Raw genomic sequence first — 55,075 nt, 5'->3', positions numbered from 1 at the left:
CTTCGCCTGATCGGGGCCGCGCGCGCCGCCGCAAGGCGCAATCGGGCCGAATCATTGGTATACTCCTAGCCGCTTCCGGCGCAGTTCGCAGCCGGCGCGCGCCGGCCGTCTCCTTCGGTCATTCCCTCTTCAGCGCCACGTGGTTCCGCGCGCTCGACGGGATCGTCGGAACCGGCGCCCGATCTCTTAATTTGCCCTTGGGGGCGCCACAGCGGAGTCCGTCTTGGCCGTTTCCAATATCATCGCCGACGAATCCACCACCGAGGCCGCGAAGGCATCGTCGGGCAGTTCGTTCTATCTCGCCATGCGCATCCTTCCGGCTGCGCAGCGGGACGCGATGTACCAGATCTACGCCTTCTGCCGCGCGGTGGACGATATCGCCGACGAAGGCGCGTTGCCGCGCCGCGAACGCGCGCTCGCGCTGGAAAGCTGGCGCGAGGACATCGACGCCTGCTATCGCGGCGCGCCGAAGCGCTCGCTCGAAGCGCTCACCCGCCACATCCACGCTTTCCATCTTTCCCGCGACGACTTTCACGCCGTGATCGACGGCATGGCGATGGACGCCGCCGGCGACATCGTCGCGCCCGACGAAGCCACGCTCGACCTGTATTGCGACCGCGTCGCGAGCGCGGTCGGGCGGCTGTCGGTGAGAATCTTCGGGATGCAGGAAGACGCGGGCCGGCGGCTCGCGCATCACCTCGGGCGCGCGCTGCAACTCACCAACATCCTGCGCGATATCGACGAAGACGCCGCCATCGGCCGCGTCTATCTGCCGCGCGAACTGCTCGCGCGCGAAGGCATCGCGACGAGCAACCCGGCGGCGATCGTCGGCGATGCGCGGCTGCCGCGCGTGTGCGCGGTGCTCGCCGAGCGCGCGAAAGGCCACTACGCGCAGTCCGACGCGATCATGGCGGCGTCGCCGCGCCAGGAAGTGCGCGCGCCGCGCATCATGTCGGCGGCGTATCGCGCCGTGCTCGAGGCGAACCTGAAACGCGGCTTCGACCTGCCGCGCACGCGGGTGCGCACGCCGCGCACGCGCCTGCTCTGGATCGTCGCGCGCAATCTTCTCTGATGTCGCGGACCGTACACGTCGTCGGGGCCGGCCTCGCCGGTCTCGCCGCCGCAGTGCAGGCGCAGCGGCGCGGCGCGCGCGTCGTGCTCCACGAATCGGCGGCTCGCGCCGGGGGCCGCAGCCGCTCGTACTTCGACGCGAAGCTCGGCATGACGGTCGATAACGGCTGTCATCTGCTGCTCTCGGGCGATCACGCCACGCTCGGCTTTCTGCGCGCGATCAGTTCCGCGGATAACGTCGCCGGCCCGACGCAGCCCGACTATCCTTTTTTCGATGCCGCGAGCGGTCAGGCGTGGACCATCCGCATGACGCCGGGACGCTTGCCGCGCTGGATCTTCGACGCCGAGGCGCGTCTGCCCGGCACGCAGCCCGCCGACTATCTGCCCATGCTGCCGCTCTTTTTCGGCAAGCCGGGGCGCACCGTCGAGGAATCGATGCGCGCGCGCGGCCGCGTGTGGGATCGGCTCGCGCGGCCGCTCTTGCGCACGCTGCTCAACGCGGACCCGGCGGAAGCGAGCGCGACGGTCGCCTCGCATCTGCTGCGCGAAACGCTGGCGGCGGGCGGCCAGGCGTGCCGGCCGCTCATCGCGAAGAACGGCGTGGCGCATGCGTTCGTCGAGCCCGCGCTGCGGCTCTTGCAGTACGGCGGCGCGGATATCCGGCTCGGCGCGCGGGCGGCGAACATCGGCTTTTCGGGCACGGATTCGAAGGAACGGGTAAGCTCGCTCGCTTTCGAGGGCGCGGGCGAGCCTGTCGCGCTCGGGCCGGGCGATGGCGTCGTGCTCGCCGTGCCGCCCGACGCGGCGCGCGCGCTCGTGCCGGAAATCGTCGCGCCGGACGAATTCCGCGCGATCGTCACCGTCCACTTTGCGGTGGATGCGCCGATCGGTTCGACCGGTTCAATCGGCGCCGAGCGGCTGACGTTCTTCGTGAACGGCGCGGCGGACTGGCTCTGCGCAGGCGATGGCCGGCTCACGGCGACCATCGTCAGCGCGAACCGGCTGCTTGCGACGCCGCACGAGGACATCGCGGCGGCTGTCTGGCGCGACGTGGCGAAAGCCGTGCGCCTGCCGCCCGTGCCGATGCCGCCGTGGCAGGTCATCGCGGAAGAGCGCGCGACCTTCGCGGCGGTGCCCTCGCAGGAAGGCTTGCGGGCCGCGACGCGCACGCGCTGGCCCAATCTCGCGCTCGCGGGCGACTGGACGGCAACGGACCTCCCCGCGACGATCGAAGGCGCGATCCGCTCCGGCCAGAAGGCCGCGGATGCGCTGTTGAACCCATCGATGGAACGCTGATGAACGATTTATCCCTGTCGGCCGTGGGCGCGCCGGCGTCGAATGCCGCGCTGGACCACGCCGTCACTCACGCCACGGACGCGCTGCTCGCGGCGCAGTTTCCCGAAGGCTACTGGCTCTACGAACTCGAAGCCGACGCAACGATTCCCGCTGAATACGTGCTGCTCGTGCATTACCTCGGCGAGACGGCTGACGACAAGCTCGAAGCGAAGATCGGCCGCTATCTGCGCCGCATTCAGCGCGAAGACGGCGGCTGGCCGCTGTTCACGGACGGCGCGATGGACGTCTCCGCGACCGTGAAGGCGTACTTCGCGCTGAAGATGATCGGCGATTCGCCCGATGCGGAGCACATGCAGCGCGCGCGCCGCGCCATTCTCGCGGCGGGCGGCGCGGAGAAGGTGAACGTCTTCACGCGCATTTTGCTGGCGCTCTTCGGCGTGGTGTCGTGGCGCGCGGTGCCGATGATGCCCGTCGAGATCATGCGGCTGCCGATGTGGTTTCCGTTCCACCTGTCGAAGGTGTCGTACTGGGCGCGCACGGTGATCGTGCCGCTGCTCGTGCTGAACGCGAAGCGGCCGGTGGCGCGCAATCCGCGCGGCGTGCGCATCGACGAAGTCTTCACCGACGCGCCCGTGAACACCGGCATGCCGGAGCGCGCGGGGCATCAGAGCCGCGGCTGGTTCACCTTCTTCCGCATGGTCGATACGGTGCTGCGCGCAACCGACAGCGCCTTCCCGAAAGCTGGCCGCGAGCGCGCGATCGCCGAGGCGGTGCGCTTCGTCGACGAGCGGCTGAACGGCGAAGACGGCCTCGGCGCGATTTTCCCGGCCATGGCGAACGCCGTGATGATGTACGACGTGCTCGGCTATCCGCCCGAGCATCCGAACCGCGCGATCGCGCGGAAGTCGGTCGACAAGCTGCTCGTCATCGACGAAGCGGACAACGGCGAGGCGTACTGCCAGCCGTGTCTGTCGCCCGTTTGGGACACGTCGCTCGCCGCGCACGCGTTGCTCGAAACCGGCATGCCGAAGGCGCGCGCCGCCGTCGCACGCGGGCTCGAATGGCTGCGGCCGTTGCAGATTCTCGACGTGCGCGGCGACTGGATCTCGCGCCGTCCGAACGTGCGGCCAGGCGGCTGGGCGTTCCAGTTCGCGAACCCGCACTACCCGGATGTCGATGACACCGCCGTCGTCGCGATGGCGATGGAACGCGCGGGCCGCGAGAACGGCACGCCGATGTTCGACGAGGCGATTTCCCGCGCGCGCGAATGGGTCGTCGGCATGCAGAGCAGCGACGGCGGCTGGGGCGCGTTCGAACCGGAAAACACCCAGTATTACCTGAACAACATCCCGTTCTCGGACCACGGCGCGCTGCTCGATCCGCCGACCGTTGACGTATCCGCCCGCTGTCTCTCGATGCTCGCGCAACTCGGCGAAACGCCCGCGAACAGCGAGCCGGCGCGTCGCGCGTTCGACTACATCGTGAAGAATCAGGAGCGCGACGGAAGCTGGTACGGGCGCTGGGGCATGAACTACGTGTACGGCACGTGGTCGGCCCTTTGCGCGCTCAACGCGGCGGGCGTCGCGCCAACGGATTCGCGCATGAAGCGCGGCGCGGAATGGCTCATCGGCGTTCAGAACGCGGACGGCGGCTGGGGCGAGGACGGCGAGAGCTACAAGCTCGACTATCGCGGCTACGAACAGGCGCCGAGCACGGCGTCGCAGACGGCGTGGGCGCTGCTCGGGCTGATGGCGGCGGGGCTCGTCGAACATCCGGCGGTCGCGCGAGGCATCGAGTATCTGATCCGGACGCAGCAGGCGCACGGCCTCTGGGACGAAACGCGCTTCACCGCGACAGGCTTTCCGCGCGTGTTCTATCTGCGCTATCACGGCTATCGCAAGTTCTTCCCGTTGTGGGCGCTCGCGCGCTACCGCAACCTGACGCGCGAAGGCGAGACGCGCGTGACGGCGGGCATGTGAACGCGCGCGACGCACGCTCGGCCGCGCTTTCGCGTCCTTTGGTCGGTGCGCCCGTGGTCGCGGTGACGGGCATGGCCTTCGAGGCGAAGATCGTGCGCGGGCGCGGCGTGGATGCCGTGTTCGCCGCGCGCGCCGACTGGCTCGAACGCGCGTTGTCCGATGCGGTCGCGCGCGGCTGCTCGGGCATCATCAGCTTCGGCACGGCGGGCGGGCTCGCGCCGGATCTGGAGCCGGGAACGCTGATCGTCGCAGAGAGCGTGTCCGGCCCGTTCGGCACCTTGCCGACCGATGCCGCGTGGTCGGCGCGCATCGTCGAGGCTTTCGGCGGCTCGCCGCTCGCGCGAATCACACGCTCCGGCCCGATGGCGGCCGTGGCCGCGCCGGTCACGAGCGAGTCCGACAAGCGGTCGCTGCATTCGTCGACGGGCGCGCTCGCTGTCGACATGGAGTCGCATATCGCGGGCGCCATCGCGACGGCGCGCGGCTTGCCGTTCGCGGTGTGTCGCGCGGTGGTCGATCCGGCGTGGCGCACGCTGCCGCCCGCCGCGACGGCTGGCCTGCGCGATGACGGCACGACTGCCATCGGTCCGATCCTGCGCGAACTGGCGCGTCAGCCGTCGCAGATCGGCGCGCTGCTGCGGCTCGCAGGCGATGCGCGCGCCGCCCGCGCGACGCTCGTCCACGCGCGCCATGCGATGGAGAAGGCGCGGGCGCTTTCCTTCGACTAGTCCTGTCCGGTAGGTCTTGCTTTCTGCGGGTTAACCCTCAGCTTGGTTATAATCAGGGAAAACCCTAGGTTGGCTGCGTGAAGTACGCGGTCATCGCAGGAACGTAAGAGGAAGCGCACGATGAATTTTCACACCCGCAAATGGGTCAAGCCCGAAGACCTCAATCCTAACGGCACGTTGTTCGGCGGCAGCCTGCTGCGCTGGATCGACGAGGAAGCCGCCATCTACGCCATCTCACAGCTGGGCAACCAGCGCGTCGTGACCAAGTTCATGTCGGAGATCAACTTCGTCAGTTCGGCGCGGCAGGGCGACATCATCGAACTGGGCATTACGGCGACGAATTTCGGACGCACGTCGATCACGCTGCGCGCGGAAGTGCGCAACAAGATCACGCGCAAGAGCATTCTGACCGTCGAGAAGATGGTGTTCGTCAACCTGAACGAACAGGGCGAACCGGCGCCGCACGGCCGCACGCAGATTCGCTACGCGGACGAGTTGTTCGAAGCGTACCGGCGCGATCAACGCGCGGTGGAAGCGCCGAAGGCATCGACCGATGACATCGGCCGCGAAGAAGCCGCCGAAGCGGCGCATTGAAACAGAAACGGGCGCATGAGCGCCCGTTTCTCTTTGCAGCATTGCCGGCAGCGGCTTATTTGCTTTCCGCCGGATCCTGATACTGAGGCAGGCCCTGCGATTTGCTCGAACTCGGCGACGGCGTCGTGTTCGACTCGCCCGCGCCCGGCGCCGGCGATTTCGGCCCTACGCCACCGGCAGGCGATGCCGCCGCGCCCGGATCGACGTAATTCGGCAGACCTTGCTCCTCGCTGCTGCTGCCCGGCGCGCTCGCGCCTTCGGGCGCGCTCACGCCTTCGTCGCCGTAATCGGGCAGCGACGCGGACGAGCCGCCCGTCAGCAAATATTGGCGGCGCTGCGTGTAGGCATCGCGCACGAACGCGTATTTGTCGAGCGCGGCTTGCGACAGCAGATCGGTCGCCCCGAGTAAATCGGCGCGCGCGCTCACGAAGTTCACGCCGTACAGCGGCCAGCGAAGCTCCGAGTCAGCATAGCTGACCGGATTCACCCGCCAGTCCACGAGCCATGTCGTCGAGTCGCGCACCGAGCTCGGGCCGAGCAGCGGCAGCACGACATACGGCCCCGACGGCACGCCGTAATGGCCGAGCGTCAGGCCGAAGTCCTGATGATGCTTGGGCAAGCCCGCAGGCGATGCAATGTCGATCAGCCCGCCGATGCCGAACACCGAATTCATCGCGATGCGCATCAGATCCTGCGTGGCGTCCGTGATCTTCAGTTGCAGCAGGTTGTTCGCGAAGTTGCTGAAATCGCCCAGGTTCGAGAAGAAGTTGCTGACCGCCGTGCGGAACGGACTCGGCGTCCAGTCCACGTAGAACTGCGCGACCGGACGCGCCACGTAATTGTCGACCGTGTCGTTGAACTTGAAGATGGTCCGGTTCATCGGTTCGAGTGGATCGTGCGGATTGCGGTCCGGACCCGTCGCGCACCCAGCCATCAAAAGCGCGCCCGCGACGGCGAAACTCGTCGCCAGCTTGCGGAGCGCGGCAGCGGCAGGCGCCGCTGGAGCCATTCTCATTCTTCAATTCCTCTTAGATTGTCATGCCGCTGGCTCGCGCGCAGCCTTGCGCGGTCCGCCGCGCGCACCTTGCGCGGTTTGCCCATCAACACGGGCTGAAACACCACGGCGCCGATCAGCGTGCACAGAAGCGAGAGCGCCAGCAGCCGCCCCATGCTCGACGTGCCGGGGTGATGCGAAAACCAGAGACTGCCGAAAGCCGTCGCGGTGGTGGCCGCGCTGAACATCACGGCGTGCGTGAGGCTCGACTGGAGAAGGCGCGTCTGCCCTTGCCGCCACGCCATCACGAAGTAGATCTTGAACGCGACGCCGACGCCCAGCATCAGCGGCAGCGCGATGATATTCGCGAAGTTGAGCGGCATGCGGAAGACGACGCACAACTCCAGCGTCACGATCGCCGAAACGAGCAACGGTACCAAAGTTCGAAGAACGTCGCCGAAACGACGCAGCGCGAGCCACAGCAGCACCGCGATGGCGATGAGCGAATACAACGCGGCATGCTCGAACGCGGCGATGATGACCTGAGCCGAATGGCGCACGGAAATCGGTCCGCCGATGGCATTCGGCTCGACGCGCTGCACCGCGTCCGCGAAGTGCGCGAGCAGCGTGTCGTCGCTCGGATCGACGCCCGGCGGCGTCTTCGGCGACACGTTCACGAGCGCCTGACCGCCCGGCGTCACCCACGACTCGACCATCGCGGGCGGCAGCGTCGCGCGGGTAATCTCCGTCGGCTGCAACAGCGCGCGAAGCTGCTCGAGCGCGAGGCGCAGCGGCTCGGCCATCGCGTGCTCGGCGCGGTCGCGCGTGGCGGCGTCGGCTTGCGCGAGCTTCGCGAGCGTCGCCGACAAATGCTTCGCTTCGGGCGCGCCCTGGCCGGGATGCTCGTCGGCGGCGAGCGAAAGCTGATTCGATACGCGCTTAAGCGTGGCGACCCGCACCGCGTCCGTCACCGGCGACGCCACCGGCTGATTCAGCGCGGGCAGCAGTTGATCGGCGGCGGCCTGAATTAGCTTGAGCTTCGCCGGCTGATCGGCGGGAATGAGCGACGAGAGCGTGGTCGCGCGTTCCACTTCGGGCAGCTTGTCGAGCTTCGCCGCGATGCGGTCCGCGTCCGCCAGCGACGGCGCGAGCACGGCGACGTCGTTCACCGCGGCTTCGGGCGAGTCCTTGAGCGAGATGAGCGTCGCCATCGACTCGGTGCGCGGGTCTTTCAGATGCAGCGGATTGAAGTCGAAGCGCAGGTGCGTGAGCAGCGGCAGCGCGCCGATCACGACGACGAGCGTGCCGATCAGCACTGGCTTGCGATTCCGGTCGAGGAATTCGTCGACGGGCGCGAGCATCGGGAAACCGGGCGCTTTCGGCTCGCCCGGCGGCGCGAACACTTTGATGAGCGCGGGCAAGAGCGTCATGTTGGTCACGTACGCGACGAACATGCCGACGCCCGCGATCAGCCCCAGCTCGGACACGCCGCGATAGGCGGTCGGCAGGAACGAGAAGAAGCTCGCGGCGGTGGCGGTCGCGGCGAGCGTGAGCGGCACGGCCACGTGCCGGGCGGTCTCCGCGAGCGAGACGTCGAGCCGCTTGTGCCGATGCCGCTCCTCCCGATACTTCACGCCGAACTGAATGCCGAAGTCCACGCCGAGCCCGACGAACAGCACCATGAACGCCACCGAGATCATGTTGAGCGCATGGACCATCATCAGGCCGAGCGCCGCCGTCACCGAGAGCCCGACGAAGAGCGTGATGAACACCGCGAGAATCATGCGCTTCGAGCGCAGCGCGACCCAGAGAATCATCAGCACGACGAGGAAAGTGAGCGCGCCGTTGAGCGCGGCGCCGTCCTGCACGGAGGCGAATTCCTCGTCGGCGAGCGGTTGCGCGCCGGTCAGATGCAGCGTCGCGCCGTATCTCTTGTCGAGGCCGATCTTCGCGGCTACCGCGCGGATTTCGTCGGATGTGCCGGCCGCCGCTTTCAGCGCGCTGAAATTGAGTTGCGGCAACACGGTGATAAAGGCGCGGCCGGGCCCGTCGCCGCCCGGACTGGCGACATCGCGCCATGAAAACGCGGCGGGCTGGTTCGCCAACACGCGGTCCAGCACGGTCGCGCTGCGGCCGAGCAGATTGGCCATTTGGCCGAGATTGACCTGACCGAGCATCAACGGCACATTGAGCGTCGTGTTCAGCGTCTGCGCGAGGCCCGTGAGCGTCGGGTCGTGCGCCAGCGTGTTGATGAGCGGGCGCGCCTGCACGAGTTGCTTTGTGACCTGATCGACCTTGTCCGTCGGCAGATAGAGCAGGCCGTTGTGCGCGAAGAATTCGCCGCCTTCCGGCTGCGAGATCGACTTGAAGCGGTCCGGCTCCTTTGCGAGCGCGGCGGCGAGTTCGTTCGCTGCGGCATCGGCGAATTCGGCGGCGGGCGCTTCGACGACGATCAGCAGCGTGGCGCCGCGCTGCGGAAAGGCTTTCTCGATGGCGTCGCCGCGCGCAGCCCATTGCGGTTCGTTTTCGATCAGCTGGCTGACGTCGGTGCTGATCTTGAAGTGGTGAACGACATAAATCGTGGAGAGGATGCCGAGCAGAATCGAAGCGGCGATAATCCACGCCGGCCGGCGAATGGCGAGCGTGACGAAGCGGGTAATGTTGGACGTCAGCATGAAGACGCTACCTGGTGTGACCTGTTATTTTCGCGGACCGCATAGTGCGAGCCGCGTGATGACGCTGCCGCGTTCGCGCGCCGGCTTTCGCTTCGGCGGCTGAACCGCGAGTCCAACGACGGCGGTGATGCCGCGCAAGTATACCGGTCGAAAGAGCGCGGTCGGGCGGCGGTGAACTGTCGGCCCGCTGGTCTGTCGATATACTGGCTCGACGGCCTGACGAGTCCGCGCCGAACAATTGGATCATTAGAGAACGGGTGCCATGAAACGCTATCTGTCTGTCTGCTTCGCTTTTCTCCTCGCCACGCTGTCGTTTTCCGGCGCGGCGGTCGCCCAAACGAGCCCGGAGGCCGTCGTCAAGAGTGCTGTCGAAGGCACCGTCAACGCGATGAAGGCCGACCCGCAAGCGCGCGGCGGCGACATGGCGAAGATCACGCAACTCGTGCAAGCGCGCTTCCTGCCCGCCACGGACTTTCAGCGCACCACGCGCATTGCACTGGGCAAGGCGTGGGCCAGCGCCACGCCCGAGCAGCAAAAGCAGCTCTACGACCAGTTCCAGACGCTGCTCGTGCATACCTACGCGGCTTCGCTCGCGCAACTGCGGGACCAGGACGTGACGTTCCGCTTCGACCCGCCGAACGTGGACGCGAGCGCGAAAGACGCCGTAGTGGAATCGCACGTCGTCTCGACGGGTGGCGACAACCCCGTGCGCTATCGCCTCGGCAAGACGGCCCAGGGCTGGAAAATCTACGACATCGACATGATGGGCGCGTGGCTCATCCAGGTTTATCAACAGCAGTTCGCCGGGCAGCTTCAGAAGGGCGGCGTGGAGGGGCTGATCAAATACCTGGCCGAGCATAACGCGCGTTCGGCCGGCTGACCTAGCCGCGCCGGTTTTCCACGGCGAACTTGATCAGTTCCGCCTGTCCGTCGATGGCGAGCTTGCGCTTCAGATTCAGCCGGTGCGTCTCCACCGTGCGCACCGACAAGCCATGCTGCGTTGCGATCTGCTTGCTCGACAAACCCTGCGCGAGTGCGTCGAGAATGTCGCGTTCGCGCGGCGTCAGACGCTCCAGCGGCGTTTGCATGGCCTGCGCCTGAATCATGCGGGCCGCGAGCCCCGCGCTGAAGAAGGTCTTGCCGGCGAGCACCGCGTCGATCGCCTGAATGATCTCGGCGGCGGGCGAATCCTTGAGCACGTAGCCGCTCGCGCCGGCGCGCACGGCCTGCGTCACGTACTCCACGTTGTCGTGCATCGAGAGCATCAGCACGCGGATAGCGGGGAAGCGTTCGTGGAACCGCGCGGCCAGTTCGATGCCGCTCATGCCCGCCATGCCGACGTCCATCAGCACGAGATCGGGACGCGTGGCTTCGTCGGCGGCGAGCGCGAGCGCCTCGTGCCCGTTGCCCGCTTCGCCGGTGACAGCGAGACGCGGGACGGCTTCGAGCCGCGCGCGCAGGCCGTCGCGCACGAGCGGATGATCGTCGACGAGCAACAGGCGGGCGGGTTCAGGCGTCATCGGAAAGTCCTTGCAGATTCGGGGCGGAGAGCGGCAACGGCACATGCGCCGTGATCGACGTGCGGCCCAGTTGCGACTGAATGGAAAGCGTGCCGCCGAGCGTGTCCAGCCGCTCGCGCATGTTGCGCAGGCCGAGGCCGCTCGCCGGATCGGCCAATACGGACTGCGCATCGAAACCGCGGCCGTTGTCGCTGACGACGAGCCGCACGCCGTTCGGCGCGATATCGAGCGCCAGCGTGGCCCGGCTCGCGTGCGCGTGTCGCGCGATGTTGTTCAGCGCTTCCTGTGCGATGCGAAACAGCACGGTGTTCACCGGATCGGGCAACGCGGACGGCTTGCCGTCCGCCGTCCGTTCGAAGCGTACTTCGATGCCGTCCTGCCCGTCCATTTCGCGCGCGAGCTGTTCCAGCGCGGCGGCGAGGCCGAGGTCGTCGAGCATCGTGGGGCGCAGCGCGTGCGAGATGCGGCGCACTTCGCGCAAGGTCGCCGCGAGGCGCCCGAGACCGGTGGCGAGCGCCGCCTCGGCGGCGGTTTCGCGTGCCGGCGAGCGTTCGAAGCGCGCGAGCGCCGATTCCAGCAGCAGCTTGACGGACACCAGCATCTGACTGATGCCGTCGTGCAGTTCGCGTGAGAGCCGCGCCCGTTCGTGCTCCTGCGATTCGACCACCTGCCGCGCGAGGCGCTTGAGCTTGGCATCCGCGCTGCGATGCTCGCTGATATTGAGCACCGCGCCGCACAGCGCGATCACGCCGAGCGCCGCCAGCGCGATGCCGCCGATCCACATCACCGTTCTGTCGATGTTCGCGGCCGCCTGACCGTCGATGCGCGTAAGCGCCGTCTCCACATCCTCCAGATAAATGCCGGTGCCGATCATCCAGCCCCAGCGTTCGAGCGGCACCACGTAGCCGAGCTTCGGCGCGAGCTGGCCCGTGGACGGCCGCTGCCACACATAGCGCACGTAGCCGCCGCCCTTGGAGGCTTCCCGGATCAACTGCTGGATGGTGAGTTCGCCCGCGGGATCGCGCATGGTCCACAAGTCTCGTCCGACGAGATCCGGCTGGCGTGGATGCATCAGCGATTTGCCGCGCATCGTGTAGACGAAAAAGTAGCCGTCCGGCCCGAAGTCCAGACGATGCAGCGTATCGAGCGCGAGCCGGCGGCGTTCGTCGTCGCTGCGCGTGTCGCCGGGCGGCGCGTCGTAATACGGCGCAATGGCGCTCTGCGCCAGTTCGACGTAATGCCGCAACTCGACTTCCTTGCTCGACATGTACGCCGTTTGCAGCGTCGCGTGCTGGGCGCGGGCGAGCGAGGTCGCCTGATGGCGCACGCCATATTCGATACCGCCGATGGCGAGCGCGAACGGCACGATCGCCAGCACAACAATCTTGGCTTTCAGGTTCATGACGCTGGAACGTTCGATGCTCTACGTAGTTTCGCGTAGCGGGCGTACGTAGTTGTCCGGTTGTGAGGTCCGGGACGAAGGCGAATACTACACGCCCGAGGCGCTCCACGGCGCGAGCCGCGCGGGCGGACATCCAAGACTTACCAAAATAGGAGACACCATGAATCGGGCTTCCGGATTCCTGGTCTGGATCGCGCTCGCGCTCTTGGGCGCGTTCGCTTTCGGCACCATCGCGCTCGCGCACGGCGAGCGAGTCAGCGCACTGTGGATCGTCATTGCGGCGGTCTGCGTCTATCTCATCGCGTATCGATTCTATTCGCGCTTCATCGCGGGCACCGTGTTGAAGCTCGACGGCTTGCGCATGACGCCGGCCGTGCGCCACAACGACGGCCTCGATTACGTGCCGACCAACAAATACGTGCTGTTCGGCCACCATTTCGCGGCGATTGCGGGCGCGGGTCCGCTCGTCGGTCCGGTGCTCGCCGCGCAGATGGGCTACACGCCCGGCATGCTGTGGATTCTCGCGGGCGTCGTGTTCGCGGGCGCGGTGCAGGATTTCGTCGTGCTGTTCATCTCGACGCGCCGCGACGGACGCTCGCTCGGCGATCTCATCAAGATGGAACTCGGCACCGTGCCCGGCGTGATCGCGCTCTTCGGCGCGTTCCTCATCATGGTGATCATTCTCGCGGTGCTCGCGCTGATCGTCGTGAAAGCGCTGACGAATTCGCCGTGGGGCACGTTCACCGTCGCGGCGACCATTCCAATTGCGCTCTTCATGGGCGTCTATACGCGCTTCATTCGTCCGGGCCGCATCGGTGAAGTGTCGATCATCGGCTTCGTGCTGCTGATGCTCGCGATCACCTACGGCGGGCAGGTCGCGCAATCGCCGACGCTCGCGCCGCTCTTCACGTTCACGGGCGTTCAGCTCACGTGGATTCTGATCGGCTACGGCTTCATCGCGTCCGTGCTGCCCGTGTGGCTGCTGCTCGCGCCGCGCGACTATCTGTCGACGTTCCTCAAGATCGGCACGATCCTCGGCCTCGCGATCGGCATTCTGATCGTCGCGCCCGAACTGAAGATGCCCGCGTTCACGAAGTTCGTCGACGGCTCGGGTCCGGTGTGGGCGGGCAACCTGTTCCCGTTCCTGTTCATCACGATCGCGTGCGGCGCGGTGTCGGGCTTCCACTCGCTGATCTCGTCGGGCACCACGCCCAAGATGATTGATAACGAAGTGAACATGCGCTTCATCGGCTACGGCGCAATGCTGATGGAGTCGTTCGTCGCGATCATGGCGCTCGTCGCCGCCTGCGTGATCGAGCCGGGCATCTACTTCGCGATGAACAGCCCCGCCGCGCTGCTCGGCACGACGCCGGACGCAGTCGCGCAAACCGTCACGTCGTGGGGCTTCACGCTGACGCCGGACATGCTCACCTCGACGGCGAAGGCCGTGGGCGAAACGACCATCGTCGCGCGGGCGGGCGGCGCGCCGACGCTGGCAGTCGGCATGGCGGAGATTCTGCATCGCGTGATTGGCGGCCCGGCGATGATGGCCTTCTGGTATCACTTCGCGATTCTCTTCGAGGCGCTCTTCATTCTGACCGCGGTCGACGCCGGCACGCGCGCCGGGCGCTTCATGCTGCAAGACCTGCTCGGCACGTTCCATCCGGCGCTGCGCCGCACGGAATCGCTGGTGGCCAATCTCATCGCCACCGGCTTGTGCGTCGCGGCTTGGGGCTACTTCCTGTATCAGGGCGTGGTCGATCCGTTCGGCGGCATCAATACGCTGTGGCCGCTCTTCGGCATCTCGAATCAGATGCTCGCGGGTATCGCGCTGACGCTCGGCACCGTCGTGCTGTTCAAGATGAAGCGCGAGCGTTTCGCCTGGGTGACGATCGTGCCGACGGTATGGCTGCTCATCTGCACGCTGACCGCCGGCTGGCAGAAGATCTTCGACGCCAACCCGAAGGTCGGCTTCCTCGCGCATGCCGGCAAGCTGCGCGACGCGTTCGAGGCAGGCAAGGTGATGGCGCCGGCGAAGTCGTTGCCGGAGATGCAGCGCATCATCTTCAACGATTACGTCGATGCCGCGCTGTCGGGGCTCTTCATGTTCGTCGTGGTGAGCATTGTCGTGTACGGCGTGCTGGCCGTGCTGCGCGCGCGCCGCGAGGCGCGGCCGACGGTGCGCGAAACGCCGTTCGAACCGATGCCCACGGGCGGCGGCGCGGCAGTGCGCTCGGGTCATTGAGCACCAGAAGCCAAGGAGTCGGCCATGTTCAGCGATCTTCGGCAAGCAGGGCGGTATCTCGGCCAGGCCATGCGCCTGATGGTCGGCATGCCTGATTACGATGCGTACGTCACGCACATGCAAACGACGCATCCCGACAAGCCCGTGATGACGTACGCGGAGTTTTTCCGCGAGCGGCAGGAGGCGCGGTACGGATCGGGAGCAGGGAAGTGCTGCTGATGCGTGACTGATTGCAGAGAGCGATGACTGAAAACGCGACGGCGCGAGCCGTCGCGTTTTCATTTGGAGTTCGAAGAATGTCCGTTTTGCCTATTCCATCCGGACGAGGCTAAAATGACTACCGTCACGTGACCAGGGTCGATATCATGTCTCACAAGCGAGTTTCGAAATCGGAGTTCAAGGCGAAGGCGCTCGAATACTTCCGGCTCGTGGAATCGACAGGAGAGAGCATGATCGTGACAGACCATGGAAAGCCCGTGCTCGAGGTACGGCGGTATGACAACTCGGCGCTCACGCCGCTGCAGGAATTGCGCGGCAGCGTGCTGTTTTGCGAAGACGCGTTTGAGCCGATCGGCGAGGACGATTGGGAGGCGTATCGGTGATCGTGCTGGACACGCATACGCTGCTCTGGTGGGTGAGCGGAGGCACGCTCAGCAAGCAGGCGCGCGCGGCAATCGAGAAGGAATCAGGCGAACGCGGCGAGATCGTCGTCTCCACCATCTCGGCGTGGGAGATTGCGCTGCTCGTGCGGCGCGGCAAGATAGGACTGTCGATGGACGTCGGCGACTGGATCGACAAAGTGAATCGAATCGACGCGGTGCGGTTCATGCCCGTCGATAACAGCATCGCCATCAAGTCGATCGACTTGCCGGGCGAGTTTCACAACGATCCAGCGGATCGCCTGATCGTTGCGACGGCGCGTGCGCTCGCGGCGCCCATCGTGACGCGGGATCGGCTGATCCGCGAGTACGAGCACGTCAAGACGATCTGGTAGCGCAAAGAAAAAGGGCGAATGGCCCGCAAGCCATCCGCCCTTCGCACATCTTGTCGGTCAACGAAAACTCAGTGCGCCGCCGCAGCCGTCTTCGACGACTTGTTCTTCTGCGCGCGCCCAATCTCTTCCAGCTTGATCTCGACGTGCTTCGAGAATACGTATTCGGCCGGACGCTGCTTGTCGATCGGCAGTTCCTTCGCGTAAGCGCCTTCCGTGCGCGGCCCGCGCATCGACACGCCCAGCGCCTTCAACGGATGCGCGACCGTATCCATCACGGCGGTCGCCTCGAAGCCGCTGTGGACCATGCAGTCCGCGCACTTCTCATAGTTGCCCGTGCCGTACTTCTCCCACTCGGTGGTTTCCATCAGTTCCTTGAAGGTCTTCGCGTAACCTTCGCCGAGCAGATAGCACGGGCGCTGCCAGCCGAACACCGTGCGCGCGGGGTTGCCCCACGGCGTGCACTGGTACGTCTGGTTGCCCGCGAGGAAGTCGAGGAACATGGCCGACTGGCTGAACGACCAGTTCTTGCCGTTGTTGCCGCGCTTGAAGATCTCACGGAACAGCGTCTTGGTCTTGTCGCGGTTCAGGAAGTGCTGCTGGTCCGGCGCGCGCTCGTAAGCGTAGCCCGGCGACACCGTGATGCCGTCCACGCCCATCGGTCCGAGCGTGTCGAAGAACTTCGCGACGCGTTCCGGATCGGCATCGTTGAACAGCGTGCAGTTGATGTTCACGCGAAAGCCGCGGCGCTTGGCTTCGCGGATCGCTTTCGTGGCCTTCTCGTACACGCCGTCCTGCGACACCGAATGGTCGTGCATGGCCTGATCGCCGTCGAGGTGAACGGACCAGACGAAGTACGGGCTCGGCTGGTAATCGTCCATCTTCTTTTCCATCAGCAGCGCGTTCGTGCAGAGATAGACGAACTTCTTGCGCGCGATGATGCCCTTCACGATCTGCGGCATTTCCTTATGCAGAAGCGGCTCGCCGCCCGCAATGGAGACGACCGGCGCGCCGCACTCGTCGACGGCGCCGAGGCACTCTTCCAGCGACAGGCGCTGGTTCAGGATCGGGTCCGGATAGTCGATCTTGCCGCAGCCGTTACACGCCAGATTGCAGCGGAACAGCGGTTCCAGCATGAGCGCGAGCGGATAACGCTTGTTGCGCGAAAAATGCTGGCGGGCGATGTACGCGCCAACGCGGACCTTCTGGAGCATCGGAATAGACAATTGCGTCCTCTCCTTATTCTTCGCGAATCGCCGTTGCCGCCGTGGCCGACAGCGCGGCGAGCGGTTGCAGCAACTTCGCGGGGAGTTTGAATTCGACCTTTTCCTCGCGGCCGTTCATCGTCGTGACTTCGACGTGTCCGAAGGCGCGCAGGGCATCGATCACATGTTCGACCATTTCTTCGGGTGCCGAAGCGCCCGCCGTGATGCCGACCGTCTGCGCATGCGCAAACCACTCGGGCTTGATCTCGGAACCGTCCGCGACGAGATAGCTCGGCACGCCGCTTTCGGTGCCGATCTCCCGCAGGCGGTTCGAATTGGAACTGTTGGTCGCGCCGACCACGAGCAGGACATCGACTTGCGATGACAACTCGCGCACCGCGGCCTGCCGGTTCTGCGTCGCGTAGCAGATGTCGCGCGTGTCCGGCCCGACGATATCGCTGAAGCGGCGCTGCAATGCGTCGATGATGCCGCGCGTGTCGTCCACCGAAAGCGTCGTCTGCGTGACGTAAGCGACGGGCGTGTCGGGCGGCAGCGACATGGTGTCGACTTCGGCTTCGCTCTGCACGAGCACCACCTTGCCGGGAATCTGACCGATGGTGCCTTCCACTTCCGGATGCCCGGCGTGGCCGATCAGAATCAGCGTGCGTCCTTGCGATACATATTGCCGGCCCTGCACGTGGACCTTGGTCACGAGCGGGCACGTGGCGTCCAGCACGTCGAGACCGCGTGCCTCGGCATCGCGTTCCACGCTGTGCGCCACGCCGTGCGCGCTGAAAATGGCGACCGCGCCTTGCGGCACTTCGTCGAGTTCTTCCACGAAACGCGCGCCCTTGCCACGCAGGTTGTCGACAACGTGCCGGTTATGAACGATCTCATGGCGAACGTAGACGGGGGCGCCATGCCGTTCGAGCGCGCGATCGACAATTTCGATCGCACGGACCACGCCCGCACAAAAACCGCGGGGTTGAGCAAGGATGATACGCATGTTCGAGCGAACTCCGACTAGCGCGGGTTTCGGGTAATAGACGCGCAACTCACGCTTCGAATGATTGACGTTGCATACGCAATGCCTGCAACGTCCTGAAGCACACCGGAAGAAGGACCCGGTAAGTTTGTCTGCGCGCCGAGATTGACCGCGTATTCTAACGCGTTCCCTTTTTGAGCGCTCGCCGCGCGGCGCGGGCGAGCGCGTGGGGCGCGACGTCGATACGCCCGCGCGCCAAAGCCATTAAACTGTCGGTCGCCCGGGACGGCGTGAACGCTTGCGGCATCGCGTTTTCCCGCGCCGTGTACATCCGCGGCGGCTGGTTTCGGCAGGCCGCCGCCATCCTGATTCGTGTGTCCTCCGTGCAACGCGTGCTTCGCCGTCAAGCGCGGTCGATGCTCGCGCGCCCATGGGTGCGCTGCCCGCCACGCGGGTTCAAGCTAATCGTCAAACTCATGTTACTCATCGCCTGGCTGTCGTTGCTGATCTGGATCGTGCTGCTCGTTGCGCGAGGTGGCTTCTGGCGCGCGCAGCCCGCGCCCGCGCTTTCGGATGCCGCCGTGCACGCCGTCGGCCGAGCGGAGATCGCGCGGCGCGGCGCGTGGCCGGCGCTCGTCGCAGTCGTCCCCGCCCGCAATGAAGCCGACGTGATCGGCCGCGCGGTCGGCTCCTTGCTGAAGCAGGACTATGCGGGCGCGTTCCACGTCGTGGTCGTCGACGATCACAGCACCGACGGCACGGCCGCCGTCGCGCTCGCCGCAGCCCGCGATCTCGGCCTCGAAGACCGTCTGACCGTGCTGACGGGCAAGCCGTTGCCGCCGGGATGGTCGGGCAAGGTCTGGGCGCAGTCGCAGGGCATCAATGCGATCGACACGCTCGGTCTTCCCGCCGAATTCCTGTTGCTCACCGACGCCGACATCTACCATCCGGCCGATGCCGCAACGCAACTGGTCGCGCGTACCATCCTGGAAGATCGCGATCTCGTTTCGCTGATGGTGCGCCTGCGCTGCGATTCGCCGTGGGAGAAGGCGCTTATCCCGGCGTTCGTGTTCTTTTTCGCGAAGCTGTACCCGTTCGCCTGGGTCAACGACCGGCGCAAGATGACCGCGGGCGCGGCGGGCGGCTGCATGCTCGTGCGCCGTTCGGCGCTGGCGGAGGCGGGCGGTATCGAATCGATTCGCGGCGAACTGATCGACGATTGCAGTCTCGCGCTGCGCATCAAGCATCGCGCGGGCAAAGCGGACGCGCGCCCCATTCGCCTCGATCTCGCGGACCGCAGCGAGTCGCTGCGCCCGTACGACGACTGGCGCGAAATCTGGAACATGATCGCGCGCACCGCGTTCACGCAGTTGCGCTATTCGCCGCTGCTGCTGGCCGGCACGGTGCTCGGCATGGCGCTGATCTATCTGGTGCCGCCGGTCTTCGCGCTGACGTGGGGCGCGCGCGCATGGCCCGCCTGCGCGGCCTGGGCGATGATGTGCATCGCCTATGGCCCGATGCTGCGTTACTACCGGCGGTCGTTGTTGTGGGCGCCGCTGTTGCCGCTCGTCGCGCTGTTCTATGTTTCGGCGACGATCGGTTCGGCCGTGCGCTACTGGAGCGGCAAGGGCGGACAGTGGAAGGCGCGCGTTCAGGCGCCGACGCAGGAAGGTTCTTGACTTAGCGGCGGCGCGGAACTTAGCGCCGCGTCAGCATCGCGTACAGTTCGACGACCATGTCCGGCGAAAACGTGAACGGCACCCAGCCGTGACCCGTGTGCCGCATGATCAGCAGGCGGTCGCCGTTCGCGTGCTTCTGCACCGCCATCACCGGGTTCTTCGTCGCCGCGAAGCGCCAGCCGGGCGCAACGCCCATCGGCTGTTCCACCGACATCGACGCCCGCACGTTCGACAACTCCTCGATCAACTCCGACACGCCCTGCGGATTCAGCAGCACGGACTTGCCGCCGATGGTCATCTGAATGGTGTCGCGGTCCGGGCGCGAAACATTGAGCGCAGGCGGCGCGTCGGGCTCGGCGTCGGCAAGCGCTTGCGTCGGCGCGTCGGCGGCTGCGAGCGCGGTTTCCTGCAATTCGTCCGCGCGGGGCGGCAGCGGGAAAGGCGGCTCGGCGATATCGTCGGTGGCCGACGCAGCGACAGACTGGCCGGTAGCAGCAGGAACGGTGGCGGCCCGGAGGAGCGCATCGAGGCTCGACTCCAGCGCGCCGAGCTGGTCATGTAGATTCATGCGAAGTTGGATGTCTTGCGAAGCTGGCAGCGAGGGCAAGAATTTTACCTGCTCCCTTTCCTGCGAGCCGGCACACGTTGTAACCAAATGCGTTGAAACGGCGCGGGGCTGAATGCCGCTGGGATTGAACGCCGCGAGCAGGCGTTCGAAAAGAAATCGCGTTGGCGCCGAACGCCAACGCGACGGTGAGCGCGGACATGCCGCCCGCGCTCCTTGCTGCGTTACTTCGATTGCGCCTGTGCGAGCGCGGCGTTGAGCGTCTGGCTCGGACGCATCACAGCGGTGAGCTTCGCGTCTTCCGGCTTGTAATAGCCGCCGATATCCGCTTCGCTGCCCTGCACGACCGTCAGTTCCTCGACGATCTTCTGCTCGTTCTCGGCCAGGCTCTTCGCGAGCGGCGCGAAGAACTCGGCCAGTTCGCGATCTTCCGTCTGGTTCGCCAGTTCCTGCGCCCAGTACATGGCGAGGTAGAACTGGCTGCCGCGGTTGTCGAGCTGGCCGGTTTTCGGCGACGGGCCCTTGTTGTTGTCGAGCAGCTTGCCGGTGGCGGCGTCGAGCGCCTTCGCGACGAGCTTCGCCTTCGCGTTGTTGCTCTTGATGCCGAGCTCTTCCAGCGACACCGCCAGCGCCAGGAACTCGCCGAGCGAATCCCAGCGCAAGTGGTTCTCTTGCACCAGTTGCTGCACGTGCTTCGGCGCCGAGCCGCCCGCGCCCGTTTCATACAGGCCGCCGCCCGCCATCAGCGGAACGATGGACAGCATCTTCGCGCTCGTGCCGAGTTCCATGATCGGGAACAGGTCGGTCAGGTAGTCGCGCAGAATGTTGCCGGTCACCGAAATGGTGTCGAGGCCGCGGATCACGCGTTCGAGCGTGTAACGCATGGCGCGCACTTGCGACATGATCTGAATGTCGAGCCCTTCGGTATCGTGATCCTTCAGGTACGTCTCGACCTTCTTGATGAGCTCGTTCTCGTGCGGACGATACGGGTCGAGCCAGAACACGGCCGGCATGCCCGAATTGCGCACGCGCGTGACGGCGAGCTTCACCCAGTCGCGGATCGGCGCGTCCTTCACGAGGCACATGCGCCAGATGTCGCCTTGCTCCACTTGCTGCGTGAGCGATTCGATGACCTCGTTCGTCGCGTTATCGACGATACGCGCCGTGCCGTCTTCCGGAATCTCGAAGGTCTTGTCGTGCGAGCCGTACTCTTCGGCCTTCTGCGCCATCAGGCCGACGTTCGGCACCGTGCCCATGGTGCGCGGGTCGAACGCGCCGTTGGTCTTGCAGAAGTTGATGATTTCCTGATAGATGCGCGCGAACGTGCTTTCCGGAATCAGACACTTCGTGTCTTGCGGGCGGCCGTCGGCGCCCCACATCTTGCCGCCGGCGCGAATCATCGCGGGCATCGACGCGTCCACGATCACGTCGTTCGGCGCGTGCAGGTTCGAGATGCCCTTCGCCGAATCCACCATCGCCAGTGCCGGACGGTGCTCGTGGCACGCGTGCATGTCGCGGATGACTTCATCGCGCTGCGATTCCGGCAGCGCCTCGATCTTCGAATACAGATCGACCAGACCGTTGTTGACGTTCACGCCCAGTTCTTCGAAGAGCTTCGCGTGCTTGGCGAACGCGTCCTTGTAGAACACCTTCACCGCGTGGCCGAAGACGATCGGGTGCGACACCTTCATCATGGTCGCCTTCACGTGCAGCGACAGCATGACGCCGGTCTTGCGCGCGTCTTCCATCTGGTCTTCGTAGAACGCGATGAGCGCCTTCTTGCTCATGAACATGCTGTCGACGATCTCGCCTTCCTGCAGCTTGACCTTCGGCTTCAGCACGATGGTTTCGCCGCGCTTCGTGACGAGTTCCATGCGCACTTCGCGCGCCTTGTCGTTCGTGATGGACTTTTCGCCGTGATAGAAGTCGCCGTGCTTCATGTGCGCGACGTGCGTGCGCGACGCCATGCTCCATTCGCCCATGCTGTGCGGATGCTTCTTCGCGTAGTTCTTGACGGCGAGCGGCGCGCGGCGGTCCGAGTTGCCTTCGCGCAGAACCGGGTTCACCGCGCTGCCGAGACACTTCGAGTAACGCTGGGCGATGGCCTTTTCTTCGTCGTTCTTCGGCTCTTCCGGATAGTTGGGCACCTTGTAGCCCTTGCCCTGAAGTTCCTTGATCGCGGCGACGAGCTGCGGCACCGAAGCGCTGATGTTCGGCAGCTTGATGATGTTGGTGTCCGGAAGCTGCGTGAGGCGGCCGAGTTCGGCGAGGTTGTCCGGGACGCGTTGCTCTTCGGTCAGGAATTCGGGGAATTCGCCGAGAATGCGCCCGGCGAGCGAAATGTCGCTGGTTTCCACGTTCACGCCGGCCGGCGCGGTGAACGTGCGGATGATCGGCAGAAAGGCGCTGGTCGCGAGCAGCGGAGCTTCGTCGGTCAGGGTGTAGATGATGGTGGGTTGCTGATTACTCATCGCTTGTCTCGACATCCAGAAACGGGTTGAAAAAGGACCGCCGGCTGCTGTGGACCTGCGCGGGCGCTTTCGCGCCTGCGGTCGCACGCAACATGGTTGCTCGCGCCTTCCGGCATCAGTCCGCTATTTTGCCTGATTTTGCGGGCGCCGCGTGCGTGAAATTGCTCGCCGAAGCACCGGAAAACGGACCTTTCCCCGTTGGATCAATGACTTAGAATTTTTGGGTCTTATACAAGAGTGCGTTGCAGGCGATCGGCGGACTGCGCCCGCACGTCTCACGCGTCGAGATAGCCGTTCGCCCGGAACCAGTCGAGCGCGTCGCGCAGGCCTTCGCGATACGGCCGCGCCCGATAGCCCAGTTCCGCTTCCGCCTTCGCCGACGTGAAGTACATCTTGTTCTTCGACATCCGCAGGCCGTCGACGGTCACGAACGGCTCCTTGCCGCTCACCTTCGCGAACATTTCCGCGCCGATGGCGAGCGGATACAGCGGCCCGCGCGGCAGCTTGATGGTCGGCGGCTTGCGGCCGACGAGCGCCGCGATGTCCGCGAGCATCTGCTGCAACGGCAGGTTCTCACCGCCGAGAATGTAGCGCTCGCCGATCTTGCCGCGTTCCAGCGCGAGAAAGTGGCCGTTCGCGACGTCATCGACATGCACGAGATTCAGCCCTGTATCGACGAACGCCGGAATCTTGCCGGTCGCCGCCTCGACGATGATGCGCCCCGTCGGCGTCGGACGCACGTCGCGCGGGCCGATGGGCGTCGACGGATTGACGATGACCGCCGGCAGCGCGTCGTTCGCGACCATCCGCTCCACCGCGCGCTCGGCCAGCACCTTGCTGCGCTTGTACGCGCCGATGGTGCTCGCCGCATCCGACGGCTTCGTTTCGTCGACGATCGCACCCGAACTCGTCACCTTCAACGTCGCGACGCTGCTCGTATACACGATGCGCTCGACGCCTTCGGCGAGCGCCGCGCGCATGGTGGCCTCGGTGCCTTGCAGGTTCGCGCGCTCGATCTCGCTCGGGTCCGGCGCCCAGATGCGATAGTCCGCCGCGACGTGAAAGAGATAGCGCACGCCCTTGAGCGCCGCGCGCATCGACGCTTCGTCGCGCATGTCGCCGACGACGATTTCCGCGTCGAGCGACTCCACGTTCTTGCGCGGACTCGTCGCGCGCACGAGCAGCCGCACTTTGAAACCGCGTTCGATGGCGAGCCGCGCGAGCGCCGACCCGACGAAACCCGAGGCGCCGGTGATGAGCACGCGAGAGCCGGATATATCTGTCATTCTTACCTCGTGAGATGCGCTCTTCGCGCGATCGTTCGTAACAAGTGCCGCGCCGAAATGGCCGCGCGAATCGCCGCCGGAGCCGATGTGACAAGGCGTTGCGGCTCGTGCTATGGTCCGTGCCTGCTGCGGGGCGCGCGGCCTTCGCAAAACGGACACACTACTGGTCAACGATGCCTCAGGACAACCGCAACCACGCTCTTTGGATCTACATCGCCATCGCAATTTCTCTTGCGGTGGTGTTCGCCATCGATCTGCTGATGCCCATGCGCGTCGCGATCTGGGTGTTCTACGTGTTGCCCGTCGTGCTGTGCATGTGGATAAACCGCCCGGCCGTGCCGATCATTACCGCGGGCGCGGCGTCGGTGCTGATGATTCTCGGCTACGCGCTTTCGTCGGCCGATGCGACCGCGACCCACGAAGTGCTGCAACTGAATCGCGCGATGGGCATTTTCGTGCTGCTCGTGCTTTCGATCGTGGCGCACCTGTATATCAAATCGCGGCTCGCGGTACAACGCACCGCCTGGTTGCAGGAAGGCGTCGCGCAGATGAGTCTGCAATTGCGCGGCGAGCAGTCTCCGGCGTCCATCGGCGTCAGCATTTTGCGTTCTCTCATTCCGTATGTGAATGCGAAGGTGGGCGTAGTCTACGTCCTCGAAGGCGAGACGCTCGAACGCATCGCGGCCTGGGCGCTGCCCGACGAAAACGGCGCGCCGCGCCGCATCGCGCGCGGCGAGGGGCTCGTCGGGCAGGCGATCGTCGACAAGCGCGTGCTTCAGCTTCGCGATGCGTCCGCGCATTATCTGAAGGCGGGATCGGCGCTCGGCGCGGCGTCGGCATCGCGCGTGATCGTCGCGCCGCTTTACGCCGATGGCGATGTGGCGGGCGCGATCGAAGTCGGTTTCGTCGGCGAGGAGGGCCGTTTCGACGACGCCCGCGTGCTGCTGGAACTGGCCGCCGAAGCGATGGGCATGGCGATGCGCTCGGCGCGGTATCGCATGCGGCTTGTCGAACTGCTCGAAGAAACGCAGCGGCAAAGCGAAGAATTGCAGGTGCAGCAGGAAGAACTGCGCGTGTCGAACGAGGAACTGGAGGAACGCGGCCGCGCGTTGCAAGACTCGCAGGCGCGTCTCGAACAGCAACAGGCCGAGCTCGAACAGACCAACGTGCAACTCGAAGAGCATGCGCAGCATCTGGAGCGGCAGAAGACCGAACTGCTTCAGGCGCAGCAGGAGTTGACCGCCAACGCGCTGGAAATGGAGCGCGCGAGCCAGTATAAGTCCGAGTTCCTCGCGAACATGTCGCACGAACTTCGCACGCCGCTCAATAGCTCGCTGATTCTTGCGAAGCTGCTTCAGGACAACAAGCAGGGCAATCTGACGGACGAGCAGGTGCGCTACGCCGCAACGATTCACTCGTCCAATAGCGATCTGCTTTCGCTCATCAACGACATTCTCGATCTCTCGAAGGTCGAAGCCGGCCAGATGGACGTGCAGTTCGCGCCGACGGCAGTGGAATCGCTGATGCAGGCGCTGCGGCAATCGTTCACGCCGGTCGCGGAAAGCAAGGGGCTATCGTTCATCACCGACATCGGCGAGAACGTGCCGCAGTACTTCGTCACCGACAGTCAGCGGCTTTTGCAAGTGCTGCGCAACCTGCTGTCCAACGCGTTCAAGTTCACCGAGCGCGGCAGCGTGACCGTCGCCGTTCTGCGCGCGGGCGACGACGCCGTGCGCTTCGAAGTACGCGATACGGGCATCGGCATTCCGCGCGACAAGCAAGACCTCATTTTCCAGGCGTTCCAGCAGGCGGACGGCACGACGAGCCGCAAGTACGGCGGCAGCGGCCTCGGCCTGTCGATCTCGCGCGAGTTCTCGCGGCTGCTCGGCGGCTCGGTCGGCGTATCGAGCGAAGTGGGACGTGGCAGCGTGTTCTCGGTAACGCTGCCGATCACCGCCCGCGAAGGCACCGTGACCGCGAAGCTCGACACCATCGGCCACATGAAAGAGCCCGAACCGGCTGCGGTCGAGCCGCCGCGCGCCGCGGCGCCTGCGCCCGCGCCCTCGCCCGTTCCCCCGCAACCGGTTCCCGCGATGCCCGAGCCGCAAGGCATCCCCGATGACCGCGCGAAACGTCAGCGGCCGAATCGCGTGATTCTCGTGATCGAGGACGATCGACGTTTCGCGCATATCCTGTACGACCTCGCGCACGAACTCGACTTCGATTGCGTGCACGCGGCTACGGCCACGCAGGGCGTCGAACTCGCGCGCTCCATGCAACCGAACGGCATTCTGCTGGATATCGGCTTGCCCGATCAGTCGGGTCTCACGGTGCTCGAATGGCTCAAGCACGACCCGATGACGCGCCACATCCCGATTCACATCGTGTCCGCCACGGATCACGCCGACGTCGCGCTGCATCTCGGCGCGATCGGCTATACGCTCAAGCCGAGCGCCCGCGACGATCTCGCGCAGGCCATCCGCAAGCTGGAAGCGCGTTCGTCGCAGGGCCCGCGGCGCGTGCTCGTGGTCGAGGACGACCCGGCGCTGCGGCAAAGCATCCACGCGTTGCTGGCGAGCGAGACGGTCGGCATCGTGGAAGCCGGATCGATATCCGAGGCGCTGGAGGAGATGAAGCGCGCGCCGTTCGATTGCATCGTGATGGACCTGGCGCTGCCCGACGGTTCGGGCTACGAGTTGCTGGAGAAAGTCTCGACGAGCAGCGGCCACGCGTCGCCGCCGGTCATCGTCTATACCGGCCGGCAGATTTCCGCTGAAGAAGAGCAGCGTCTGCGGCGTTACTCGAAGTCCATCATCATCAAGGGCGCGAAGTCGCCGGAGCGCTTGCTCGACGAAGTGACGCTGTTCCTGCACAGCGTCGAAAGCGCGCTGCCGCCGGAGCAGCAGCGCATGCTGCGCGCGGCCCGTCAGCGCGACGACGTGTTCGAAGGCCGCAACATCCTTCTCGCGGAAGACGACGTGCGCAATATCTTCGCGCTTTCGCGCGTGATCGAGCCGCTCGGCGCGACGCTCGAAATCGCGCGCAACGGACGCGAGGCGCTGGAGGCGCTCGTGCGCCGCGACGACATCGATCTGGTTCTGATGGACGTGATGATGCCGGAGATGGACGGCCTCACCGCGATGACCGAGATTCGCAAGAACCCCGAGCACGCGCGCCTGCCGATCATCGCGCTGACGGCGAAAGCCATGCAGAGCGATCGCGAGAAATGTCTCGAGGCGGGTGCGGACGACTACATATCTAAGCCTATCGACGTGGATAAGCTCGTGTCGTTATGCCGCGTCTGGCTGCGGCAGCGATGAACCGACATTCGACCCGATGAACGACAGCAAGCACGAGGAAGACGCCACGTTCGACATCGAACTGAAGCTGCTCCTCGAAGCCATCTATCTCAAGTATCAGCACGACTTCCGGCATTACTCGGTGAGTTCGCTGCGGCGCAGGCTCGCGCAGGCCGTGCATGACCTGGAATGCGAAACGCTTTCGCAGTTGCAGGAGCGCATACTGCGCGAACCGGCGCTCTTCGCGCGGCTCTTTCAGTACCTCACGGTGCAGGTCAGCGAAATGTTCCGCGACCCGAGCTATTTCCGCGCGATACGCGAGCAGGTCGTGCCGATTCTGCAGACGTATCCGTCCATCAAGGTGTGGGTCGCGGGCTGCAGCAGCGGCGAAGAGCTGTGGTCGCTCGCGGTGCTGTTCGCCGAGGAGAACATCGCGGAGCGCACGCTGTTCTATGCGACGGACATCAACGCCGAAGCGTTGCGGCAGGCGGAGAGCGGCATCTATCCGCTGGAGCGCATGGCGGGCTTCAGCCAGAACTACCTTGCGGCGGGCGGCAAACGTTCGTTGTCGGACTACTATCACGCGGCGTACGGCGCGGCGAAGTTCTCGCAGACGCTCAAGTCGCGCGTCGTGTTCGCGGATCACAGCCTCGCCACCGACAGCGTGTTTCTGGAAGCGCACCTCGTTTCGTGCCGCAACGTGCTGATCTATTTCGATCGCGCGTTGCAGGATCGCGCGCTCGGACTCTTCAGCGATTCGCTCGTGCGGCGCGGCTTTCTCGGACTCGGCAGCAAGGAAAGCCTGCGCTTTTCCAGACACTCGGACCGCTTCGCGGATTTCAACGCGCGCGAGCGGCTTTATCAGAAGGTATAGCGATGAGCCCCGCAGCCATCCCCGATGCCTTCGACGCCGTGGTGATCGGCGCATCCGCGGGCGGCGTCGAGGCGCTCAACCTGCTGCTGCCCGAGTTGCCGCGCGACTTCGCGGCGCCGGTGCTGGTCGTGGTGCATGTGCGGCACGGTCAGCCGAGCCTCTTGCCCGCGCTCTTTGCCGAACGCTGCCGGCTGCGCGTGGTGGAACCGTTCGACAAGGACGAGATCGCGCCCGGCACGGTGTATTTCGCGCCGCCCGGCTATCACATGATGGTCGAGGCCGAAGGCGGCGAGCCGCCTGCCATCGCGCTGTCGGTGGACCCGCCGGTGCGCTTCTCGCGGCCATCGGTGGACGTGCTGTTCGAATCCGCGGCGCATGCGTACGGCAAGCGGCTGCTCGGCATCGTGCTCTCGGGCGCGAACGACGACGGCGCGCGCGGCGCACGCGCGATCCGCGATGCAGGCGGCCTATGCTGGGCGCAGGACCCGAAGACGGCCTCGGCGACCGCGATGCCGCTCGGGGCCATCGCGCAAGGGGCGGTGCAGGACATTCTCACGCTGGACGACATGGTCGTGCGCCTCGCGGGACGCGCGCGCCGATAAGACGTTCGACACGCAACAACGAAGGCAAGGAGTCACCAGATGACGCAACCCATTCATGTGCTGATCGTCGACGACATCCGCAACAACATCACCGCGCTCGAAGCGTCGCTCGCGCGGCCGGATCTGTCGGTGCTGAAGGCGGAATCGGGTCCGGCTGCGCTCGAACTCCTGCTCAAGCACGAAGTCGCGCTCGCCATCCTCGACGTCAACATGCCCGGTATGGATGGCTTCGAGCTGGCGGAATTCATGCGCGGCAGCCCGCGCACCGCGCACGTGCCGATCATCTTTCTGACCGCGACGGCGCAGGACACGAACCGCACGTTTCGCGGCTACGAAGCGGGCGCGGTGGACTTTCTGTACAAGCCGTTCGATTCGCGCATCCTCAATTCGAAGGTGGATGTCTTCATTCAGATCGAACGGCAGAAGCAGCAACTCGCGACGCAACTCGCGACCGTGCAGCAACTGCTCGATGCGAACGAAATGCTGATGGCCGTGCTCGGTCACGACCTGCGCACGCCGCTGTCGGCGGTGATCGCGTCGGCCGAATATCTGTCGCGCTTCGTGAAGGACGAGAACGTCGCGAATATCGGCACGCGCATCAAGTCGAGCGGCATGCGCATGGTCCGCATGGTCGATCAGTTGCTGAACCTCGCGCGGCTGCGCGGCGGCCGCGTGACGCTGCAGCCGCGAGCGGTCGAACTCAGTACGCTTGCGAAGAATATCGTCGAGGAATACGAGGCGCGCGTCGGCAAGGGACGCATCTTCGTGCTGCGTCAGGGCGACACGCTCCTGCAAGCCGACGGCGATCTGCTCTCGCAAGTGTTCTCGAATCTGATCGGCAACGCGCTGCAGCACGGGCTCGAAGGCGCCGCGATACAGGTGCGGCTGGAAGGCGGCGCGCAGAACGTCAGCATCGTCGTGCAGAACGCGGGCGAGATCCCGCCCGACCTGGTGCCGAACATCTTCGCGCCGTATCGGTCGGGGCGGCGTCAGCATGAATCGGGCGGGCTCGGGCTCGGCCTGTACATCACGCGGGAAATCGCGCGAATGCACGGCGGCGACGTGAAAGTGCGCTCGTCCGCCGAAACGGGCACCATCTTCGAAGTCACGCTGCCTCGCGTGGCGCGTCCCACTACGGGCGATCGGGACGACAACGTGCAGACGTTTCGTCTCGGCTGAACGCGCAACTTCGAACGCGCAAGTCCGAACGCGCGGTCTACGCAGATTCGCGCGCGTGACTACAATGCGGCGTATGAATCAGTCACGAGGAATTGCATGATGTCCGGCCCGGATCTCGATACGAGGATCGAAACCTATTACGTGCGTGTGAAAGGCGTGGTGCAGGGCGTCGGGTTTCGCCATCACACGGTGCGGCGCGCGCATGCGCTCGGCGTGCGCGGCTATGTCGCGAATCTCAACGACGGCTCGGTGGAAGCCGTCATTCAGGGCGCGGCGAATCAGGTCGATCTAATGCTGGAATGGCTGCGACGCGGGCCGCCGCATGCCCGCGTCACCGATTTCTTCAGCGAAGAGCGTTACGTCGAAAAGCGCTATGAACGCTTCGAGCAGCACTGAGCGACACTGAGCAGCACTGAGCGGCACGCGTCAGCGCGCGACCAGCAGGCTTTCCGCGAAGTGCCATTCGTCGTCGCGCCATTGGTGCGTGCATTCGAAGCCCGCATCGATGGCAATCGGCGCGACTTCTTCGGCTGCGTACTTGTGGCTGCTTTCCGTCCAGATGGTTTCGCCTTCGCGGAAGTCGACGTGCAAACCGGCATCGCGCACGCGCGCCGTCAACGGACGCTTCGCGCGCAGGTGCATTTCGATGCTGCGCGCATCGGGATTGAAGCGCGCGACGTGTTCGAACGCGTCGAGCGGAAAGTCGCCGTGCAACTCGCGGTTGATGCGCGCGAGCAGATTCAGATTGAACGCCGCCGTCACGCCGATGGGATCGTCGTAGGCCGCGATCAGCACGGGCAAGGGCTTGATCAGATCGGTGCCGAGCAAGAGGGCATCGCCGGGTTCGAGCATGCTGCGGATCGACTGGAGAAACTTCGTGGCCGCAAGGCGCGCGAAGTTGCCGATGGTGCTGCCGAGAAAAAGCACGAGCAGCCGCTCGCCCTTGTTACGCCGGGCGCTCACTTCGGACAGGCCGGCCAGATAGTCGCGTTCATAGCCGACGATCGAAATGCGCTCGATATCGCCCAGTTCGCGGCGGCACAGTTGCAAAGCCGTGCGGGAGATTTCGATCGGGTAATAGGCGGTCGGCTGCTTTTTACACAGTGCTTCAAGAATGCGGCGTGTCTTGCGTCCGCTTCCGCTTCCGAGTTCCGCGACTTTGACGTTGCCGGGCAGCGCGGCCACGATGTCGGTCGCGTGCGCCTTCAGCACGCGTTCTTCGGCGCGCGTCACGCCGTATTCCGGCAGCGCAGTGATCACTTCGAAGAGGGCAGAGCCGACTTCGTCATACAGATACATCGAAGGCAGTTCTTTCTGCGGGCGCTTGGACAAGCCGGCATGAACGGCTTCGGCAAAGGCACTGGAAAAGCGGGGCGACGGGGCAGCTTGAGTCATGACGTCTCCATCGATGCGGCGTTTTCTTCGCGTGCTTGTGTGAATCGGGCACGGCGTTCGGATGCTGCTGATGCAATGACGTGAGCGGCGGCTTTGCGCGTTGCTCGACTTTCTGTGGACTTCTGGATTGCCCGTTGGGCATAGACGGTTTAAGACAACGTCCCGGTGCAGCGAGTTCAGGCCTATTCGCGGTTCATGCGCCGGTGCTCGCGCGATACGACGTTAGAATGCGCAGTTCTTCCGCTTCGCCGGCCAACGCAACCACTCGGCGCCCCGCGCTTCTTTCGATGAATCAGCATGTCCTCGGACGCGGCATTGCGCTTTCCGTCGCCGCTTCCGCTTTGTTCGCGCTCCTGTCGGGCTATACGAAATGGCTTGCGCCGCTCGACGGACTCGACATTTTTGCATGGCGCATTGTCTGGACTTTGCCGAGTGCGCTGCTGCTGGTGGCGCTCTCCAAACGATGGCCGCAATTATGCGCGCTCGTGGCGAACCTCGCCAAAAACGTGCGCCTGCTCGCGGCTTTCGTTGTCTGCACAGCGCTCCTCGGCGTGCAGCTATGGATATTCTTGTGGGCGCCGCTGCATGGACGCGCGCTCGAAGTGTCGCTCGGCTATTTTCTTTTGCCGCTCGCGATGGTTCTGATCGGGCGCCTCTACTACCGGGAACCGCTCGATGCGCTGCAATGGGCCGGCGTGGCAGCGGCTGCGGTCGGGGTGACGCACGAGTTCTTCATAACGCGTGCGTTCGCTTGGCCCACGCTCGTCGTGTCGCTCGGCTATCCGCCTTATTTCATGCTGCGGCGGCGGCTCAACGTCGATCCGCTCGTGGCGTTCGCCATCGAAATGATGATGCTGGCTCCAGTCTGCGTGATCGCGCTGATCGTGCGCGGTTCGTTCGCCGTCGTCGCGGATTCGCCGCTTCTATGGAGCGTCTTGCTGCCCGGCCTCGGCGCATTGAGCACGATTGCGCTCGGCTCTTATCTGCGCGCAAGCCGCTATTTGCCGCTCGTGCTGTTCGGCATTCTCGGCTATGTCGAACCGGTGTTGCTGGTGGCTGTCGCGGTCTTGCTGCTCGGCGAACCGTTCACCGCGAGTCAGCTGGGAACGTACGGGCCGATATGGATCGCAGTCGCGCTGACCGCTGTGCATAGCGCGCGGCTCTTGCTGCGCGAGCGGGCGTTAAAGGCTGCGTCGGCGGTGAGCGAGCATCGCGCCGGCCTCGAACATGAAACGGGCGGCGAGCGGGTGCACTAAGCGGTTAGCGTCACTCTCGTCCGCACACATCCGAGCCGAGCGTATGCAGATGCGCATCGAGCGCTTCGACGAAACGGCGCGCCAGCAAAGACGGAGCCGTGTGCAAGGGCATGGCCATGCGCACGGCGACGTCGATAGACGGCATGAGCGGCCTGATCGACAACTTTTGCGCGAACGTGTTGGCGACATACGGGTTCACGATGCCTACGCCGTTGCCGGCTGCCACCAGTGCGCAGATCGTGATCGACGAAGTGGTCTGAATCGAGAACTCGGCTGGCATGCCGTGCGCGAGAAGCAGGTTCTCGATGTCGATCGTGAGGTCGTCCATCTCGCCGAGCGAAAGCAACGGCTCGGACCGCAGCATCTCAACGCGTACCACCGGTTCGCTTTCGAGCCGATGGCCCGGCGGCAGCACGCATACGGCCGGCATCGTCTTCACGACCGTCGTCTCGAAGTCCTGTTCGTCGAGCTTGCCCGTGGTCAGAATGAGATCGAACAAATCCTGGCGCAGCAAGTCGGTCAGTTGCGTCGTGGCGAGCGTCTGAATGTTGATGTACGTCTCCGGAAACTGCGCCCTGAACGCCCGAACGACCTGCGGCAGCAGCCCGACGCCCAGCGTGGGCGTGCAGCCGAGGCACAGCGCGCCCGTGCCCGACTTGCGCAGCAGCGATACCACGGACTCGATTTTCTCGAGCCCGTCGAAGTGCTTCTGAATGGTCTTGTACAGCAGCTTCCCTTCGCTTGTCGGTCTCAACCTGCCATGATGCACTTCAAACAGTTGGAGGCCCGAGAACCTTTGCAACTCGGAAAGGCGACGGCTGATGGACGGCTGCGTCGTGTTGAGCATCGCTGCTGCGCCCGTGGTGGTGCCTTGCTGCATGACCGCGCGAAATGCCTGGATCAGCTGAAAATTCAACGGTCGGGTCATGTGTTTCGTAATCTGTCGAACGAAGATGCACCGCGCGTTGCGCCGACGCAGCGTATATCGAAAGTGAATAGCCTCGCGACAAATTCGAATTTTATTGGTGCAAGTTGCAGCGATATCCTTACGTCAAGCTTTCGTCAAGGGTCTCGCCGATGCATTCGCTTCACTCCATGCAAACTGCCGGGACGGTGACCACACCTAATAGCCGCTACGCGCTATGCGTCGACTACCGGCGTCTCTTCGTTACGCACGAAACCATCGGCCACAGCGTGCACGAGGGGCCGCTCGGCATGACGCGCGCATCCGCCACTGACGGCATATACCGCATGAATCTCGCGACCGGGAAGGCGACGCCCCCGTGCGGGCCGGGATCGCCAGCTTGCCGCTCGGCATGAAGATCCACCAGCTTCGCGCGCTCGTCGCTGTCGCCGACACAGGCAGCGTGCGTGGCGCCGCGCGCCTGCTCCATGCGTCGCCGGCCGCGATCACGCAAAGCCTCCAACAGCTCGAAGGCGATCTCAGGCTTCGTCTCGTCGCACGCACGCCGTCCGGAGTCACGCTCACGTCAGACGGGCGGACCCTTCTCGAACACGCACGCCTGATCGTCGGACAAATCGAGCGCGCGCACCAGGCTGTCGACGCGATGCGGGGCGAGGCACGCGGACGGCTCTCCATTGCGGTGACGGCGTGGGTCGCCATGACGTTCCTGCCCGAAGCCGTGCTGCGGTTTAGGCGGATCATGCCGCACGTGCAGTTGGAGTTTTTCGAGGGATTGCTTGCGATTGCAAATCCGCGCCTGCGCGACGGCAGTCTCGACATCCACATCGGGCGTCAGACGCCGGGCGAAATCGCGTCGGAGTTCGCGTTCAAGCCGCTTTTCCTGACGACGCTCGCGGTCGTCGCGCGGCAAGGTCATCCTCGCGGTGAGACCCGGTCGCTTGCCGATCTTCTCGATGCCGACTGGCTCGTCGCACTCGATCCGGAGACCGAGGGGCTCGCGCCATACACGATGTTCGCGAAACACGGCTTGCCGGCGCCACACAGCGTTCATTTCCTGCATTCGCTGACGGTTGCGGTCTCGTTGCTGCAAAGAACGGATATGGTCAGCATTTTTCCGTGGCCGCTCGTCGAACGGTGCGCGCCGCGCGAATCGCTCTGCGCGATACCCTTGCGCGAGCAGCTCGACGACTCGATCGTCGGGGTCATCACGCGGACGGGACAGCCGCGCAGCGCGGCGGCCGAGTGCTTTGTCGATTGCTTGATCGACACCATCCGCGATCCGGCGTGGATCAGCACGCCGGAGATACAGAGAGCAATGCACTCGGTCGATGTCCTCATCTAGCGCGCTTCACGGAAGCGGTTGCATCGCGGTCCATGGAGACCAGCCGGTGTCGCTATCGGGCGTTGCGACGCGCAGTGCCCGCGAGCCGTCGCCGAAAATCAGCGACTCGGTACGACAGGCGTTGATGTCGCGAATCCTGGAGAATCCGACGTAACCGAGCTCATGAGTGAACTGCAGATTGCCTTCCCGCAACACGCCGAGGTAAGAGTCGAAGTGTTCATCACTTGAATGATTAGCACAACGATTCAAAAACGTCGCGACGAATTCTGCATCGAACATGGTCGTCTCCCGATTTTCGTCATCTCCGCAGGCGCTGTTATCGCCTGCAATTTCTGCGGCGAGCCCGGCAGCAGGCGCACGAGTCGTTTCCTTCGCTTCGGCCAGCGTCAATGCCTCGGCCCTGCACGCCTTCGAGCCAACGCATGAGTGAATTCCGTCGGGCTCGTCGCGCGGCCGAATAGATATCCTTGCAGCAAGTCGCAGCCGAGCGCCCATAACGCCGTGGCCTGATCGGCGGTCTCGACGCCTTCGGCGGTCACGGTCATGTGAAGCGCATGCGCCATGTCGATGAGTGCGCGTGTGATGGCGACGGATTCGTGACTGCCCGGAAGATCCGCGACGAACACGCGGTCGATCTTCAGGTTGTGCAGAGGGAATCGCTTCAGATATGACAGCGACGCATAGCCTGTGCCGAAGTCGTCGATGGCGAGCTTCACGCCCAGATCGGCAAGCGCCGCCGCTGTCGCTGCGACGCCCGCGGTATCCGGCAGCGACATGCTCTCGGTGATTTCGAGTTGCAATGCGGGAGCTTCGAGTCCCGTGCTTTCGAGGCACGTCATGATATGTCGCACGAGGCTTTCGTCGAATTGCGTGGCCGATACGTTCACCGATACGACGAAACGCGGCGCAATGGTCCGGCGCCAGCGGGCAGCCTGCACACAGGCTCGTCGCAAGGCCCAGTTGCCGATGTCGTGCAGCAAGCCGGCTTTTTCGGCAATCGGTATGAATTCTGCCGGCGCCACTTCACCGAGTTCTTGATTGGTCCAGCGCAGCAACGCCTCGGCGCCTACCGTTTCGCGCGTGACACTGTCCAATACCGGTTGATACGCGAGCGTCAATTCCCCAGCGGCCAGTGAGTGAGGCAGCAGCGCTTCGATGATGAGGCGGCGCTGCGAATCAGATTTCATCTCGGCGGGCAGGGGCTGCGCGCCGCCGCTCGCATTCGATGTCCGCAAGGCGCGCGGCGGCTGAGAGACCAACTGTGACACCCGTCCGTTCATGCGCAGTGGAAGAGTTCGATGCATCGTCTTCGCGATCCTATGTTAAGGCAACCGTTGATGTTCACCCGAGAGAAACAGCGAAACGCAACTGAGCGTCGATGCGGTACGTTGAAGCGCAACGACACACGAGCGAGTCGGTCTCAATTGGCCAGCCGGTGCCGCTACGATAGCGCGCAACCGTCGGCGCGACTACGCATGGAAAGGGCTAACGCGTAAAGCAAAGCTGAACACCATCGGTTGAATCACGGCGGAAATAGCGATGCGTGGACGACCTCCTAGCCGGGCGCACTCTGACGCAAGCATTCGGTGAACGTGAAGGGGCGGTCGAGCTATTGCGAGAAGCAACGGCTGTACTGCCAGCATTAGGCAACGGCCGCGCTTGGTCGCGAGCGCAGACGGTTTGATTGCTTGATCGGGGTCACGAAAACGCTGTGCCCTTCGTGACATGTGGTGGTGCCGCCGCGATTGCGCTGGTGTGAGCGGCGAAGGCCAAAATAGTCCTCCACACCGCCGAAGCGGTTCGAAGGCTTCATCGAATCGGTTCAAGCAAGCGCCAAAGAAAAAGCGAGCCCGCAGGCTCGCCAGATGTCACAACGCACGGGACGCTCGTACCGACGCGCCCCAATGCGCGATGCGATAACGCCGGCCTCCCTTACTTCTTCGCCGCGTCGACCTTCGCATCGGCAGCCGCCTTGTTTGCGTCGCTTTGTGCCTCGACTTTTTCTTTGTCGGCTTTGGCTTGCGCCACCTTGGCATCTTGCGCTGCGTCCTGCTTCTTCTTGTCGGCCTTAGACTGCGCAGCGTGCTTCTTCTTGTCGGCTTTCGCCTGTGCCTTGGCGGCATCACCGCGGGCGTCGGAGGCTTGCTCCGGCGTGGTCGCCTGCGCTACTTTCGCGGCTTCCTTGTTGGCATCGTCCTGAGCGGATGCCTTGTCCTTGTTGGCGGATGCCTGCGCCTTGGCGGCATCGTGTTGAGCATCGGTCTTCTTGTGGTTGGCAGTGGCCTGAGCTTCGGCCTTTTCATGATCAGCTTTGACTTGCGCCTTGGCGGCGTCGGATGCGGCCGTTTGCGCGAAGGCAGTGCTTACGAGCAGCGTGGATGCGAGAGCAGCGACGATTTTCTTCATGATGTTCGACTCCTATGATCCTGCGTTCTTTGGACACGCCATGATCGGCATGTGACGATGAAAACGCCGCGTGGCCGCGGGTCGTTGACTTTGCTTTCGTGACAAACCGTAACCGGTGCGAGCAAATGCAACGTCGCGGTGCAGCTTCCGGCAAGCATGCACAAGAGTGTTCGAAGTCAAGGGATGCTTTGTAACGGCCCGGAAAATTTAGCCGAGCCTGTTACTTCGTATGTTTCGGAATCCAAAGCAATGCGAATTTGTAATCGTTGAAATGCACCGTTACCAACTGCTGCATCTATTTCCAAAGCGCCTGCTTAACATGCCTCCATACACCCGGCATTCGGGAACGGAGAAGAAGTCATGAAACGCGCAGCGCTTGTCTTAGTGATGATCGGTAGTTTGTCCGTGGCGGGTCAGGCATCTGCACACGGTCACGGCGGCGGTCATGGCCATGGGGGAGGGGATGGTGGCGCCATCGTTGGCGCATTGATCGGCGGCGCGGTGCTGGGCGCATTGGTCACGTCGGTCGTGAGTGCCCAGCCCGCCTATTCGGAGCCGGTCTACGCACAGCCGGCTTATGCTCAACCGGCTTATACGCAACCGGCGTATGCGCAACCGGCTTATGCGCAGCCCGCGCCGCCGGCCGGCTATTGCTACGACGGCTACCGGCGCGCTTACGTCCCGTGCGCGCCTGCGGGCTACGGCTATTGAACCGCCGCGAGGCGGGCGGATGCGGCACGTTGCTTGCGCTTTATGAATGCGGCGGGTGTGGCGAGTTGCTGCATCGGCCGGCACGCTAACTCTTGGAGACTTGCAATGAAAGCGATCAGGACGAAGCTGGTAGTTTCAGCGCTGGTGTTGGGCTTGTCGGGCGGCGTCTATGCGCAGGCGGGCGGCGGCGGTGGCGGTGCAGGCGGCGGCGGTAGCGCAGGCGGTGGCGGCGGCGCGGGCGCGGCAGGCGGAATGGGCGCGGGCGGCAATGGCTCGGCGGGAGCGGGCTCGGGCGCGTCCGGCAAGGGCGGCGGCGTCGGCATGGGCGGCACCGGCATGGGCGGTTCGAGCGACGGCACGAGCGGTACCGGCGTGAACAGCGGCATGGGCAATAACGGCGCGAACAACGGCATGGGCCAAGGCACCATGCAACGCAGTGGCCCCGGCAGCACGGGTAGCTCGAGCAGCAAAAGCCCCGGCGGCATGGGACACGGCAACAACTCGCAGTAACAACAGTTGAACACCATCGAAGCGGCTAAAGCCGCATCTCAGCGCGCAAGCGGGTTTCATCGCCGTGAAGGTTGCGGCATCCGCCACGCGGCGGCGCGCAAGAATAACAACTAGAAGCTATTACTGAGCAGGCGCGGACGCTGAATAAACAGCCGCCACAGGCTCGAACGTCTTGGCTCGCAGACTCACTTTCTCCGCATAAGCACGCGAACCGCCGTAGTTCTTGAGCGCGGCGTCGACATCGCCTTGCGCGGATTTCAGATAGCCATGCAGGATGGACGAGCCGATTTCGATATTCGTCTCCGGCTCCGTCAGGTCCACATTGCGCACGAGCTTCTTGTGCGCGGACGGCACCACTTGCATGAGCCCGGTTGCGTTATTCGCACCGACGGCCGTTTCCTTGAAACGCGATTCGATTGAAATGATGGCGAGCAGCAGCGCCGGCGGCAGCGAGTATTTCGACGCGGACGCCATGACCGCGCTCGCTATCGTTTGCGCTTTTTCGCGCGCGACGCCGAACTTGCGCGTGATGACTTCCGATATTTTGTGGCGCGCCGCGTCGAGGCGGGAGTCCTGCTGCACGACTTCTTGCGGGTTCGTGGCGCTGGCGGCGAGCGGGTCTGCCTGAGCGAAGGCGGTGTTCGCGAAGGTCAGAACGAGGGCGAAGAGTAAGAATGTGCGGCGCATCGGTCTGGCGAGGTAAGCGGTGCCGCATTATATCGTCACAAAATGTCCTTTGTGATCAGTCACTTGTCTTAAATACGACGAATCGTTTCGATAGCCGGAAGAATTTACTTCGCCGAGGAAGCCGAGATGCCTTCGCCGGCGTCGTCGGAGAGTCGCGCGAACATCGGCAGCGAGGCGAGGACGAGCAGCGCCGTCGCGATGAATCCGCAAGCGAGCTGCCACCGTTCGGTCTGCGCGCTGCCGGAGACGAGCATCGTGGCCTGAATGGTGCCCGCCGCGACGGTCACGCCGAGCGCCTTCATCAATTGCTGCGCGGTGCCCTGGAACGAAGTGGCCGCGGCGAGACGCGACTTGGGAACGTCGGCGAAGGCGAGCGCGCCCATCGTCGCGAAACTGAGCGAGCGGCCAAGACCGCCGACGAGCAGCAGCGCGAAAATCGCACTGGCGGGCCACGCTTGCGACATCGTCGAACAGACCGCGAGCACGGCGGCGAACGAGGCGCTGCCCGCGCACAGCACCGTGCGCACGGAAAAGTGCCGCAGCGCGAGCGCGGTCATCGGCCGCATGCAAAACGAGCCGAGCGCGCTCGCGAAGGTCACGAGTCCGCTCGCCGACGCGCTATAGCCGAACCCTGTCTGCAACGTCAGCGGCACGAGAAACGGCAATGCGCCGGCACCCGCGCGAAAGAGACTGCCCGCCACGGTCGCGGCGTGGAACGTCGGAATGGAAAGCAGCGAGAAGTCGATGGCCGGATTCGGCGTCTTTCGGCAATGCACGACCGTCGCCCTGAAAAGCAGCACGCCGATGACGACGCATACCCACGGCACGCCGTCCGGCAGCACATGGCGGCCCGCGCTTTCGATCCCGACCATGAAAAGACTAAGCGATGCGCCCGAGAGCACCATGCCCCGCAGGTCCGGCGGCGTGCGCGCTTCGGGCGGCGAAGGCGGCAAGAGCCGCCACGTCAGCAGCAGGCCGGCCAACCCGACCGGCACGTTGACCCAGAAGATGCTGCGCCACGACAGCGCGTCGGTGAGAAAGCCGCCCAGCGGCGGACCGAGAAGCGGACCGACGAGCGCGGGCATCGTCAGCCATGTCGTCGCCTGAAGCAATTCTTCGCGCTTGACGCCGCGAAACAAAATGAGGCGCCCGACGGGGACCATCATGGCGCCGCCGAGTCCCTGAACGACGCGCGCCGCGAGCAACTGCGGCAGGTTCATCGCGGCGGCGCAGGCAATGGAAGCCAGCGTGAACGTGGCGATGGCCCACATGAAGACGCGTCGAGCGCCGAAGCGGTCGGCCACCCAGCCGCTTGCGGGAATGAAGACCGTCAGCGCGACCAGATAGGCGGTAATGGCGCTGCTCAGATGGACGGGATCGACGTGGAGATCGCGGGCCATTGTCGGGATGGCGGTCGCGACGATTGTGCCGTCCATGTTCTGCATGAAGAGCGCACTGGCGACGACGGCGGCGGTGGTGCGGAAGTTGCCGCCGTTCATAACGCCCGGCTCGCAAAGAGGTCGGGACGTTGCGGCTCCGTGGTTATCGTGTAGTCAGCGTGCATGCACCCCAGTTTACTCGAAGGGTCGTCGCGCCGTTCGCCCGCTACGCAACGCTCGCCGCGATCCCCAAATAGTGCGAAAGCGGCGGCGTGACGCGGCTTGCGTCCTTGGCGGCGTCGTCCCAGCGTCGCAGGGTCATGGCGTCATGCGCGTAGGCAGTGCTACGAAAGCGCGCGCTTCGTCGGCATCAAACACGCCGCCCTGCAATTGCAGGCTGCGCACCGAATCCGCCGACAGCCGCGCGTGATACGCAGGATCCATCGCGCACAGGCAGCGTTTAGCATCGACATGAAGGCGAATCGGTTCGAGCACTGCATCAGTAAACACGGCCCGCAGGAAGGGAAGCGCGTAGTACTGGTGCAGATCGTCGATACCGCGCTCGGTCGGCGTCTCGCCTCGCAGGTTCAGCAGATGCCCGAGATCATGCAGCAGCGCCGCGACGATCAACTCACGACTCGCGCCCGCTTCTTCCGCGAGACAAGCCGTCTGCAGCGCGTGCTGCAACTGGGTGACAGGCTCGCCGCTGTAGGCCATCGAACCGTGCGTATCGAAGAGATGCCGGATATCGTCGAGAGAAAGCGCCATCGTGAGTAATTCGCCTCGGCGTATGCTAGATGGAACGAAGCCCGCCATTATCAACGCGCCATATGACGCGTTCATGGCGCAGCGAGTCACGTCATGCCGTTTCTCTTTCATCGACGCCCGGAACTTGCAGGTCTGAATCGTCGCGCGCGAAGCGACGTCCGACGCCTCGCGTGGCACTTCGCGCAGCGTCACTGGACGCTGCATGCGCCGGCCTTTGCGTGGATCGTCTTCGTCGCGCTGCATACGCGATTCGGCCTCGTGCCCGACCCGCGCGCGTATGTGTTCGTGACGCTCGGGCTGTTCGCGGCGGCGGTCGTCGTCATCCGGCTGCATATCGCGCATTATCTGCGTGCGGCGCGCGCTATCTACGATGCCTTGGGTCCGGCAAGCCTCACCTCCATCATCGGCACGCGCAGGTAGGGAAGCACGCAAAGTCCCCATTTTTCGCGTGTTACGATGCCTCGCGTCCCTTCTCAACGATCGCACATGGCAACGTTATACGAAACGCTGGGCGTCGACGAACACGCCACGGAAGACGAGATCAAGCGCGCCTATCGCAAGGCCGCGATGCGCTGCCACCCGGACCGCAATGCCGGTCAGGAAGAGGCGGCACGGGCTCGCTTTCAGGAAGTGAAGGAAGCGTACGCGATCCTGTCCGACCCCGCGCAACGCGAGGTGTACGACCGAACCTTCGCCGAAGAAATCGAACGCTGGGAAGCGCGCATGCGCGAAGAGGAAGCGGAGCGTGAGGCACTTTACGCAAAGCGCGTATCGCTTGCCATGCGCTTCGCATCGCAGGGTCATAACCGCGATGTCGTGTTCGGCGTATTGCTCGGGCAGGACTGCGATGAACCTACCGCGCGTCGTATTGCGGAAAGCGTCGTCGCACTGCATGAGTCGCGTCAGGAACCCGCGACGAGCGAAGCGAAAGAAGAGCAGTCCGCAGAGCCTGAACCCGAGAAACCCAAAGCCGACGAGCCGCATGCAGCAAACCCGCTCGGAGCGATGTGGTTTCAGTTCTTCAACAATCTGCGCCTCTAGGCCGCGAGTCGTTCAGTGCGCATGTTCTCTTTGCGCGGCGCTGCGGGATAGACGCACCACTGCCCGTCGTCGTGACGGAAGAAGAACAGCGCCTTCGACGCAGTGCCTTGCAACGTTTCCACGCACACGAAACGCCGATGATCGGCGCGCGTGCGGCTGAACTGCTTGACATGGACCGGCACGCTTGCCGGCGCGAGCCATTTCTCGACCAGATAACGAAGCGATCGTTCGTTCGCGCATTTCATCTGAAGTCTCCTGCATGCGGCGTTCATGGCTGTATATCGGCCGAAAGCATTCGACGCTTGAGCGGTCCCATGAAAAGACGCCTGCCGCAACGCACCACACTCATGACAAAGCACTTGAACTGTACGCCTGAATGGGCCGTGCGCGCGCGGTTTGGCGTAATAGCAACAGGAGCGCGCGGTGACGCTCGACAGCTCAAAGCGGGCGCGCGAAGCTGAGTTCGTGGCCGTCGGGATCGGTGAGATGAAAGTAGCGCTCGTTCCACGGCGCGTCGCGCGGTGCAAACTGAGGCTCGATACCGAGCGCCTTCACTTTGCGATAGAAGGCATCGACATCCGATACATAGAAGATGATGCGGCCCCACCACGAAATGGGGCCGTGCGTTTCGCTCGTGATGTTGAGGTAAGAGTCGCCGAGCGCGAACGATGTGAACGCCTCGTTCGCACCGCCGTGCACGATGCGAAAGCCCAGCGCCTGATAAAAGCATACGGTGCGCGCCATGTCGTGCGTGGCGAGCGTGACCGCGCTGAGACTGACGATACGAGCATCGTCGATGGGTGTCGTCATGTAGCTCAGGAATGGTGGTGATGCGAGACGATGGACAGCACGGACAGATCCGGATGCGTGCCATCCACGATGCTCTTGCCGATATGCCGCGCATCGTCTAAAGCGTCTGCGGCGGTCTTGTATGCGTCGTCGCCATCGGAGTGGAAGTGAACCGCTTCCCCGGGCACGTCCGCATTCGCGCCATGCAGGCACACATGACCGATGAAGACGTACCGTTGCGCCGGTTCGGCCCCGGCCTTGAGTTGCGGAAGCACGTGGATATCGAAGCCTTCGTATTCGAAGACATGCCATTGAGTAGAGAGGTCGACGGTCATGATCGTCTCCTGTTTCGCCGTGCCGGCAATTTGACCTTACTCCTCTTGACGCGAGTAATCCATTGGCGAATGCACAGTCGCGAGAACGGACCGTCCTCCGGCGATCTGCTGCATCTGTTGCCGCGAGAGGACGGCTTCGTTGCGGCGCGTGGTGGTGTCGAGCGAGAGGTCGGTAACGACGAGAGCGGGCTTTATGGCGTTTCTCCTGGCAGCGTGGCGTGGGCGGATCGAATACGCGGCGAGCACATCGAATGCTCGCGCGAAATTCTGCAAAGCCTATGCCAATGCGACGCTCAAGCTCGCGTCGGCACACGGGCTGTGGCGCTCGACGCTAGAAGGCTGCGATCAACCGATGCAAGGCGCACAGGAATGTTGGACAGGAGCCGACAGACCGGCGCATGCTGTTGGCTCCTGCGTCACCATGCAACGTTCGAGACCATGACCATGACCATGACCATGACATCCGTCGTCCGTATGCTGGCGTTACTCGTTTTATGTGGTCTGCCATTGGGTGGACAGGCGCAAGCGCAACGCACGCAACAATCCATCGCGCTGCTGGATTGCACGCTGATCGACGACAACGCCGCCTATAACGATGCCGACACCGATCGCATACAGACGGAGCGCCTCGCGATGGTCAGCAACGCACTGCGCGAGCAACTGCGAGAGAAGACGCCCTTACGTGTCACGGACAACGCGCAGGCGAGCGGACTCATTGCAGCGCTCGAACGCGCTCAGGACATGAGCGCCTGCAATGGCTGCGAGCTTCGCGTTGGGCGCGAACTCGGTGTATCGCGCGTCGGTGTGTGCTGGGTACAGAAGATCAGCAACCTCATCCTCAATATCAATTTGCGCGTGGAGGACGTCGATAGCGGCGCTACGCTTTTCCAGCGTTCGGTCGATATGCGCGGCAATACGGACCAGTCGTGGCGGCGCGGCGCAAATGCGCTCGTCGATCTGCTGGCGAGCGAAGCCTCTGTCATGCGTTAGGCATGCGGCCGCATGCGCTCTCTGTATTTTCGGGAATTTCTCCCGCCATGCAGCGTTGCCTGCACGCGGGATCCTGCGCTAAGTTGGATGTGGGGCCGGCGTTTATTACGCCCTTAAAACGATACGAAGAACGTTCAGCCGGAGACGAATCATGCATGCGAGTTTCAACGCGACGCGCCTTTCACTCGCGTCGCTGATAGCATCCGCCCTGCTCGTTTGCGCGAGTCACGCACACGCGGCCGCGCCGCTCGCCTATGTGACGAGCGAAAGCAGCGGCGTCGGCGTGATCGATCTCGACGGCCTGTCGCTCACGAAGACCATCGACGTCGGCAAGGACGGTCCGCGTGGCCTGAGTCTCAACAGCGACGGCACGCGCCTTTACGTCGCGAACAAGTCGACGGGCGATCTGTCCGAGATCGATACGGCGTCCGGCAACGTGCTTCGCCGCGTGAAGATCGGCAAGAATCCGGAGTTCGTGCGCGTACACGGCGGCGAGGCTTATGTCACGTATGAGCCGGGCGAATCCGGCGCGCCGGGGAAACCCGGAGAACCCCAGAAAGACGACGACGACGCGCATTCGCCGCCCGCGGAAATCGCCATCGTCGACTTGAAGACGATGAAGGTCAGGCGTTCGGTCAAGAGTGGCCATGAGACGGAGGGCGTCGAGTTTTCGCGCGACGGCAAGCTCATACTCGTCACGAACGAGGGCGACGATACGGTATCGGTCTATCGCGCCGGCACCGGCCAGCCCGTGCGTACCGTCAATCTGCCCAAGGGATCGCGCCCGCGCGGCATCAAGGCATCGCCTGACGGCAAGGCTTATGTCGTCACGCTGGAGAACGCGAACAAGTTCATGGTGCTCGCGGGTAACGACCTCAAGCCGGCGAAGACCGTCGATACGAAGGCCGGGCCCTATGGCGTGTCGTTCGATCCATCGGGCAAGCGTCTCTTCGTGGCTGCGTCTCGCGACAAGACGCTGCAAGTCTTCGATGCTTCCACACACGCGCACTTGAGCGACATACCGGTCGGGCAGCGTTGCTGGCACTTCAGCTTCACGCCCGACGGCTCGAAGGTGCTGCTCGCATGCGGCCGTTCGAACGCGGTCTATGTGCTCGACGCTTCGAGCTACGCGACCGTCAAGCAGATAAACGATGTACCGCTTGCATGGGGCATCGTGACCTATCCGCCGAGCGCGGGCTCCATCACCGGACGTTGATTTCGAGCGCACGGCCGTTTCGGTTTGTGCCGCGCATCATTGCGCATTCCACGTCGCGTCACGCGGCGGGCGGCTGCTAGTATCAGTTAAGCTCGCCGGCGAGGACAATCATGCATACATTAGCCGAGGCGTTTGACACCATCAGCGATACACCCACGCGCAAGCGCGTGCTCATCGCGTCTCAGGGTGCCACGGGCAATTGCCGCTGGCTGCCTGCCTCCATAGACAAACACGGCGAGTTGCGCTTCGACGTGTGCGAAGACGAAGGCGTCGAGATCGACGACGAATCCGCCGATGCAGTGCGCCTCTTTGATGCGGGCTCGCTCTCTTCCTGCGCATTAGTCGTGCATCTTGGCGCGCTCGGCGTCGGCGCGCTGGTCATGGGACCGGAATCGCCAAGCGACGCCATGCGCATGCTCGAACAATTGAAAGCGCATGCGCTGAGCCGTTTCGTGGAGAACTATTTGGCGGAACTGCGGCAGCGGCGGCCGGCCAAGGTCTATCCATTCAAGCCGCGCTGATCAGGGAGATTCTCCCGTTCATCGAAAGAAGCGCTCAAACGTGCGATGCCTACTGCGCCGCCTGTCGCAGGCGTGCGTAGAATGTTTCGCGTGAAGCCATCCGAGTCCTTCTCCTCGCCTGCGAAACAGCATTTGACTCGCACGCCGCGCTCGACGGTCGTGCGCGATCTCGCCTGCGTGCTCGCCGTGACCTTCATTGCGGGCGCCCTGTTCGCGACGTTCGACTTCAGCGAGTTCACATATCGCTGGACGCGCAGCGCGGAGCGTTTCCAGCTCGACGAAATGCCCGCGACGCTTGTCGTGCTGGCGCTCGGCTTGGCGTGGTTCGCGTGGCGACGCTACCGCGAAGCACAACGCGAAGCGCGGCGGCGTCGGACGCTGGAAGAGGAAGCAGAGCAGTTGCTCGCGCAGAATCGCCGCCTCGCCAATCAGGCCATGTCCGCGCAGGAGAACGAGCGTCGTCATCTTGCGCGCGAATTGCATGACGAACTCGGTCAATACCTGAATGCCATTTCGCTCGATGCAGCCCGTATTCGCGACCTTTCCGCCGGACGCGAAGCGGAGATTCATCGGCTCTCTCTCGCGTTGATGCAAAGCGCGACGCATGTGTATCGCGAGATCGGCGGAATGATACGCAAGCTAAGACCCATCGGGCTCGATGAATTCGGCTTGCCGACCGCGCTCGAACATTGCATCGAAGGCTGGCGCGAACGCTTGCCGCAGGCGGTGTTTTCGCTGACGGTGGAAGGCGACTTCGATCACTTGAGCGATGCGCTCAATATCACGCTGTATCGGCTTGTGCAGGAAGGGCTCACGAACATATCGAAGTTCGCGCGCCATTCGCGTGTCGAAATCTATCTCGTGCGCACGCCGCAAAATGCGAACTCGGGCGCGGACGAAATCGTCGTCACCATGGCCGATGACGGCCCCGGCATCGACCTCACGATGCCTCGCACGGGCCTGGGACTGGTGGGCATGCGCGAGCGCGTCGAGGCGCTCGGCGGCGAGTTTCACATTGCAAGCAGCCAGGGCAAAGGCTTCCTCTTCTGCGCCCGCGTGCCCGCTCACGCAGGAGTGCCGTTGCCGAGCGAGCCGAACGGCGCATCGGCTGCGCCGGTGAAATCGGAGAAATGAAGACCGAGGCGGCTCGCGATTTGCGCAAGCTGCACGCCATTGTCCGCGCCGAACTTCTGGCGTATGACCGACTGGTGATTCGCTACCGTCTTCTGGCTCAGACCCAACTTCTCCGCGATGCTCGGCAACGTATAACCCTGAACCAGCAAACGCAGGACTTCGAACTCACGGGCCGATAACTGCCGTCCCGGCGGGCCTTCACGAATCGTTTCGCGCAAGGCGAGCGCCTGCGATATGTCGGGACTCAGATAGCCGATGCGGCGCGCCACGGAGCGCACCGCTTCAACGAGCACGTCCGGCGCACTCGCCTTCGTCACATAGCCGCGCGCGCCGGCATCGAGTGCGCGGCGTACGAAGATCGCTTCTTCGTGCACGCTGAAGATAAGCACGCGCGCCTGCGGCTCGCGTGCGAGCATGCGCCGCATCGCCTCTATGCCGCTTGCACCCGGCAATGCAAGATCCATCACGACGACGTCCGGCTGCAACGCGCAGAACTTCTGATAAGCCTGCGCCGCGTCCGCTGCTTCGCCCGCGACGCTCACGTCGGGGCTCAGTTCGAGCAGACGCTTGTAGCCCTCACGCACGACAGCGTGATCGTCCACCAGCAGCACGGAGATGTCGGCGGTCATGTGACTATCCTTCGTTGTCCGAATCAAGTGCGCGATGTGCTGCCGCCATGCGACGCGAGTTCGCGTCGTTGCGAAAGACGATGGGCTGCTCCGCAGGTTCCTGCCTGACCGATGCCGCGCGCACCACTTCGATGACCCGTTCATGATGCGGGGACTTGTCGCATACCGGGTCCGCGTTCGCCGGATCTTGCGTGAGCAGATACGCCTGACAGCGGCAGCCGCCGAGGTCGATGGCTTTCTCGTCGCAACTGCGGCACGGCTCCTTCATCCAGCCGAAGCCGCGAAAGCGGTTGAACGCATCGCTCTCATACCAGATGTCCTTGAGCGGCGTCTGCGTCACGTTGGGGAAGGTGAGGCCCGGCAACGAGCGCGCCGTATGACACGGCAACGCGGCCCCATCCGGCGCGATGCCGAGAAACACGGAGCCCCATCCGTTCATGCAGCGCTTCGGCCGACGCTCGTAGTAATCGGGCACGACGAAGAATATCTTGCACTTGTCGCCTATCTCGCGCCGGTAATGCTCGACCACCGCTTCCGCTTCCTGCAACTGCTCCGCAGTCGGCATGAGTTGCGCGCGGTTCGCGCGCGCCCAGCCGTAGTACTGCGTGTTCGCGAGTTCGAGATACTCGGCGTCCATCGCGAGGGCCATGTCGATGATGCGGCCGATATGCGGCAGGTTATAGCGGTGCAACACGCAATTGAGCACCATCGGGAAGCCGTGAGCCTTGATGAGATTGGCCACGCGCTTCTTCAACTCGAAGGTCTTCGTGCTGGAGAGAAAGTCGTTCAGCTCCTGCGTCGAGTCCTGAAACGAGAGTTGAATATGATCGAGTCCCGCGTCCTTCAGAGCAGTCAGACGCTTGTCCGTGAGGCCGATGCCTGACGTAATGAGATTCGTATAGAAGCCGAGTTTGCGTGCTTCTGCGACGAGCGTTTCCAGATCGTCGCGAAGCAGCGGCTCGCCGCCGGAAAAGCCGAGTTGCGCCGCGCCGAGCGCGCGCGCCTGCCGCAATGTGTCGAGCCATTGCTCGGTGTTCAGCTCTTGCGTGTGTTCCGCGTAGTTGACAGGGTTGTAGCAGAAGACGCAATGCAGCGGACAGCGGTACGTCAGCTCGGCGAGCAGCCAGAGCGGCGGCGGTATCACGGCGCCTTCGTGCTCGGGCTTCGCAATGGGTTCGGAAAGATCGGTCATGCTTGTGCCTCTCTTTGTGCCTCTGCTTGTGCCTCGTTACTCCAGCCAGCCGCGCGAACGTGCGCCGGCGATGAACGCCCGCACGTCGTCGCCGAGGCCGCTTGCGTTGAACGCCTGTTCCAGATCCGCGACGAGAGCGGGAATGTCGCGCGTTCCGTCACAGCGCAAAAGAATCTGCGCGGCGCTTTGATTGAGCTTCACCATGCCTTCGGGATAAAGCAGGACGTGCGCATCCTGCGCGGGCTCCCATTGCAGGCGAAAGAGACGCTTGAGCTTCGGATGCAGTGAATCATCCGGAGCTTCGACGGCTTCCTGGACACGCTGCGTCGGGTTCATATCGCTCATGACGGAAAGGCCTTTTCGATGGAATCCAGCATGGTCCAGAGAATATCGAGCTTGAATTGCAGGATATCGAGTGCGCGTTGTTGTTGCTCGCGTGTCGTGAAGTGAGCGAGCGTCACTTCGAGACCATGTTCGACATCGCGCTGGGCGAGCGACACACGCGAGCGAAAATAAGCGAGACCATCGGCTTCGATCCACTTGTAATGCTCGGGCCATGTCGCTAGGCGATCCTTGTGAATCTGCGGCGCGAACATCTCCGTCAACGACGAGCACACCGATTCCTGCCACGGCGCACGCCGCGCGAAGTTCACGTAAGCGTCGACGGCGAAGCGCACGCCGGGCGTGACGAGCCGAAGCGACCACAGATCGTCGCGCGATAGACCCACTGCATCGCCCAGACGCGCCCACGCTTCGATGCCGCCCGGCTGATCTTCATAGCCATCGTGATCGAGAATGCGCAGCACCCAGCGGCGGCGCGTCTCGCGGTCCGGGCAGTTCGACATGACCGCCGCGTCCTTCAGCGGAATGTTGATCTGATAGTAGAAGCGGTTAGCGACCCAGCCGCGAATCTGCTCGGGCGAGCATCCACCGCTATTCATCTTCACATTGAACGGATGATGGATGTGGTACGCCGTGCCTTTCGCGCGCAGTTGTTCCTCGAACTGTTCGCGCGTCCACGCAGGCTCCGCGGTCTTCACTGCGGTGAAGAGCGGGCCGGTCGTGGGGTTGAGCATCGGCGTGAACGGGTGGTCAGACATTCATCGTTCTCCAGGGATTCTTCATAGCTCGAAGCTCATGCCGTCGTGCGCCACTTCGATGCCATGTTCCGACAGCGTGCGGCGTTCGGGACCATCTTCGATGAGAATCGGGTTCGTGTTGTTGATATGGATTAGCACTTTGCGTATTTCCGCGCGCGCGATCGAATCGAGCACTTCGATCATGCCGCCTGCGCCGCTCTGAGCGAGATGACCCATGTCGGCGCCGGTCTTCTTCGTCAGGCCCAGACGAATCATTTCGTCGTCGGTCCATACCGTGCCGTCGATCAGCAAGAGATCCGCCCCGCGCATCGCCTCCAGCACATGCGGTTCGATCGCGCCGAGCCCCGGCGCATAGAACGCTCGCTTGCCCGTTGCGCTGTTCGTGAACACGAGGCCGATGTTGTCGCCCACTTCGGGCGCTTCGCGGTGCGGCGAGTAAGGCGGCGCCTTGCTCGAAAGCGGTAGCGCTTCGATCTGCACGCGCGGCAGTTCCGGCACGCTCAACGCGGAGCCGTCGAGCGCAATGCGCCGATGTTCGACGCCGCAGTAATGCGAGAGGATCGACGTGACCGGAAAGCCCGTCGAAAGGTCCTGCCACACGGCGTCGGTCGCATAGAGCGGCAAGGGCGTGCCGCGTTCGCGCAGCATCAGAAGGCCGGTGACATGATCGATCTGCGCATCCATGACGATCACCGCTGCGATGCCCGTATCGCGCACGCGACGCGCGGGCTGCAACTCGGGATTCGCCGCGATCTGCGCGAGTATGTCCGGCGAAGCATTGACGAGCAGCCAGTCTTCGCCGTTATCGCTGATGGCAATGGAGGACTGCGTGCGCGCCCGCGCCGCTATCGTACCGCGACGCACGCCGTCGCAATTGCGGCAGTTGCAGTTCCATTGCGGGAAACCGCCGCCTGCCGACGAGCCCAGCACACGAATTCTCATAAGCCAGCCTCGCTGACCTGCATCACGGCGCTCATGGCCACATTCTCCTTAACAGTCCGTCCTTGTCGATCAGTTGATGTTTCATCGCGCCCAGAAAATGCAGCACGATCAGCGCGGCCATGATCCACGCCAGATAAACATGGGTGCCGAAGAACAGTTCCCGCATGCCCTTGTCGTCCCATCCCCATTGCGGCAACGGCACGCCCCAGAAGCGCGTGCCGAACCTGTTGAACGACGAGCCGAGGTAACCGGTCAGCGGCATCGCGATCATGCCAACGTATAAAAGAGCCTGCGTGGTGCTCGCGGCGGCGCGTTGCCACGCTCCCATCGGCGGCAGAGGCGGACGGCCATAGGCCAGGCGTACCAGGATGCGGATCAGCACCAGCAGGAAAACCGTCATGCCGAGCGACTTGTGGAAGTTGATGAGCGTCGACTTGAACGGCAGCCCGCGCGGCAGGCCGACCATGTAGAAGCCGATGCACAACATCGCGATGATGGCGGCCGCGATGATCCAGTGCAGCGCAACGAGAGGACGCGCGAAGCGATCGTTCGCCGCGACCGCCTTGCCGTGCGCCGCAGCGGAGATTCGTGCAGCGGTCATGGCGCGCCTCCTTCGTCAAAGGGCATTCGTCCGCCGGATATGAGTGCATTGTTCTCGTCTGTTCATGAATTGGCGATCAGCAATTCCCCCCGTCCGTCCACGGCGAGATCGCCTGCATAGCGCGTCGGCACGATGCTGTCGGCGAGCGTGGCGAAGGACGGCATCTCGCGCGCGAGCATGCGGGTCAGCAGCCGCCAGAAGACGTCGAAGCCACGGCCGCCTTCGACGAAAGTCGGTTCGATGCGTCGCGGCGCCTTCAATAGTACGACCGTGCCGCGTCGCATGCCATAACCGATATGCGCGCCCGTTTCGCCCGCGATGCAAAGCGTCCCCGCCACGAGCCGCGATGCCGCGAAATCGCCCGCATTGCCGCCGATCAGCACCGTGCCGCGCCGCATGCGGTCTGCAAGACGCGCGCCTGCATCGCCGTGGACGATCAAAACGCCGCCGCGTATGCCTTCCATGTTGCCGGGCAGCGCGCCCGCAGCAAAATCGCCGACGCTTCCACGCACCGTCATGCGGCCGCCTTGCATTTCGCATGCGGTGAAGCGGCCCGCATCGCCGTCGATATGCAGCTCGCCGCCGCTCATACCGATGCCCGCGTAGTCGCCTGCTTGGCCGTGGACGAAGAGCGAACCGGCATCGAGCGACGCGCCGATGCGGTCGAGCCACGCAACATCGCCTTCGATACGGAGCGTTGGCGCTTCGCTCTGCGTCCTGCTGATGTCGAATAGATCGGCTATCGCGCACTGCTCGCCGTGCCCTTGCAAAATGAATCGCTCGACTTCGCTATCTTCCAAACGACCGAGTGCGCAAGGAAGTAACTTCGACGCATCGACGCGAAAGCCGGGCGCAGTTTTTACACGTAACGTAATGGCGCTCATGCACGACTCCCCGCGATGCCGGCTGCGAGTTCGTGCAGCTTGAAGTGATACGGCCCGAGCTTGCCGCCGTAATTGCCCGCCGATATGCGCAGCATGCCGCCCGCTCGCCCTATGCCAGTTGCCGCCGCGATGCCGGCTGTCATCGCGGCGCGCACATCCGCATCGGTCAGACCATCGATCACGATTTCGAGCACGCACGCGACCTCGGGCGTGAGCTCGCTCTTCTTCGACAAGCCGACGAGCGTGGGGCAGAAGGCATCGTTCGTGGAGGCGGTCGCGCCCGCGTATTTCGAGCCGATCTTGGAGCCGGAGCGCACGACGCCGCCGGGAAATGGCGTGATGATGTTCGGCAGCGCGTGCATGGCGGCAACGGCGGCTTCGGCGGCGTGCAATGCGCTGTCGAGATCGCGCGCGAGGAACAGCAAGTTGCCGCCGCCCACTGCCTTCACGGTAGCCGTGAATTCCTCGCAGACGAATTCGCCGTCCATCACGGGCACGCGCCAATAGCGCGTCCTGCCGAGCACTTTCGATATCTGGAAGCCGTCGCCGAAGAAGCGCAGGCCCGCGCCGAGCGGTGCGTTGTCGGAAAGCGGGGCGCGGCTCGTCGCCGGATCGATGCCGCCATAGACTGCGGTGGTCGGGCATGTGAGTACGCATTGCCCGACGCGCCGCGCGACTTGCTTTGCCAGTTCTTTCGACGACACAGCGAAGATGAGCACCGAAATGCCCGGCCTGCCATCGGGCGTTTCATCGGCTGTGAGATCACGTTCGATGCCCGCTTCGCATCCGCAATCGATCACGGATGTCGCAAAGCCCGTCAGCGAATTGGCGGCGTGACGCGCCCATGTCGGCGTATGCGCGGTGATGACGAGGCGCGTCGCCTTCATCGGGAACGCTTCGGCGAAGGTGTCGTCGATCTCGGTGTCGTTGATGCGCAGGGCGGTCATGGTCATGCGTTCCCGCGCGTGGCGAAGCACGCAACCGGCAACAGCCTGCCGCCGTTGCAGCATGCGCAGATTTCGTCGTCGCCGATAGCCGCGTTCTCGAAGCGCGCCGCAAGGTTGGCTTCGGTGAAGGCGCGCACGCGCGGTTCGATGGAACGGTCATAGTCCGGCTGCACGTAATGGATACCGCCTGTCGGTACGGTGAGAAGCACGCCATCGCGTGCGATTAATTCGCCATCCTTAAAGACATAGGCCGGTGACGTGAACATGCGTTCGCGGTCCGCATCCTCGCGATAAACGGCAATGTCCGCTGCTGCGCCGACTCCAAGATGCCCGCGATCCATCAGCCCGAGCAATCGCGCGGGTCCGGCGCGCGTGATGATGGCGATCTCGTAGAGCGAGAACTCGCGAGTGAGTTCACCGAGCGCGGTCGCGGTCTTCGCATCGGCGTGCAACTTGTCGAGTTGCTCGTCGCGAAAGGACTTGTCCATCAGAAGCCGAATGAGATGCGGGTAACTCGTGAACGGACCGCCGTTCGGATGATCGGTCGTCATCGATACACGCCACGGATCGTCCACGAGCAAAAAGATCTCCAGCCCGATGATCCATTGCAGCGCGTTCACGAAGCTCTCTTCGCGATACCGGAAGGGCAGCACGCCACAGCCGCCATCGCATTCGATATCGCCGAGTATCCATTTGCGCGGTCGAGCGAGCGGCGCGTTGCGGAACTGCATCATCGTGTCGCCGGAAGCGGTGACGGTCTGACCGAAGATGATCTGTCCGACATCGATGGTCACATTGGGACGCGCGTTCACCGCTTCGGCAATGGCGCGCGCGCCAGATGAAAACTTACGCGGCCCTTCTGTGCCATAGCTGTGGAACTGGATATGCGTGAGATGGATGGGCAGGCCTTCTGCCGCATCCATCGTCGCGATGGTCGAATCGACGTTGCCGGGCACGCCGAGATTGCTTGCGTGCACATGCAACGGATGCGGCACGCGCAAGTCGGTGAGCGCGCGAGTAAGTGTCTTCAGCACGTCGCGCGGCGTGATGCCGTAATGCACGTGTGCTTCGTCGAGATCGAGCGAACGCTGATTGAACTTGAAAGCGGATATGCCGCCGGGGTTCACCACTTTGACGCCGAGCGCCTTGCTTGCGTTGATGGTCCAGCCGACGTAATCGCGTATGCGTTCGTAGTCGTCGCGTGCCGCCAGCATCTGCAGGAACAATTCGTCGTTGCCCATCATCACGTAGGCGCCGTGATCGATGATCGGCGTATCGCCCATTTCGAGGTGAGTGTGACGCGCGTTCGAGGCGATCATCGCGGGCTCGAATGCAGCGGTATAGCCCATTTCCGCATAACGATATCCGGTGGCGAGCGTGCCGGGCGCGCACGTGCCGCACGAAGGCAGACGCATATAGCGGCCTTCGTCGGGCCGGTTCGGCACGGCCCGCGGATCGTCGCGATGATCCTCCGGCAAGAGCAGTCGCGAGAGATTGGTCTTGCCGCCGCCGATATGCGAGTGCAGATCGATCCCGCCCGCCATGACGACCATGCCGCTCGCATCGAAGTCACGTTCAGGCGGAATGTCGTGATCGTTCAGGCCATCCACGATACGGCCGTCGCGGATCGTGATGTCGCGCTGTTCACCGTTGACGCCGTTCGTCGGATCATAGACGGTGCCGCCTCTCAGTCGCGCCGTGCTCATCACGTCCTCCTTGCGCGTACAGACTGCAC

At 64.1% G+C, this 55,075-nt stretch carries 57 protein-coding genes and 1 pseudogene (2 of these 58 cut by a window edge); 27 read left to right on the top strand and 31 right to left on the bottom strand.

What is annotated here, in order from left to right:
• The 6 genes from NCR35_RS18935 to NCR35_RS18910 all read left to right on the top strand — a co-directional run.
• Positions 1–10: the 3' portion of a GGDEF domain-containing protein gene (locus NCR35_RS18935; protein ID WP_250535633.1), read on the top strand. It extends 932 nt beyond the left edge of the window; only the last 10 of its 942 coding nucleotides appear in the window; the start codon falls outside the window, past its left edge; its stop codon occupies positions 8–10.
• A gap of 213 nt (positions 11–223) precedes the next feature.
• Complete coding sequence (gene hpnD / locus NCR35_RS18930) at positions 224–1,072, top strand: presqualene diphosphate synthase HpnD (protein ID WP_250535632.1); 849 nt, start codon at positions 224–226, stop codon at positions 1,070–1,072.
• The gene (hpnE, locus tag NCR35_RS18925; protein WP_250535631.1) at positions 1,072–2,367 is read left to right on the top strand and encodes a hydroxysqualene dehydroxylase HpnE; all 1,296 of its coding nucleotides are present in this window, start codon (positions 1,072–1,074) and stop codon (positions 2,365–2,367) included. Before hpnD ends, hpnE begins: the two co-directional genes overlap by 1 nt.
• Complete coding sequence (gene shc, locus NCR35_RS18920; protein WP_250535630.1) at positions 2,367–4,346, top strand: squalene--hopene cyclase; 1,980 nt, start codon at positions 2,367–2,369, stop codon at positions 4,344–4,346. The genes hpnE and shc overlap by 1 nt, the downstream gene beginning before the upstream one ends.
• Complete coding sequence (locus tag NCR35_RS18915) at positions 4,343–5,074, top strand: phosphorylase (protein ID WP_502801701.1); 732 nt, start codon at positions 4,343–4,345, stop codon at positions 5,072–5,074. The genes shc and NCR35_RS18915 overlap by 4 nt, the downstream gene beginning before the upstream one ends.
• Before the next feature lie 120 nt (positions 5,075–5,194).
• Positions 5,195–5,668, top strand: a complete 474-nt coding sequence (locus NCR35_RS18910; RefSeq protein WP_206468935.1) for an acyl-CoA thioesterase — start codon at positions 5,195–5,197, stop codon at positions 5,666–5,668.
• 55 nt (positions 5,669–5,723) lie between these two features.
• Here the strand turns inward: NCR35_RS18910 and NCR35_RS18905 are convergent, their stop codons facing one another.
• Both NCR35_RS18905 and hpnN read right to left on the bottom strand, forming a co-directional pair.
• Entirely contained in the window at positions 5,724–6,683 is a 960-nt protein-coding gene (locus tag NCR35_RS18905; RefSeq protein WP_370650709.1) for an MlaA family lipoprotein, read from the bottom strand.
• Entirely contained in the window at positions 6,680–9,337 is a 2,658-nt protein-coding gene (hpnN, locus tag NCR35_RS18900; RefSeq protein WP_250535629.1) for a hopanoid transporter HpnN, read from the bottom strand. The genes NCR35_RS18905 and hpnN overlap by 4 nt, the downstream gene beginning before the upstream one ends.
• Before the next feature lie 262 nt (positions 9,338–9,599).
• Here hpnN and NCR35_RS18895 point away from each other — a divergent pair, with 262 nt between their 5' ends.
• Positions 9,600–10,217 carry an MlaC/ttg2D family ABC transporter substrate-binding protein gene (locus NCR35_RS18895; RefSeq protein ID WP_250535628.1) on the top strand — a complete coding sequence of 206 codons (618 nt, stop codon included), beginning with the start codon at positions 9,600–9,602 and terminating at the stop codon, positions 10,215–10,217.
• A gap of 1 nt (position 10,218) precedes the next feature.
• Here the strand turns inward: NCR35_RS18895 and NCR35_RS18890 are convergent, their stop codons facing one another.
• Both NCR35_RS18890 and NCR35_RS18885 read right to left on the bottom strand, forming a co-directional pair.
• Complete coding sequence (locus tag NCR35_RS18890) at positions 10,219–10,857, bottom strand: response regulator (protein WP_250535627.1); 639 nt, start codon at positions 10,855–10,857, stop codon at positions 10,219–10,221.
• Positions 10,847–12,259 (bottom strand): cache domain-containing protein, encoded by a 1,413-nt coding sequence (locus tag NCR35_RS18885; protein WP_250535626.1) that lies wholly within the window; start codon positions 12,257–12,259, stop codon positions 10,847–10,849. Before NCR35_RS18885 ends, NCR35_RS18890 begins: the two co-directional genes overlap by 11 nt.
• A 160-nt stretch (positions 12,260–12,419) precedes the next feature.
• On the opposite strand from NCR35_RS18885, the gene NCR35_RS18880 reads away from it, so the two are divergent.
• From NCR35_RS18880 to NCR35_RS18865, 4 genes are all read left to right on the top strand, one after another.
• Positions 12,420–14,504, top strand: a complete 2,085-nt coding sequence (locus tag NCR35_RS18880) for a carbon starvation CstA family protein (protein ID WP_250535625.1) — start codon at positions 12,420–12,422, stop codon at positions 14,502–14,504.
• Between the two features lie 24 nt (positions 14,505–14,528).
• Positions 14,529–14,723, top strand: coding sequence for a YbdD/YjiX family protein (locus NCR35_RS18875; protein WP_086967065.1), 195 nt, complete (start codon positions 14,529–14,531; stop codon positions 14,721–14,723).
• 143 nt (positions 14,724–14,866) lie between these two features.
• Entirely contained in the window at positions 14,867–15,106 is a 240-nt protein-coding gene (locus tag NCR35_RS18870) for a type II toxin-antitoxin system Phd/YefM family antitoxin (protein WP_175942317.1), read from the top strand.
• On the top strand, positions 15,103–15,498 hold the full coding sequence (locus tag NCR35_RS18865) for a type II toxin-antitoxin system VapC family toxin (RefSeq protein WP_250535709.1): 396 nt from the start codon (positions 15,103–15,105) through the stop codon (positions 15,496–15,498). The genes NCR35_RS18870 and NCR35_RS18865 overlap by 4 nt, the downstream gene beginning before the upstream one ends.
• A 68-nt stretch (positions 15,499–15,566) precedes the next feature.
• Here the strand turns inward: NCR35_RS18865 and hpnH are convergent, their stop codons facing one another.
• Complete coding sequence (hpnH, locus tag NCR35_RS18860) at positions 15,567–16,721, bottom strand: adenosyl-hopene transferase HpnH (RefSeq protein WP_175940761.1); 1,155 nt, start codon at positions 16,719–16,721, stop codon at positions 15,567–15,569.
• A 13-nt stretch (positions 16,722–16,734) separates the two neighbouring features.
• Positions 16,735–17,706: a 4-hydroxy-3-methylbut-2-enyl diphosphate reductase gene (gene ispH, locus NCR35_RS18855; protein ID WP_244849634.1), complete on the bottom strand. Its 972-nt coding sequence runs from the start codon at positions 17,704–17,706 to the stop codon at positions 16,735–16,737.
• 455 nt (positions 17,707–18,161) lie between these two features.
• Between ispH and NCR35_RS18850 the strand changes: the two genes are divergently transcribed.
• Positions 18,162–19,364 carry a glycosyltransferase gene (locus NCR35_RS18850; protein WP_250500066.1) on the top strand — a complete coding sequence of 401 codons (1,203 nt, stop codon included), beginning with the start codon at positions 18,162–18,164 and terminating at the stop codon, positions 19,362–19,364.
• Between the two features lie 19 nt (positions 19,365–19,383).
• Here the strand turns inward: NCR35_RS18850 and NCR35_RS18845 are convergent, their stop codons facing one another.
• From NCR35_RS18845 to hpnA, 4 genes are all read right to left on the bottom strand, one after another.
• The gene (locus NCR35_RS18845; protein WP_250535624.1) at positions 19,384–19,932 is read right to left on the bottom strand and encodes a hypothetical protein; all 549 of its coding nucleotides are present in this window, start codon (positions 19,930–19,932) and stop codon (positions 19,384–19,386) included.
• Positions 19,919–20,131: a hypothetical protein gene (locus tag NCR35_RS18840; RefSeq protein WP_250535623.1), complete on the bottom strand. Its 213-nt coding sequence runs from the start codon at positions 20,129–20,131 to the stop codon at positions 19,919–19,921. Before NCR35_RS18840 ends, NCR35_RS18845 begins: the two co-directional genes overlap by 14 nt.
• A gap of 22 nt (positions 20,132–20,153) precedes the next feature.
• Complete coding sequence (locus NCR35_RS18835; protein WP_250535622.1) at positions 20,154–22,400, bottom strand: NADP-dependent isocitrate dehydrogenase; 2,247 nt, start codon at positions 22,398–22,400, stop codon at positions 20,154–20,156.
• Positions 22,401–22,675: 275 nt separating this feature from the next.
• Positions 22,676–23,686, bottom strand: coding sequence for a hopanoid-associated sugar epimerase (hpnA, locus tag NCR35_RS18830; RefSeq protein ID WP_250535621.1), 1,011 nt, complete (start codon positions 23,684–23,686; stop codon positions 22,676–22,678).
• Positions 23,687–23,859: 173 nt separating this feature from the next.
• On the opposite strand from hpnA, the gene NCR35_RS18825 reads away from it, so the two are divergent.
• From NCR35_RS18825 to NCR35_RS18805, 5 genes are all read left to right on the top strand, one after another.
• On the top strand, positions 23,860–27,006 hold the full coding sequence (locus tag NCR35_RS18825) for a response regulator (protein WP_250535620.1): 3,147 nt from the start codon (positions 23,860–23,862) through the stop codon (positions 27,004–27,006).
• Between the two features lie 16 nt (positions 27,007–27,022).
• Entirely contained in the window at positions 27,023–27,859 is an 837-nt protein-coding gene (locus NCR35_RS18820) for a CheR family methyltransferase (RefSeq protein ID WP_250535619.1), read from the top strand.
• Between the two features lie 2 nt (positions 27,860–27,861).
• Positions 27,862–28,461, top strand: coding sequence for a chemotaxis protein CheB (locus tag NCR35_RS18815; RefSeq protein ID WP_250535618.1), 600 nt, complete (start codon positions 27,862–27,864; stop codon positions 28,459–28,461).
• A 39-nt stretch (positions 28,462–28,500) separates the two neighbouring features.
• Positions 28,501–29,640: a hybrid sensor histidine kinase/response regulator gene (locus NCR35_RS18810; RefSeq protein ID WP_250535617.1), complete on the top strand. Its 1,140-nt coding sequence runs from the start codon at positions 28,501–28,503 to the stop codon at positions 29,638–29,640.
• Between the two features lie 99 nt (positions 29,641–29,739).
• A complete protein-coding gene (locus NCR35_RS18805; protein WP_175942315.1) occupies positions 29,740–30,036 on the top strand; it encodes an acylphosphatase in 297 nt (98 codons plus the stop codon).
• A 30-nt stretch (positions 30,037–30,066) separates the two neighbouring features.
• Here NCR35_RS18805 and egtD read toward each other — a convergent pair whose 3' ends face one another.
• Entirely contained in the window at positions 30,067–31,035 is a 969-nt protein-coding gene (gene egtD / locus NCR35_RS18800; RefSeq protein WP_250535616.1) for an L-histidine N(alpha)-methyltransferase, read from the bottom strand.
• 287 nt (positions 31,036–31,322) lie between these two features.
• On the opposite strand from egtD, the gene rarD reads away from it, so the two are divergent.
• Positions 31,323–32,291 carry an EamA family transporter RarD gene (gene rarD / locus NCR35_RS18795; protein ID WP_250535615.1) on the top strand — a complete coding sequence of 323 codons (969 nt, stop codon included), beginning with the start codon at positions 31,323–31,325 and terminating at the stop codon, positions 32,289–32,291.
• Between the two features lie 10 nt (positions 32,292–32,301).
• On the opposite strand, the gene NCR35_RS18790 is transcribed toward rarD, so the two are convergent.
• The gene (locus NCR35_RS18790) at positions 32,302–33,219 is read right to left on the bottom strand and encodes a LysR substrate-binding domain-containing protein (protein WP_250535614.1); all 918 of its coding nucleotides are present in this window, start codon (positions 33,217–33,219) and stop codon (positions 32,302–32,304) included.
• A gap of 388 nt (positions 33,220–33,607) precedes the next feature.
• On the opposite strand from NCR35_RS18790, the gene NCR35_RS18785 reads away from it, so the two are divergent.
• Entirely contained in the window at positions 33,608–34,558 is a 951-nt protein-coding gene (locus tag NCR35_RS18785) for a LysR substrate-binding domain-containing protein (protein ID WP_250535613.1), read from the top strand.
• Positions 34,559–34,564: 6 nt separating this feature from the next.
• Here NCR35_RS18785 and NCR35_RS18780 read toward each other — a convergent pair whose 3' ends face one another.
• From NCR35_RS18780 to NCR35_RS18770, 3 genes are all read right to left on the bottom strand, one after another.
• Entirely contained in the window at positions 34,565–34,948 is a 384-nt protein-coding gene (locus NCR35_RS18780) for a hypothetical protein (protein ID WP_250535612.1), read from the bottom strand.
• Positions 34,945–35,745, bottom strand: coding sequence for a putative bifunctional diguanylate cyclase/phosphodiesterase (locus tag NCR35_RS18775; protein WP_350029216.1), 801 nt, complete (start codon positions 35,743–35,745; stop codon positions 34,945–34,947). Before NCR35_RS18775 ends, NCR35_RS18780 begins: the two co-directional genes overlap by 4 nt.
• A 745-nt stretch (positions 35,746–36,490) precedes the next feature.
• Positions 36,491–36,964, bottom strand: a complete 474-nt coding sequence (locus NCR35_RS18770) for a hypothetical protein (RefSeq protein ID WP_250535611.1) — start codon at positions 36,962–36,964, stop codon at positions 36,491–36,493.
• 360 nt (positions 36,965–37,324) lie between these two features.
• On the opposite strand from NCR35_RS18770, the gene NCR35_RS18765 reads away from it, so the two are divergent.
• Entirely contained in the window at positions 37,325–37,675 is a 351-nt protein-coding gene (locus tag NCR35_RS18765) for a hypothetical protein (protein ID WP_250535610.1), read from the top strand.
• A gap of 105 nt (positions 37,676–37,780) precedes the next feature.
• The gene (locus NCR35_RS18760) at positions 37,781–38,185 is read left to right on the top strand and encodes a hypothetical protein (RefSeq protein ID WP_250535609.1); all 405 of its coding nucleotides are present in this window, start codon (positions 37,781–37,783) and stop codon (positions 38,183–38,185) included.
• Positions 38,186–38,305: 120 nt separating this feature from the next.
• Here NCR35_RS18760 and NCR35_RS18755 read toward each other — a convergent pair whose 3' ends face one another.
• The 3 genes and pseudogenes from NCR35_RS18755 to NCR35_RS18745 form a co-directional block, all read right to left on the bottom strand.
• Entirely contained in the window at positions 38,306–38,872 is a 567-nt protein-coding gene (locus tag NCR35_RS18755) for a transglycosylase SLT domain-containing protein (protein WP_244849618.1), read from the bottom strand.
• A 104-nt stretch (positions 38,873–38,976) separates the two neighbouring features.
• Positions 38,977–40,371, bottom strand: coding sequence for a DHA2 family efflux MFS transporter permease subunit (locus NCR35_RS18750; protein WP_250535608.1), 1,395 nt, complete (start codon positions 40,369–40,371; stop codon positions 38,977–38,979).
• Positions 40,372–40,477: 106 nt separating this feature from the next.
• Positions 40,478–41,019, bottom strand: a pseudogene (locus NCR35_RS18745) (phosphonate degradation HD-domain oxygenase).
• A gap of 93 nt (positions 41,020–41,112) precedes the next feature.
• Between NCR35_RS18745 and NCR35_RS18740 the strand changes: the two are divergent.
• Both NCR35_RS18740 and NCR35_RS18735 read left to right on the top strand, forming a co-directional pair.
• On the top strand, positions 41,113–41,439 hold the full coding sequence (locus NCR35_RS18740; RefSeq protein WP_250535607.1) for a hypothetical protein: 327 nt from the start codon (positions 41,113–41,115) through the stop codon (positions 41,437–41,439).
• Between the two features lie 66 nt (positions 41,440–41,505).
• Complete coding sequence (locus NCR35_RS18735; protein ID WP_244849610.1) at positions 41,506–42,060, top strand: J domain-containing protein; 555 nt, start codon at positions 41,506–41,508, stop codon at positions 42,058–42,060.
• Here NCR35_RS18735 and NCR35_RS18730 read toward each other — a convergent pair.
• The 3 genes from NCR35_RS18730 to NCR35_RS18720 form a co-directional block, all read right to left on the bottom strand.
• Positions 42,057–42,305: a hypothetical protein gene (locus NCR35_RS18730; protein WP_250535606.1), complete on the bottom strand. Its 249-nt coding sequence runs from the start codon at positions 42,303–42,305 to the stop codon at positions 42,057–42,059. The two genes, NCR35_RS18735 and NCR35_RS18730, sit on opposite strands and share 4 nt — an antisense overlap.
• Before the next feature lie 193 nt (positions 42,306–42,498).
• Positions 42,499–42,870, bottom strand: coding sequence for a VOC family protein (locus NCR35_RS18725; RefSeq protein WP_250535605.1), 372 nt, complete (start codon positions 42,868–42,870; stop codon positions 42,499–42,501).
• Positions 42,871–42,875: 5 nt separating this feature from the next.
• Positions 42,876–43,184: a hypothetical protein gene (locus NCR35_RS18720; protein WP_250535604.1), complete on the bottom strand. Its 309-nt coding sequence runs from the start codon at positions 43,182–43,184 to the stop codon at positions 42,876–42,878.
• Between NCR35_RS18720 and NCR35_RS30020 the strand changes: the two genes are divergently transcribed.
• The 4 genes from NCR35_RS30020 to NCR35_RS18700 all read left to right on the top strand — a co-directional run bounded on the left by NCR35_RS30020 (position 43,161) and on the right by NCR35_RS18700 (position 47,045).
• Positions 43,161–44,174 carry a DUF3280 domain-containing protein gene (locus NCR35_RS30020; RefSeq protein ID WP_350029215.1) on the top strand — a complete coding sequence of 338 codons (1,014 nt, stop codon included), beginning with the start codon at positions 43,161–43,163 and terminating at the stop codon, positions 44,172–44,174. The genes NCR35_RS18720 and NCR35_RS30020 overlap by 24 nt on opposite strands.
• Positions 44,175–44,325: 151 nt before the next feature.
• Entirely contained in the window at positions 44,326–45,390 is a 1,065-nt protein-coding gene (locus tag NCR35_RS18710) for a cytochrome D1 domain-containing protein (RefSeq protein WP_250535603.1), read from the top strand.
• 110 nt (positions 45,391–45,500) lie between these two features.
• Positions 45,501–45,911: a hypothetical protein gene (locus NCR35_RS18705; RefSeq protein WP_250535602.1), complete on the top strand. Its 411-nt coding sequence runs from the start codon at positions 45,501–45,503 to the stop codon at positions 45,909–45,911.
• Between the two features lie 81 nt (positions 45,912–45,992).
• A complete protein-coding gene (locus NCR35_RS18700) occupies positions 45,993–47,045 on the top strand; it encodes an ATP-binding protein (RefSeq protein ID WP_250535601.1) in 1,053 nt (350 codons plus the stop codon).
• Here NCR35_RS18700 and NCR35_RS18695 read toward each other — a convergent pair.
• The 10 genes from NCR35_RS18695 to NCR35_RS18650 all read right to left on the bottom strand — a co-directional run.
• Positions 46,976–47,674 (bottom strand): response regulator, encoded by a 699-nt coding sequence (locus tag NCR35_RS18695; RefSeq protein ID WP_244849603.1) that lies wholly within the window; start codon positions 47,672–47,674, stop codon positions 46,976–46,978. The genes NCR35_RS18700 and NCR35_RS18695 overlap by 70 nt on opposite strands.
• A 4-nt stretch (positions 47,675–47,678) precedes the next feature.
• Positions 47,679–48,866: a pyrroloquinoline quinone biosynthesis protein PqqE gene (gene pqqE / locus NCR35_RS18690; protein WP_250535600.1), complete on the bottom strand. Its 1,188-nt coding sequence runs from the start codon at positions 48,864–48,866 to the stop codon at positions 47,679–47,681.
• Between the two features lie 36 nt (positions 48,867–48,902).
• Positions 48,903–49,202 (bottom strand): pyrroloquinoline quinone biosynthesis peptide chaperone PqqD, encoded by a 300-nt coding sequence (gene pqqD, locus NCR35_RS18685; RefSeq protein ID WP_241270018.1) that lies wholly within the window; start codon positions 49,200–49,202, stop codon positions 48,903–48,905.
• Positions 49,203–49,207: 5 nt separating this feature from the next.
• The gene (gene pqqC, locus NCR35_RS18680) at positions 49,208–49,942 is read right to left on the bottom strand and encodes a pyrroloquinoline-quinone synthase PqqC (protein ID WP_250535707.1); all 735 of its coding nucleotides are present in this window, start codon (positions 49,940–49,942) and stop codon (positions 49,208–49,210) included.
• Between the two features lie 45 nt (positions 49,943–49,987).
• Positions 49,988–50,908 carry a pyrroloquinoline quinone biosynthesis protein PqqB gene (pqqB, locus tag NCR35_RS18675; RefSeq protein WP_250535599.1) on the bottom strand — a complete coding sequence of 307 codons (921 nt, stop codon included), beginning with the start codon at positions 50,906–50,908 and terminating at the stop codon, positions 49,988–49,990.
• A gap of 31 nt (positions 50,909–50,939) precedes the next feature.
• Positions 50,940–51,509, bottom strand: a complete 570-nt coding sequence (locus tag NCR35_RS18670) for a cytochrome b (protein ID WP_250535598.1) — start codon at positions 51,507–51,509, stop codon at positions 50,940–50,942.
• Positions 51,510–51,571: 62 nt separating this feature from the next.
• A complete protein-coding gene (locus NCR35_RS18665; RefSeq protein WP_250535597.1) occupies positions 51,572–52,393 on the bottom strand; it encodes a formylmethanofuran dehydrogenase subunit C in 822 nt (273 codons plus the stop codon).
• On the bottom strand, positions 52,390–53,346 hold the full coding sequence (fhcD, locus tag NCR35_RS18660) for a formylmethanofuran--tetrahydromethanopterin N-formyltransferase (protein ID WP_250535596.1): 957 nt from the start codon (positions 53,344–53,346) through the stop codon (positions 52,390–52,392). The genes NCR35_RS18665 and fhcD overlap by 4 nt, the downstream gene beginning before the upstream one ends.
• Positions 53,343–55,046, bottom strand: coding sequence for a formylmethanofuran dehydrogenase subunit A (locus tag NCR35_RS18655; protein ID WP_250535595.1), 1,704 nt, complete (start codon positions 55,044–55,046; stop codon positions 53,343–53,345). Before NCR35_RS18655 ends, fhcD begins: the two co-directional genes overlap by 4 nt.
• Positions 55,046–55,075: the 3' end of a molybdopterin-binding domain-containing protein gene (locus NCR35_RS18650; protein ID WP_250535594.1), read on the bottom strand. 1,233 nt of this gene lie beyond the right edge of the window; only the last 30 of its 1,263 coding nucleotides appear in the window; the start codon falls outside the window, past its right edge; it ends in the stop codon at positions 55,046–55,048. The genes NCR35_RS18655 and NCR35_RS18650 overlap by 1 nt, the downstream gene beginning before the upstream one ends.

Source organism: Caballeronia sp. AZ10_KS36, from assembly GCF_023631105.1.
In the GTDB taxonomy this organism is placed as follows: domain Bacteria; phylum Pseudomonadota; class Gammaproteobacteria; order Burkholderiales; family Burkholderiaceae; genus Caballeronia.
Note: the sequence above shows the minus strand (reverse complement) of the source record. Positions and strands in the feature narration are given on the sequence as shown.

What these genes read in the sequence shown, in the direction of transcription:
- NCR35_RS18890 (WP_250535627.1), bottom strand. Translation starts at nt 10,857, where the DNA reads ATGACGCCTGAACCCGCCCGCCTGTTGCTCGTCGACGATCATCCGCTC.
- NCR35_RS18895 (WP_250535628.1), top strand. Translation starts at nt 9,600, where the DNA reads ATGAAACGCTATCTGTCTGTCTGCTTCGCTTTTCTCCTCGCCACGCTG.
- NCR35_RS18885 (WP_250535626.1), bottom strand. Translation starts at nt 12,259, where the DNA reads ATGAACCTGAAAGCCAAGATTGTTGTGCTGGCGATCGTGCCGTTCGCG.
- NCR35_RS18720 (WP_250535604.1), bottom strand. Translation starts at nt 43,184, where the DNA reads ATGACCGTCGACCTCTCTACTCAATGGCATGTCTTCGAATACGAAGGC.
- NCR35_RS18735 (WP_244849610.1), top strand. Translation starts at nt 41,506, where the DNA reads ATGGCAACGTTATACGAAACGCTGGGCGTCGACGAACACGCCACGGAA.
- NCR35_RS18785 (WP_250535613.1), top strand. Translation starts at nt 33,608, where the DNA reads ATGAAGATCCACCAGCTTCGCGCGCTCGTCGCTGTCGCCGACACAGGC.
- NCR35_RS18760 (WP_250535609.1), top strand. Translation starts at nt 37,781, where the DNA reads ATGAAAGCGATCAGGACGAAGCTGGTAGTTTCAGCGCTGGTGTTGGGC.
- NCR35_RS18700 (WP_250535601.1), top strand. Translation starts at nt 45,993, where the DNA reads ATGTTTCGCGTGAAGCCATCCGAGTCCTTCTCCTCGCCTGCGAAACAG.
- NCR35_RS18820 (WP_250535619.1), top strand. Translation starts at nt 27,023, where the DNA reads ATGAACGACAGCAAGCACGAGGAAGACGCCACGTTCGACATCGAACTG.
- shc (WP_250535630.1), top strand. Translation starts at nt 2,367, where the DNA reads ATGAACGATTTATCCCTGTCGGCCGTGGGCGCGCCGGCGTCGAATGCC.
- NCR35_RS18875 (WP_086967065.1), top strand. Translation starts at nt 14,529, where the DNA reads ATGTTCAGCGATCTTCGGCAAGCAGGGCGGTATCTCGGCCAGGCCATG.
- hpnA (WP_250535621.1), bottom strand. Translation starts at nt 23,686, where the DNA reads ATGACAGATATATCCGGCTCTCGCGTGCTCATCACCGGCGCCTCGGGT.
- NCR35_RS18840 (WP_250535623.1), bottom strand. Translation starts at nt 20,131, where the DNA reads ATGTCCGCGCTCACCGTCGCGTTGGCGTTCGGCGCCAACGCGATTTCT.
- NCR35_RS18695 (WP_244849603.1), bottom strand. Translation starts at nt 47,674, where the DNA reads ATGACCGCCGACATCTCCGTGCTGCTGGTGGACGATCACGCTGTCGTG.
- NCR35_RS18670 (WP_250535598.1), bottom strand. Translation starts at nt 51,509, where the DNA reads ATGACCGCTGCACGAATCTCCGCTGCGGCGCACGGCAAGGCGGTCGCG.
- NCR35_RS18810 (WP_250535617.1), top strand. Translation starts at nt 28,501, where the DNA reads ATGACGCAACCCATTCATGTGCTGATCGTCGACGACATCCGCAACAAC.
- NCR35_RS18725 (WP_250535605.1), bottom strand. Translation starts at nt 42,870, where the DNA reads ATGACGACACCCATCGACGATGCTCGTATCGTCAGTCTCAGCGCGGTC.
- ispH (WP_244849634.1), bottom strand. Translation starts at nt 17,706, where the DNA reads ATGCGTATCATCCTTGCTCAACCCCGCGGTTTTTGTGCGGGCGTGGTC.
- NCR35_RS18815 (WP_250535618.1), top strand. Translation starts at nt 27,862, where the DNA reads ATGAGCCCCGCAGCCATCCCCGATGCCTTCGACGCCGTGGTGATCGGC.
- NCR35_RS18665 (WP_250535597.1), bottom strand. Translation starts at nt 52,393, where the DNA reads ATGAGCGCCATTACGTTACGTGTAAAAACTGCGCCCGGCTTTCGCGTC.
- NCR35_RS18740 (WP_250535607.1), top strand. Translation starts at nt 41,113, where the DNA reads ATGCCGTTTCTCTTTCATCGACGCCCGGAACTTGCAGGTCTGAATCGT.
- NCR35_RS18750 (WP_250535608.1), bottom strand. Translation starts at nt 40,371, where the DNA reads ATGAACGGCGGCAACTTCCGCACCACCGCCGCCGTCGTCGCCAGTGCG.
- NCR35_RS18655 (WP_250535595.1), bottom strand. Translation starts at nt 55,046, where the DNA reads ATGAGCACGGCGCGACTGAGAGGCGGCACCGTCTATGATCCGACGAAC.
- pqqE (WP_250535600.1), bottom strand. Translation starts at nt 48,866, where the DNA reads ATGACCGATCTTTCCGAACCCATTGCGAAGCCCGAGCACGAAGGCGCC.
- hpnE (WP_250535631.1), top strand. Translation starts at nt 1,072, where the DNA reads ATGTCGCGGACCGTACACGTCGTCGGGGCCGGCCTCGCCGGTCTCGCC.
- NCR35_RS18825 (WP_250535620.1), top strand. Translation starts at nt 23,860, where the DNA reads ATGCCTCAGGACAACCGCAACCACGCTCTTTGGATCTACATCGCCATC.
- NCR35_RS18850 (WP_250500066.1), top strand. Translation starts at nt 18,162, where the DNA reads ATGTTACTCATCGCCTGGCTGTCGTTGCTGATCTGGATCGTGCTGCTC.
- pqqB (WP_250535599.1), bottom strand. Translation starts at nt 50,908, where the DNA reads ATGAGAATTCGTGTGCTGGGCTCGTCGGCAGGCGGCGGTTTCCCGCAA.
- NCR35_RS18730 (WP_250535606.1), bottom strand. Translation starts at nt 42,305, where the DNA reads ATGAAATGCGCGAACGAACGATCGCTTCGTTATCTGGTCGAGAAATGG.
- egtD (WP_250535616.1), bottom strand. Translation starts at nt 31,035, where the DNA reads ATGACTCAAGCTGCCCCGTCGCCCCGCTTTTCCAGTGCCTTTGCCGAA.
- NCR35_RS18880 (WP_250535625.1), top strand. Translation starts at nt 12,420, where the DNA reads ATGAATCGGGCTTCCGGATTCCTGGTCTGGATCGCGCTCGCGCTCTTG.
- NCR35_RS18755 (WP_244849618.1), bottom strand. Translation starts at nt 38,872, where the DNA reads ATGCGCCGCACATTCTTACTCTTCGCCCTCGTTCTGACCTTCGCGAAC.
- rarD (WP_250535615.1), top strand. Translation starts at nt 31,323, where the DNA reads ATGAATCAGCATGTCCTCGGACGCGGCATTGCGCTTTCCGTCGCCGCT.
- pqqD (WP_241270018.1), bottom strand. Translation starts at nt 49,202, where the DNA reads ATGAACCCGACGCAGCGTGTCCAGGAAGCCGTCGAAGCTCCGGATGAT.
- NCR35_RS18905 (WP_370650709.1), bottom strand. Translation starts at nt 6,683, where the DNA reads ATGAGAATGGCTCCAGCGGCGCCTGCCGCTGCCGCGCTCCGCAAGCTG.
- NCR35_RS18835 (WP_250535622.1), bottom strand. Translation starts at nt 22,400, where the DNA reads ATGAGTAATCAGCAACCCACCATCATCTACACCCTGACCGACGAAGCT.
- NCR35_RS18805 (WP_175942315.1), top strand. Translation starts at nt 29,740, where the DNA reads ATGTCCGGCCCGGATCTCGATACGAGGATCGAAACCTATTACGTGCGT.
- NCR35_RS18845 (WP_250535624.1), bottom strand. Translation starts at nt 19,932, where the DNA reads ATGAATCTACATGACCAGCTCGGCGCGCTGGAGTCGAGCCTCGATGCG.
- hpnN (WP_250535629.1), bottom strand. Translation starts at nt 9,337, where the DNA reads ATGCTGACGTCCAACATTACCCGCTTCGTCACGCTCGCCATTCGCCGG.
- NCR35_RS18775 (WP_350029216.1), bottom strand. Translation starts at nt 35,745, where the DNA reads ATGAAATCTGATTCGCAGCGCCGCCTCATCATCGAAGCGCTGCTGCCT.
- NCR35_RS18765 (WP_250535610.1), top strand. Translation starts at nt 37,325, where the DNA reads ATGAAACGCGCAGCGCTTGTCTTAGTGATGATCGGTAGTTTGTCCGTG.
- NCR35_RS18710 (WP_250535603.1), top strand. Translation starts at nt 44,326, where the DNA reads ATGCATGCGAGTTTCAACGCGACGCGCCTTTCACTCGCGTCGCTGATA.
- pqqC (WP_250535707.1), bottom strand. Translation starts at nt 49,942, where the DNA reads ATGCTCAACCCCACGACCGGCCCGCTCTTCACCGCAGTGAAGACCGCG.
- NCR35_RS18910 (WP_206468935.1), top strand. Translation starts at nt 5,195, where the DNA reads ATGAATTTTCACACCCGCAAATGGGTCAAGCCCGAAGACCTCAATCCT.
- NCR35_RS18790 (WP_250535614.1), bottom strand. Translation starts at nt 33,219, where the DNA reads ATGACCCGACCGTTGAATTTTCAGCTGATCCAGGCATTTCGCGCGGTC.
- NCR35_RS18770 (WP_250535611.1), bottom strand. Translation starts at nt 36,964, where the DNA reads ATGAAGAAAATCGTCGCTGCTCTCGCATCCACGCTGCTCGTAAGCACT.
- fhcD (WP_250535596.1), bottom strand. Translation starts at nt 53,346, where the DNA reads ATGACCATGACCGCCCTGCGCATCAACGACACCGAGATCGACGACACC.
- NCR35_RS18705 (WP_250535602.1), top strand. Translation starts at nt 45,501, where the DNA reads ATGCATACATTAGCCGAGGCGTTTGACACCATCAGCGATACACCCACG.